Annotated in this window: 57 protein-coding genes and 1 tRNA gene; 9 read left to right on the top strand and 49 right to left on the bottom strand. The window is 41.7% G+C overall.

Going from position 1 to position 45290, the window contains the following annotated elements; genetic code table 11:
- Positions 1-135: 135 nt before the first annotated feature.
- The 5 genes from PENNN9_RS03180 to PENNN9_RS03160 form a co-directional block, all read right to left on the bottom strand.
- A complete protein-coding gene (locus tag PENNN9_RS03180) occupies positions 136-348 on the bottom strand; it encodes a cold-shock protein (RefSeq protein WP_058368296.1) in 213 nt (70 codons plus the stop codon).
- Positions 349-617: 269 nt separating this feature from the next.
- Positions 618-1046, bottom strand: a complete 429-nt coding sequence (locus tag PENNN9_RS03175) for a hypothetical protein (RefSeq protein ID WP_058368295.1) — start codon at positions 1044-1046, stop codon at positions 618-620.
- Positions 1047-1358: 312 nt separating this feature from the next.
- Positions 1359-2375 (bottom strand): ketol-acid reductoisomerase, encoded by a 1017-nt coding sequence (gene ilvC / locus PENNN9_RS03170; RefSeq protein WP_058368294.1) that lies wholly within the window; start codon positions 2373-2375, stop codon positions 1359-1361.
- 121 nt (positions 2376-2496) lie between these two features.
- Positions 2497-2991, bottom strand: a complete 495-nt coding sequence (gene ilvN, locus PENNN9_RS03165; protein ID WP_058368293.1) for an acetolactate synthase small subunit — start codon at positions 2989-2991, stop codon at positions 2497-2499.
- A complete protein-coding gene (locus PENNN9_RS03160) occupies positions 2991-4703 on the bottom strand; it encodes an acetolactate synthase 3 large subunit (RefSeq protein WP_058368297.1) in 1713 nt (570 codons plus the stop codon). Before PENNN9_RS03160 ends, ilvN begins: the two co-directional genes overlap by 1 nt.
- Before the next feature lie 841 nt (positions 4704-5544).
- Between PENNN9_RS03160 and PENNN9_RS03155 the strand changes: the two genes are divergently transcribed.
- On the top strand, positions 5545-6048 hold the full coding sequence (locus PENNN9_RS03155; protein ID WP_058368292.1) for a DUF4124 domain-containing protein: 504 nt from the start codon (positions 5545-5547) through the stop codon (positions 6046-6048).
- A 66-nt stretch (positions 6049-6114) separates the two neighbouring features.
- On the opposite strand, the gene PENNN9_RS03150 is transcribed toward PENNN9_RS03155, so the two are convergent.
- Positions 6115-7869: an NAD(P)H-hydrate dehydratase gene (locus PENNN9_RS03150; RefSeq protein ID WP_058368291.1), complete on the bottom strand. Its 1755-nt coding sequence runs from the start codon at positions 7867-7869 to the stop codon at positions 6115-6117.
- Positions 7870-8063: 194 nt separating this feature from the next.
- On the opposite strand from PENNN9_RS03150, the gene queG reads away from it, so the two are divergent.
- Entirely contained in the window at positions 8064-9266 is a 1203-nt protein-coding gene (gene queG / locus PENNN9_RS03145; protein WP_058368290.1) for a tRNA epoxyqueuosine(34) reductase QueG, read from the top strand.
- Between the two features lie 164 nt (positions 9267-9430).
- Here queG and lysM read toward each other — a convergent pair whose 3' ends face one another.
- The 6 genes from lysM to PENNN9_RS03115 form a co-directional block, all read right to left on the bottom strand.
- Entirely contained in the window at positions 9431-9940 is a 510-nt protein-coding gene (gene lysM / locus PENNN9_RS03140; protein WP_058368289.1) for a peptidoglycan-binding protein LysM, read from the bottom strand.
- A 363-nt stretch (positions 9941-10303) separates the two neighbouring features.
- Positions 10304-10540: an acyl carrier protein gene (gene acpP / locus PENNN9_RS03135; RefSeq protein ID WP_058368288.1), complete on the bottom strand. Its 237-nt coding sequence runs from the start codon at positions 10538-10540 to the stop codon at positions 10304-10306.
- 275 nt (positions 10541-10815) lie between these two features.
- A complete protein-coding gene (fabG, locus tag PENNN9_RS03130) occupies positions 10816-11544 on the bottom strand; it encodes a 3-oxoacyl-ACP reductase FabG (RefSeq protein ID WP_058368287.1) in 729 nt (242 codons plus the stop codon).
- Positions 11541-12509, bottom strand: coding sequence for an ACP S-malonyltransferase (fabD, locus tag PENNN9_RS03125; protein WP_058368286.1), 969 nt, complete (start codon positions 12507-12509; stop codon positions 11541-11543). The genes fabG and fabD overlap by 4 nt, the downstream gene beginning before the upstream one ends.
- A 414-nt stretch (positions 12510-12923) precedes the next feature.
- Complete coding sequence (gene rpmF, locus PENNN9_RS03120) at positions 12924-13106, bottom strand: 50S ribosomal protein L32 (RefSeq protein WP_058368285.1); 183 nt, start codon at positions 13104-13106, stop codon at positions 12924-12926.
- Positions 13107-13465: 359 nt separating this feature from the next.
- Positions 13466-14056: a YceD family protein gene (locus tag PENNN9_RS03115; RefSeq protein WP_058368284.1), complete on the bottom strand. Its 591-nt coding sequence runs from the start codon at positions 14054-14056 to the stop codon at positions 13466-13468.
- Between the two features lie 183 nt (positions 14057-14239).
- Between PENNN9_RS03115 and PENNN9_RS03110 the strand changes: the two genes are divergently transcribed.
- Entirely contained in the window at positions 14240-14980 is a 741-nt protein-coding gene (locus tag PENNN9_RS03110) for an elongation factor P hydroxylase (protein ID WP_058368283.1), read from the top strand.
- Positions 14981-15232: 252 nt separating this feature from the next.
- The gene (locus PENNN9_RS03105) at positions 15233-15853 is read left to right on the top strand and encodes an L-threonylcarbamoyladenylate synthase (RefSeq protein ID WP_058368282.1); all 621 of its coding nucleotides are present in this window, start codon (positions 15233-15235) and stop codon (positions 15851-15853) included.
- A 79-nt stretch (positions 15854-15932) separates the two neighbouring features.
- Here the strand turns inward: PENNN9_RS03105 and rplQ are convergent, their stop codons facing one another.
- From rplQ to PENNN9_RS02940, 33 genes are all read right to left on the bottom strand, one after another.
- Positions 15933-16292 carry a 50S ribosomal protein L17 gene (gene rplQ / locus PENNN9_RS03100; RefSeq protein ID WP_010196736.1) on the bottom strand — a complete coding sequence of 120 codons (360 nt, stop codon included), beginning with the start codon at positions 16290-16292 and terminating at the stop codon, positions 15933-15935.
- A 19-nt stretch (positions 16293-16311) separates the two neighbouring features.
- On the bottom strand, positions 16312-17319 hold the full coding sequence (locus tag PENNN9_RS03095; protein WP_058368281.1) for a DNA-directed RNA polymerase subunit alpha: 1008 nt from the start codon (positions 17317-17319) through the stop codon (positions 16312-16314).
- An 81-nt stretch (positions 17320-17400) separates the two neighbouring features.
- Positions 17401-18042 (bottom strand): 30S ribosomal protein S4, encoded by a 642-nt coding sequence (gene rpsD, locus PENNN9_RS03090; protein ID WP_058368280.1) that lies wholly within the window; start codon positions 18040-18042, stop codon positions 17401-17403.
- Positions 18043-18090: 48 nt separating this feature from the next.
- Positions 18091-18480 (bottom strand): 30S ribosomal protein S11, encoded by a 390-nt coding sequence (gene rpsK / locus PENNN9_RS03085; RefSeq protein WP_058368279.1) that lies wholly within the window; start codon positions 18478-18480, stop codon positions 18091-18093.
- Positions 18481-18500: 20 nt separating this feature from the next.
- On the bottom strand, positions 18501-18857 hold the full coding sequence (gene rpsM, locus PENNN9_RS03080; RefSeq protein WP_058368278.1) for a 30S ribosomal protein S13: 357 nt from the start codon (positions 18855-18857) through the stop codon (positions 18501-18503).
- Between the two features lie 251 nt (positions 18858-19108).
- Positions 19109-19225 (bottom strand): 50S ribosomal protein L36, encoded by a 117-nt coding sequence (gene rpmJ / locus PENNN9_RS03075; RefSeq protein WP_011279805.1) that lies wholly within the window; start codon positions 19223-19225, stop codon positions 19109-19111.
- 30 nt (positions 19226-19255) lie between these two features.
- The gene (secY, locus tag PENNN9_RS03070) at positions 19256-20587 is read right to left on the bottom strand and encodes a preprotein translocase subunit SecY (RefSeq protein WP_178379383.1); all 1332 of its coding nucleotides are present in this window, start codon (positions 20585-20587) and stop codon (positions 19256-19258) included.
- Positions 20588-20606: 19 nt separating this feature from the next.
- Complete coding sequence (gene rplO, locus PENNN9_RS03065; protein WP_058368276.1) at positions 20607-21047, bottom strand: 50S ribosomal protein L15; 441 nt, start codon at positions 21045-21047, stop codon at positions 20607-20609.
- On the bottom strand, positions 21047-21226 hold the full coding sequence (gene rpmD, locus PENNN9_RS03060) for a 50S ribosomal protein L30 (protein WP_058368275.1): 180 nt from the start codon (positions 21224-21226) through the stop codon (positions 21047-21049). The genes rplO and rpmD overlap by 1 nt, the downstream gene beginning before the upstream one ends.
- A 20-nt stretch (positions 21227-21246) precedes the next feature.
- Positions 21247-21753: a 30S ribosomal protein S5 gene (gene rpsE / locus PENNN9_RS03055; protein ID WP_058368274.1), complete on the bottom strand. Its 507-nt coding sequence runs from the start codon at positions 21751-21753 to the stop codon at positions 21247-21249.
- Between the two features lie 2 nt (positions 21754-21755).
- Positions 21756-22106: a 50S ribosomal protein L18 gene (gene rplR / locus PENNN9_RS03050; RefSeq protein WP_058368273.1), complete on the bottom strand. Its 351-nt coding sequence runs from the start codon at positions 22104-22106 to the stop codon at positions 21756-21758.
- 11 nt (positions 22107-22117) lie between these two features.
- Positions 22118-22651, bottom strand: a complete 534-nt coding sequence (gene rplF, locus PENNN9_RS03045; RefSeq protein WP_058368272.1) for a 50S ribosomal protein L6 — start codon at positions 22649-22651, stop codon at positions 22118-22120.
- 194 nt (positions 22652-22845) lie between these two features.
- Positions 22846-23244 (bottom strand): 30S ribosomal protein S8, encoded by a 399-nt coding sequence (gene rpsH / locus PENNN9_RS03040; protein WP_058368271.1) that lies wholly within the window; start codon positions 23242-23244, stop codon positions 22846-22848.
- Between the two features lie 11 nt (positions 23245-23255).
- Positions 23256-23561 (bottom strand): 30S ribosomal protein S14, encoded by a 306-nt coding sequence (gene rpsN, locus PENNN9_RS03035; RefSeq protein ID WP_058368270.1) that lies wholly within the window; start codon positions 23559-23561, stop codon positions 23256-23258.
- Positions 23562-23573: 12 nt separating this feature from the next.
- Positions 23574-24110 (bottom strand): 50S ribosomal protein L5, encoded by a 537-nt coding sequence (rplE, locus tag PENNN9_RS03030; RefSeq protein WP_058368269.1) that lies wholly within the window; start codon positions 24108-24110, stop codon positions 23574-23576.
- A gap of 21 nt (positions 24111-24131) precedes the next feature.
- Entirely contained in the window at positions 24132-24449 is a 318-nt protein-coding gene (gene rplX, locus PENNN9_RS03025) for a 50S ribosomal protein L24 (RefSeq protein WP_058368268.1), read from the bottom strand.
- An 8-nt stretch (positions 24450-24457) separates the two neighbouring features.
- Positions 24458-24826: a 50S ribosomal protein L14 gene (gene rplN / locus PENNN9_RS03020; protein ID WP_010196702.1), complete on the bottom strand. Its 369-nt coding sequence runs from the start codon at positions 24824-24826 to the stop codon at positions 24458-24460.
- Positions 24827-25007: 181 nt separating this feature from the next.
- Entirely contained in the window at positions 25008-25283 is a 276-nt protein-coding gene (gene rpsQ / locus PENNN9_RS03015) for a 30S ribosomal protein S17 (protein ID WP_058368267.1), read from the bottom strand.
- Complete coding sequence (rpmC, locus tag PENNN9_RS03010; protein WP_010196696.1) at positions 25280-25477, bottom strand: 50S ribosomal protein L29; 198 nt, start codon at positions 25475-25477, stop codon at positions 25280-25282. Before rpmC ends, rpsQ begins: the two co-directional genes overlap by 4 nt.
- Positions 25477-25890: a 50S ribosomal protein L16 gene (gene rplP / locus PENNN9_RS03005; RefSeq protein ID WP_025644399.1), complete on the bottom strand. Its 414-nt coding sequence runs from the start codon at positions 25888-25890 to the stop codon at positions 25477-25479. Before rplP ends, rpmC begins: the two co-directional genes overlap by 1 nt.
- A gap of 3 nt (positions 25891-25893) precedes the next feature.
- Entirely contained in the window at positions 25894-26616 is a 723-nt protein-coding gene (gene rpsC, locus PENNN9_RS03000) for a 30S ribosomal protein S3 (protein ID WP_058368266.1), read from the bottom strand.
- Positions 26617-26619: 3 nt separating this feature from the next.
- Positions 26620-26949: a 50S ribosomal protein L22 gene (gene rplV, locus PENNN9_RS02995; RefSeq protein WP_021813373.1), complete on the bottom strand. Its 330-nt coding sequence runs from the start codon at positions 26947-26949 to the stop codon at positions 26620-26622.
- A gap of 10 nt (positions 26950-26959) precedes the next feature.
- Entirely contained in the window at positions 26960-27235 is a 276-nt protein-coding gene (rpsS, locus tag PENNN9_RS02990) for a 30S ribosomal protein S19 (protein WP_058368265.1), read from the bottom strand.
- 12 nt (positions 27236-27247) lie between these two features.
- Positions 27248-28078 carry a 50S ribosomal protein L2 gene (gene rplB, locus PENNN9_RS02985; protein ID WP_058368264.1) on the bottom strand — a complete coding sequence of 277 codons (831 nt, stop codon included), beginning with the start codon at positions 28076-28078 and terminating at the stop codon, positions 27248-27250.
- Between the two features lie 11 nt (positions 28079-28089).
- Entirely contained in the window at positions 28090-28440 is a 351-nt protein-coding gene (rplW, locus tag PENNN9_RS02980; protein WP_058368263.1) for a 50S ribosomal protein L23, read from the bottom strand.
- Positions 28437-29039 carry a 50S ribosomal protein L4 gene (rplD, locus tag PENNN9_RS02975; protein WP_058368262.1) on the bottom strand — a complete coding sequence of 201 codons (603 nt, stop codon included), beginning with the start codon at positions 29037-29039 and terminating at the stop codon, positions 28437-28439. The genes rplW and rplD overlap by 4 nt, the downstream gene beginning before the upstream one ends.
- Before the next feature lie 14 nt (positions 29040-29053).
- A complete protein-coding gene (gene rplC / locus PENNN9_RS02970; RefSeq protein WP_058368261.1) occupies positions 29054-29692 on the bottom strand; it encodes a 50S ribosomal protein L3 in 639 nt (212 codons plus the stop codon).
- 49 nt (positions 29693-29741) lie between these two features.
- Positions 29742-30053 (bottom strand): 30S ribosomal protein S10, encoded by a 312-nt coding sequence (rpsJ, locus tag PENNN9_RS02965; RefSeq protein ID WP_010196670.1) that lies wholly within the window; start codon positions 30051-30053, stop codon positions 29742-29744.
- 428 nt (positions 30054-30481) lie between these two features.
- Positions 30482-32077, bottom strand: a complete 1596-nt coding sequence (locus PENNN9_RS02960; RefSeq protein WP_058368260.1) for an Rne/Rng family ribonuclease — start codon at positions 32075-32077, stop codon at positions 30482-30484.
- Positions 32078-32244: 167 nt separating this feature from the next.
- Positions 32245-32928 (bottom strand): Maf family protein, encoded by a 684-nt coding sequence (locus PENNN9_RS02955; protein WP_058368259.1) that lies wholly within the window; start codon positions 32926-32928, stop codon positions 32245-32247.
- A gap of 59 nt (positions 32929-32987) precedes the next feature.
- Positions 32988-33473 (bottom strand): rod shape-determining protein MreD, encoded by a 486-nt coding sequence (mreD, locus tag PENNN9_RS02950; RefSeq protein WP_058368258.1) that lies wholly within the window; start codon positions 33471-33473, stop codon positions 32988-32990.
- 22 nt (positions 33474-33495) lie between these two features.
- Positions 33496-34362 (bottom strand): rod shape-determining protein MreC, encoded by an 867-nt coding sequence (gene mreC, locus PENNN9_RS02945; RefSeq protein WP_058368257.1) that lies wholly within the window; start codon positions 34360-34362, stop codon positions 33496-33498.
- Between the two features lie 187 nt (positions 34363-34549).
- Positions 34550-35578: a rod shape-determining protein gene (locus PENNN9_RS02940; RefSeq protein WP_058368256.1), complete on the bottom strand. Its 1029-nt coding sequence runs from the start codon at positions 35576-35578 to the stop codon at positions 34550-34552.
- A 524-nt stretch (positions 35579-36102) separates the two neighbouring features.
- Between PENNN9_RS02940 and gatC the strand changes: the two genes are divergently transcribed.
- The 4 genes from gatC (at position 36103) to PENNN9_RS02920 (ending at position 39701) form a co-directional block, all read left to right on the top strand.
- Positions 36103-36417, top strand: coding sequence for an Asp-tRNA(Asn)/Glu-tRNA(Gln) amidotransferase subunit GatC (gatC, locus tag PENNN9_RS02935; protein ID WP_058368255.1), 315 nt, complete (start codon positions 36103-36105; stop codon positions 36415-36417).
- Positions 36418-36484: 67 nt separating this feature from the next.
- On the top strand, positions 36485-37981 hold the full coding sequence (gene gatA / locus PENNN9_RS02930) for an Asp-tRNA(Asn)/Glu-tRNA(Gln) amidotransferase subunit GatA (protein WP_058368254.1): 1497 nt from the start codon (positions 36485-36487) through the stop codon (positions 37979-37981).
- The gene (gene gatB, locus PENNN9_RS02925) at positions 37981-39510 is read left to right on the top strand and encodes an Asp-tRNA(Asn)/Glu-tRNA(Gln) amidotransferase subunit GatB (RefSeq protein ID WP_058368253.1); all 1530 of its coding nucleotides are present in this window, start codon (positions 37981-37983) and stop codon (positions 39508-39510) included. The genes gatA and gatB overlap by 1 nt, the downstream gene beginning before the upstream one ends.
- Before the next feature lie 114 nt (positions 39511-39624).
- A tRNA-Pro gene (locus tag PENNN9_RS02920) sits at positions 39625-39701 on the top strand.
- Positions 39702-39780: 79 nt separating this feature from the next.
- Here PENNN9_RS02920 and PENNN9_RS02915 read toward each other — a convergent pair.
- Positions 39781-40083 carry a monooxygenase gene (locus PENNN9_RS02915; RefSeq protein ID WP_058368252.1) on the bottom strand — a complete coding sequence of 101 codons (303 nt, stop codon included), beginning with the start codon at positions 40081-40083 and terminating at the stop codon, positions 39781-39783.
- Between the two features lie 154 nt (positions 40084-40237).
- On the opposite strand from PENNN9_RS02915, the gene PENNN9_RS02910 reads away from it, so the two are divergent.
- The gene (locus PENNN9_RS02910; protein ID WP_058368251.1) at positions 40238-41200 is read left to right on the top strand and encodes a DUF1853 family protein; all 963 of its coding nucleotides are present in this window, start codon (positions 40238-40240) and stop codon (positions 41198-41200) included.
- A 71-nt stretch (positions 41201-41271) separates the two neighbouring features.
- Here the strand turns inward: PENNN9_RS02910 and PENNN9_RS02905 are convergent, their stop codons facing one another.
- The 3 genes from PENNN9_RS02905 to PENNN9_RS02895 form a co-directional block, all read right to left on the bottom strand.
- The gene (locus tag PENNN9_RS02905; RefSeq protein ID WP_058368250.1) at positions 41272-42579 is read right to left on the bottom strand and encodes a hypothetical protein; all 1308 of its coding nucleotides are present in this window, start codon (positions 42577-42579) and stop codon (positions 41272-41274) included.
- 136 nt (positions 42580-42715) lie between these two features.
- Entirely contained in the window at positions 42716-44236 is a 1521-nt protein-coding gene (locus PENNN9_RS02900; RefSeq protein ID WP_058368249.1) for a hypothetical protein, read from the bottom strand.
- A gap of 288 nt (positions 44237-44524) precedes the next feature.
- Positions 44525-45070: a DUF2726 domain-containing protein gene (locus PENNN9_RS02895; RefSeq protein WP_058368248.1), complete on the bottom strand. Its 546-nt coding sequence runs from the start codon at positions 45068-45070 to the stop codon at positions 44525-44527.
- Positions 45071-45290 lie beyond the last annotated feature (220 nt).

Raw genomic sequence — 45290 nt, 5'->3', positions numbered from 1 at the left:
ACCTGATAAGAGGTTGCTTTTTTTATAAAGTCTAAACAATATTTTTGTTGTTATACAACAAACTAATCTTAGCTTTTATATAATCTTTTAAAATGAAAAGTATTGATCAGACGATCAAACTTGACAGAGATAAGATTAAAGTGCTTCGATTTGCTCAGCTTGTGGTCCTTTCTTACCATCACCTAAGATGAAAGACACTTTTTGACCTTCAGCTAGAGTTTTGAAACCGTTACCTTGGATAGCGCTGTAGTGAGCAAATACGTCTTGTCCACCGTTGTCTTGAGCGATAAAACCAAAACCTTTAGCTTCATTAAACCACTTTACAGTGCCTTCAACTTTATCTGACATAAATTTTCCTAACTCTTTAACTGTTGATGAGACTTGTGTCATCACCGATTAATTGACAAATACTCAGTCGAATTTTAAGCAAATGCTAAGACTAAAACCAGTGTTATATCTTGAAGATATATGACTATTTCCGTCTACAACTCCCTAAGTACAAGTTTAGTATACCAGCTTTTATTGTGATCAGGATGTTAAATTGCGAGTTTTTGTAAAGGTATAGTTATTCATTTAGTAAACTTGTGTAACCGAATATAGCACTTTTAATAATATATTTATGAATCAAATATAGGCAACCAAGGAAGTGCTAAGACAAATAAACATAATCCAAAGAATATTAAAGCAAATGACTGGCTATAAGCGATATATTTAGAAGGTATTACCAAATCCTCAGGAGAGTCTGGAATACCACGAAGTTTAAGCAAGCGTGTTCCATAAACCCAACCAAAAACCGTATAAAGACCATAGGCTGCTGGTACAGTTGTCGCTAATGGCGATAAATCAATCACATATATCATGACTATAGAAACGAAAAACCATGAAGTGTCTAATAGTGAGCTGAATTGAAAAAATAAAGATTTAGGCAGCTTACCATTGCTACGCTTGAGCATCTCGCCTTCTATCCAAATCAGAACGGCAACGACAGCACTGAAAGTAATATATGCGAATTGCGGCGTTAGCCAGTCTGGAAAAGATATTTGCACAGCATATAACCTATAATATAAATAAAAAAAATAAAGAAAAACGATTAAATACCATTATGTCTAAGCTTATTATTTTGTAAGAATTAACTTTTGCATAAGTGGTATATCGGTTGTTTACATTGGGTGATAATTGTAAGTTTTCAAGCGCTATTCTTATTACTTTTAAATTTAATGGGGTATTTCATTATTTTAATACCAGTACCTTTTGTTTACACTCATCAAAATTAGTTATACTAACGATTATATGGCATTAAAAAACCCATGTTATCTCACAATAACATGGGTCTTAATAATAGCTTAGTAGATAATTATTTAGTTTTTGTCTTTATCAATAATTTTATTACCACCAATCCAAGGCATCATACCGCGTAGCTTCGCACCTGTCTTCTCAATCTCATGTTCAGCGTTGTTACGCCGACGGGCTGTCATAGATGGATAGTTTGTAGCACCCTCACTGATAAACATTTTAGCGTATTCACCAGACTGGATACGCTTTAGTGCGTTACGCATGGCTTCGCGTGATTGCTCGTTGATGACCTCTGTACCAGTCACATACTCGCCATATTCTGCATTATTACTGATTGAATAGTTCATATCAGCGATACCGCCCTCATACATGAGGTCGACGATGAGCTTAAGCTCATGTAAGCATTCGAAGTATGCCATTTCTGGCGCGTAACCAGCTTCTGTCAGGGTTTCAAAGCCCATTTTGACCAGTTCAACAGCACCGCCACATAGTACTGCTTGCTCACCGAACAAGTCAGTTTCAGTCTCGTCTTTAAAGGTTGTTTCGATAATACCTGAACGACCGCCACCAACACCAGCAGCATAAGACAATGCCAACTGCTTAGCTTGACCTGACGCATCTTGATAAATAGCGATAAGGTCTGGGATGCCGCCACCTTTAACAAACTCAGAACGTACCGTATGTCCTGGTGCTTTTGGTGCTACCATGATGACATCTAGATCACTGCGCGGCACTACTTGGTTATAATGAATAGCAAAACCATGAGCAAAAGCGAGCGTCGCGCCCTCTTTGATATTTGGCTCAATCACATCATTATAAAGCTGCTTTTGAAACTCATCTGGTGTCAAAATCATAACGACGTCAGCGGCTTTTACTGCCTCTTCTACTTCAGACACTTTTAGGCCCGCGTTTTCAGCTTTTCTCCACGAACCAGAGTTAGCACGGAGACCAACTGTTACATCCACACCAGATTCTTGTAAGTTCAAGGCATGAGCATGCCCTTGTGAGCCATAACCAATAATAGCCACTTTTTTGCCTTGGATGATGGATAGATCACAATCTTTATCATAAAAAACGTTCATAGGTAGAGTCCTTTTCCTCAATTATGGGAAGCCATGGGTAGTAAATACTTATATCGTGTTTATTTTTTAAAATAGTAAACAATATAAACCTAGTAATAAATTTATTTAAAAAAAAATAATATTAAACGCTCAGGGTCTTCTCGCCGCGAGCAATACCAATTACGCCTGAACGTACCACTTCTAGCACACGCTCACGACCGATAGTATCAATAAAGCCATCAAGCTTAGCAGTATCACCAACGATTTGGATAGTATATAGATTAGCATTTACATCGACGATTTGAGCACGGAATATATCAGCACTACGTTTAATTTCTTCACGCACACTGCCAGTGGCGCGAACTTTAATCAACATAAGCTCACGTTCGACGTGTACATTTTCAGATAGATTCAATACTTTAATCACTTCAATCAGTTTATGCAACTGCTTGGTAATTTGCTCAATTTTTTCTGGTGAAGTAATCGTTGTTACTGTCAAGCGTGAAATAGAGGGATCTTCCGTTGGCGCGACGTTTAAGGTCTCAATATTGTAACCACGTTGAGAAAACAAGCCAACCAACCGCGACAACGATCCCGCTTCGTTTTCTATTAATACCGAAATCAGATGTTGTTGCATTAGGTACGCTCCCCTTTTGATAACCACATATCACGCATCGTTTGACCTGCGACTTGCATCGGATATACATGCTCATTACGATCAACGTAGACATCGATGAACACAAGCTTGTCTTTCATTGCCATTGCCTCAGCTAACTGTTCTTCCATTTTTTCAGGGTCAGTGATTTTGATACCAACATGACCATAACTTTCAGCCAACTTAACGAAGTCAGGCAATGAATTCATATACGAATGAGCATGGCGACCCTCATATAGCATATCTTGCCACTGCTTAACCATACCCAACTGAGCGTTATTGAGGTTCAAAATCTTAACTGGTAAATCATACTGCAGACACGTTGACAGCTCTTGAATATTCATCTGAATTGAGCCTTCACCTGTAATACAGACGACATCACGCTCTGGTCTTACAAGCTTCGCTGCCATAGCGTACGGCAAGCCGACACCCATGGTACCAAGGCCACCTGAGTTAAGCCATTGACGCGGCTCGTTATAAGTATAATAAAGTGCAGCAAACATTTGATGCTGACCGACATCACTCGTAATAATTGCATTACCTTCGGTGATTTTGCACAAGGCCTGTACCACGTTTTGCGGCTTGATACCATTTTCAGTATCAGTGTCATAACGTAGCCCATGACGCTTGCGCCACTCGTTAATCTGAGACCACCAATCTAACAATGCATGTTGCTCTAACTCTTTATCTTCCCCAATAATAGATAGCATATCGCTCAGTACAGACTTTACATCACCAACGATAGGAATATGCGCAAAGATAGTTTTTGAGATAGAAGCTGGATCAATATCTATATGGATGATTGTCGCATTTGGACAAAACTTTTTGACATTATTGGTTACGCGATCATCAAAACGTGCCCCAACTGCTAAAATGACATCTGCATGATGCATAGTCATGTTAGCTTCATAAGTACCATGCATGCCAAGCATTCCTAAGAACTGACGATCAGAACCAGGAAAGGTACCAAGACCCATCAAAGTATTAGTAACTGGCAAGTTCAAACGATGAGCAATATCTTTTAACTCTTCATGAGCCTTACTCCAAATAACGCCGCCACCTGCATAAACAACGGGACGCTTCGCTGCTAGTAAAGTCTCAACAGCTCTTTTTATCTGACCGCTATGACCCTTAACAGATGGCTGATAAGATCTTACAAACACATCTTTTGGATATTCGTAGGCATATTTTTCGCTGGGTGCAGTCATGTCTTTAGGCACATCAATGACGACAGGGCCTGGACGACCAGACTGAGCGATGTAGAAAGCTTTTTTGATGATTGAAGGGATTTCGCTGGCATGACGAACTTGAAAGCTATGTTTGACAATCGGACGTGACACCCCGACCATATCAGTTTCTTGAAACGCATCTTCCCCGATCAAACTACTTGGCACCTGACCTGCAATAACAACCATCGGTACTGAGTCCATAAACGCTGTCGCAATAGCAGTCACTGTATTCGTAGCGCCAGGCCCTGATGTCGCCAATACAACACCTGTATTACCAGTTGTTCGCGAATAAGCATCAGCCATGTGTCCTGCTGCTTGCTCATGACGGACTAAGATATGTTCAATATTATCTTGTTGGAACAGTGCATCATATATGTGTAAAACCGCGCCACCTGGATAGCCGAAAATATACTCGACCCCTTCATCAGTTAGCGATTGCACCAACATCTCTGCACCAGATAGCATCACAGGCTGGGTGCTATCCTCAGCAATACGTTGTTGTTTCTCATCGAAATGCTTGGCGGCATTACCCGTTTGAGTATGGCCGGTCATGTTCGGACTTTGCGTGGTTTGCGTCACTGTCATCACCTTATCAATAATATGTGATCACCATGTCGGAGCATAACTGTACGATAAGACAGCAAATTACTCAAACATAGCAATTTATATGGTCAGTTTTTGATAGGAGTTTATCGATGTACATGACAAGATGCTAGTTAAAGCACTTTTAATAGAAGCTTATTATTCATAGGACATGTAGGAATATTAAAACAATCAGATATCCATACTAACGACAATATAGATTGCCTAAATACAAGCGACATACCGATAAGACGGTTACACTCTGTATTACATATAACAGGGTGAATACGCAGTATTTGATTTTTAATATTCAAAAATAATAAGTTTATCTTAGTCATTGTAGACCGATGAGTCCGGAGACAGTAAGTACAGTTAAGAATGAAGACTGTGGCAGTCATTATTCATACTACGCTATGCTACTGTCACAAAGAGCATAAAACTGTAGAGACTGCTGATAAGCAGTAACCAGTAATTATCCTCAAGTGCTACGGCAATATCATAAAAGCCGCTCACTGACCAATCAACTGTTCTTATATTCGGTGGTTTAAGCCCTATTGTCAAGAAAAACTTGTGAAACCTATCCTTAACTATTAGTTATTAAATAATGTACATTTAACATTACTTTTTGTTAGAATCGACATATATTGTATACTCATTGTAATTTATACAATGATACGTTTACGCTTACATATGGATATTTTTATTCATTAAAAGGATTGCTAGCATGGCATACTCATCCATGATTCATACTGTCAATAAACTGTTAGTTGGCATTATTACCACTTGTATATTTGTTCTACCTATGAGTGCAAGTCATGCTATTCAAGTTTACAAATCCATTGGCACGCATGGTGAGGTCAAATATAGTCAACATGCACCGCAAAATGCACGGAATATCGAGGTAATTGAGTTCCGTAGTGATGGTAGAGAAACGAATGCAGGACAAATGGCCGGAAAAACAGAAGCCAACCAGAACAGCAATACCCTAAGCGCTGAAGAACAACGAGTTGCGCAACTTGAGGCGCGTATTAAAGATCAAGAAGCACAGGCAAATGCTCAGCGCTGCCAATCGTTACGTAACAACTTAACCAATTTAAATGTCGGTGGCCGTATCTATGAGATGGATGCAAACGGTAAACGCCAGTATTTAGATGGACGAGAGATTGAACTTAAGCGAGAGCGTGTACAACAAGCGATTGGACAGTATTGTCAAGGTACAGAGACTTAAGTACAGCTAACTTTAGTAATGAGCATATCTCATTACCAAAGCTGTCTTTAACGAAGTTTATATTACTTAGTAAGTTATTTTTTGCATGATATGACGTATGGCTGCTGGCATATCTTGAGCTTGCAAGCCGCGTTGTCCAACCAATAACTGCTCTTTACTTACATGCTTATATGTCGCAGCATCATATGAATTTTGATGAACCAACATATCACCTGCTAATGCATGGATCATCACTGCTTGACGCAAGTTACTCTGCTCACTATCTAAGTCTTCTTGCGCCAATAATCCTGCAACCACTCCAGATAGTATATCCCCCATTCCAGCTGTTGCCATCCCAGCATTACCAGCACCGCAAACATATATGTTCTCTTGCTCTAAAATAAGCGAGCCTGCGCCTTTTAATACCCAATTGCCACCATACCAATTAGCGCATTGTTGTATAGCTGACAATCTGTCGTTTTCTATCTCACTAATCTCTTTATTTAATAATTTGGCTGCTTCACCACTATGTGGCGTTAAACAAACCTTGTACGTCTTACTGTACTCTCGCAGTTCAGTAACAATGTCGTGTTTCTCTATGTGTAGCGCTGCTAAATGATATAGACCGTCGGCATCGATGACTAACGTACTCTTATGCGTCATTACCGCGTGCACGTAACGGATAAATAGTATTTTTGCTTTTTCATCGCGACCAAGCCCTATACCGATCGTAACGACGCTTGCACTTTCAATTAAACGCTCAACGCCCTCTTGATCGTGTAGGTCAATTGTCATCGCATCAGGTAACGAAGTCAATAACGCGCTGTGAAAGGCTTGATGACAGGCAACGGTTATTTTACCAGTCCCAGTTGCCATCGCACTAGAAGCAGTCAGAATTGCGGCACCACCCATACCTTGAGAGCCATCAATACGATTGCCTCCAATCACTAAGACATGACCATAGCTACCTTTATAACTGTTATGACAACGCGGCGTCAGATGCTGGGCATCTTTAAGCAATACTGCAACAGGTTCAATAGATGCATAAGGTAACAACGGTATATCAATTATTTCTCCACTATAATCCATACCATCTTTGGTATGCAGACCAAACTTACGCGCAATCAAACATAAAGTAATATCCGCTTGTATGGCTAATTTCTCAAATACTTGTCCAGTAGAAGCGATTAGACCACTTGGAATATCAACGGCAATGGTTAAAGCGTCAATCTGCTGAGCCGCATTATTAAATGTTACAATTGCTTGTTCATACAAACCTTTTGGCGCACGATCTAAACCAATACCAAATAGTGCATCGATATAGATATCAGCCTGCAAGGCCATATCCAATTGATCATTTTCATTTTGATAACCTTGCATGTCTTCAAAGCGTTGGTAAGGACAGTTCATGCCTAAAGCCTTATGCTGAGCCTTTGTTGCATCATTGACTGTTTCTTGGCTCTTTTGATTGTTATCTGCCCGATTATCCACTTCTACGCCGACTGTTATCACTTGTACTTGCCAGCCCGCTTGCTGTAGATAATGAGCAATCAACCAACCATCTCCGCCATTATTACCTTGCCCTACCCAAATACACACGCTAGGCTGACGAGCCATATAATAATGATGTCTGGCGTAGCGCTTCGTTTGCGCCTTGACTCGTTCATAAAGCGGTATAATACATTGTGCCATTTGCCAAGCAGCTTGTTGCATCAAACCAAAGCTATCATATCCTTGTGCAAACCATGCTTGCTCCATGGTATAAACTTGGTCGCTAGCGTATAAAGCGATAGGCAATGACGAGTACGGGCACTGTGCTGCGGATTGTGTTGATGACTGCATAATATTCCTTTTTCTTATTTTATGAATATATAAACTGCTAGGATATAAATATAACAAAAACATATCTAGTTTTATGTATTAATACTAACAACCCAATATTTCATTTTTATGGTTGCATAGGCAGTAATCTGGCCTATCATAGCTGCTATAACATCATTATTGATGTATAAACTCACAAACTAGTACCCTCTAATATGAACAATAAATCATCAACCAAACAGCATACAATGCATTCCTCTAGTCAGCAAACGAGCGTTAATATTGAAGTTACCAATACTCCTGTATTTGCTACTGCAGTAGAGGTAAAACAATGGATTAAGTCTGAGGCACAAGCTTTAGGATTCGCTGACTGTGGGTTCTTATCCGTCCATCATCCTTTATTTGCTCAGCAGATTGAGCAGCTACAACAGTGGTTAGACAAAGGATATGAAGGGCAATTGCAGTTTATGCACAATAATCATGATTTAAGAGCACATCCTGCTAAGCTCGTTGCAGGCGCACAAACCATCATCAGCGTACGTATGGACTATCTAACCCAGACACCAGTGCCACGCACTGTCACCGATAACGATTACCCTAATCAGGGTATCATTGCACGTTATGCACGAGGCCGAGACTATCATAAGACGATGCGTAGCCGTTTAAAGCAATTGGCACTTAAGATTGAAAACAAGCTCCCTGAATGGCAGCATTTAAACATTGGCGCCGAGTCAGATTTTGTTTTTCGTCCGTTTAGTGATTCTGCTCCTATTTTTGAGCGACCAATAGCAGATGCAGTTGGTCTTGGTTGGACAGGCAAGCATACTTTACTTCTGAATAAATCGGCGGGCTCTTTCTTTGTATTAGGCGAGTTATTTGTCAGCCTTAACTTGCCTGATGACAAGACAGTCAATGCACATTGTGGCAGTTGTAGCGCTTGTATCGACATTTGTCCCACGCAGGCGATCGTCGCTCCTTATAAGCTTAATGCAGCTGCATGCATCTCATACTTGACCATTGAGCACGAAGGGGCAATAGATATAAAGTACCGGCGCGCCATAGGTAATCGAGTATTTGGCTGTGATGACTGTCAGCTTATTTGTCCTTGGAACCGTTACGCCAATCTGACATCGGTAGATGACTTCGCCCCTAGACATAATTTTGATAATATTGGCTTAATTGAGCTGTGGCAGTGGCAAGAGTCTGACTTTTTAGAATATACCAAAGGCAGTCCAATTAGGCGGACAGGATACGTTAATTTTTTGCGAAACATTGCTATCGGATTGGGTAACGCTAATCCTAGTTTAGATGTGATTAACCAATTACAGTCCAAACTAGGATACAACAAAATGCTTGATGAACATATTAATTGGGCAATTACAGAACAGATAGAAAAACTTAGTAATGGTAATAAATAGCATGTTTTATACTATCGAAAAAAGCGTAATAAGATACACATAAGAATCGGACAATAAAAAACGCCTCTTGTGCTAAAAGGCGTTTTATTTGGACCAACTATATTATAATGAGTTCATATATTCTAAGTTATTGTAGTTATAAAAATTATTCTAATTTGTCTCAACTATGGCTTAGGAATGCGTAATACTTGCCCTGGATATATCTTATTTGGATCAGATAACATAGGCTTATTGGCTTCAAATATCTTCATATAGTCACCAGATGAACCATACACCTCTTCGGCAATTTTAGACAAGCTATCGCCAGACTTTACAGTATACATCGTGGACTCAGGCGCATCTTCTTCGATGTCGATATTATCAATAACCTTTGCTACATTCTGCACATTACCAATCGCGATGATGGCTTTTTCACGATCTGCTTGAGTCTTAGCATTACCGCTAATTTCAGCTGTATCGGTTGAACCATTGTATTTAACTTTTAAGTTATCGAGATTAAGATTCTGTTGTTGAATACGGCGCAATAAAATATTGGCAACCGATTGAGCAGAAGGTTCTGTGGTCTTTACTGGTGTATTAGCATCTGCTTTAGTTTCTGATTTTGCATCGTGTTTGTCATCATCACGATTAAAAATCTTATCTCCAATATCTTTTGCAAAACTGAACATACCCATATATATACTCCTTCAAGTCTTATTTGTTAGTTATTTTTTATATTTTAAAATTATGATCGGTGACAGACCAATTTTAGCTGCTACCATCACAATAAGTATAACAAAGTGAAAAAAGTAAAAAAGCTTTAGATAGTAAAAGTATGTTGGATAATGTTACTTCCACATAGATTGTGTTAATGTTAGTGCTATTATAGATTGGACGACATAAATTCTAGCAATGTAAGAAAAAATTTTCATATTATAAACAAACTATGGCATTTAGACCTTCTTCAAAACATAAAAAAACCGCTTATCAATAAAGATAAACGGTTTAGCAAAACTTGCTGTAGTCATATTATAAATAGACTATAAAGCAACAGTGGCTTATAGTTGAGCTTGAACGTAATCGATTGCTTTTTGTACCGTAGTCAATTCTGCTGAATCTTCATCAGGAATAGTAATGCCAAAATCACTTTCAAACGACATAACAAGCTCAACTAAGTCCAGTGAATCCGCACCTAGATCTTCCATGAAAGAAGCGTCATTGCTGATGTCTTCAACATTCATACCCAACTGCTCTGCTACTGCTGATTTTACTCTTAACTCAGTATCATTACTCATATAAACTGCTCCTTTATCTATTAATTTTAAAAACTATCATCTAGCTATTTTTTGAGCTGATAATGTCTGGTCAAATACGGTATTTTATCTCAGAGATAAGACTTTAACACAGTTTGACCCATTTCGATTTATTCAATGTTTTATGAAACCCTTTATAACGCAGGTCTGAAACATAAAAATATGCGTCATTATAACACCATTAAATACAGTTTACACTCGTTCACGCAAGTTTTTATTATACGAGTGTAAACGATATTTTTATCCTACTTATAGCACTACATGTACATGCCACCGTTGACAGGTATAACGGCTCCAGTAATATAACTCGCTTCATCACTAGCCAAGAATAGTGTTGCTGCTGCAATATCTTCTGGCTGCCCCAAACGTCCGATAGGTACAGCATCCAACATAGAATTTAGTAAGCGTTCGTCCAGCTCATCTGTCATATCAGTCTCAATCAGTCCTGGTGCTACACAGTTGATAGTTACTTGACGAGAGCCAATCTCACGTGCCAAAGTACGACTAAATCCTTCTACGCCTGCTTTTGTAGCAGCATAGTTAGACTGTCCAGCATTGCCCATTTTTGCAACCACTGAACTGATATTAATAATACGGCCACGACGAGCTTTCATCATGCCGCGTACTGCCCGTTTACTCATGCGATAAACTGAGGTTAGGTTGGTGTCAACCACACTGTCCCAGTCTTCATCTTTCATACGCATTAATAACCCATCTTGGGTAATACCTGCGTTGTTTACTAATACTTGTACGGCACCATATACACTTTCAATCTCTTCAAACAACTTATCAATTTGTGCCGCATCACGAACATCCAAAACTCGGCCAATACCCCCTGAATCATGCAAATAATCGTCGATAAGAGCAGCACCCTTCTCTGTGGTCGCTGTTCCAATGACAAAATGCCCTTCTTTCGCAAAACGTTTAGCAACTGCCTTACCGATACCGCGACTTGCACCACTAACTAATACAATCGTACGACTCATGATAACACCTCCATCAATTTTTCCATGCGAGCAGGCTTGTCTACTGGATAACTTGTAATTGGCTGCGTTTGTCGCTTAGCGAGATTACTCAGCACGTTACCACTACCGCACTCAATTAATATATTTATTTGTTTGTCTGCCAGCTCTTGCATGGTCTTTGACCACAATACAGGTTCACTAAGCTGTTCTGTTAATGCTTGTTTGATACTTTGGACACTAGTCTCAATACGAGCATGACGGTTTTGGATAACAGGAATGTTGGCTTGATCAAATTTAATAGCAGCCAATTCTTCTGCCAGTGCTTGGCTTGCTGGTGCCATTAATGCACAGTGTGAAGGAACGCTCACTTTTAAAGGAATCGCCTTTTTGCCAGTATTTTGCACCTTATCAATAACAGCCGTTACCCCAGCAGCATTACCAGATATGACAACTTGACCTGGGCTGTTAAAATTAGCAGCACCCACAACAGCGCCATCAACATGTTCAGTCGCTTGCTCACATAACGTTTCAACGCGACTGTCTTCGAGTCCTAATACTGCTGCCATTGCAGTATCAATATCGGCTACTGCCTCTTGCATCAGCTGGCCACGCTTATGTACCAGTTGCACAGCATCGGTTAATGATATAACACCAGCAGCACAAAGTGCACTATATTCACCTAACGAATGGCCTGCTAAATAAAGGGGCTCCTTATCTAGTTTATCTTGCAGGATACGCCATATAGCAATACTGGCTGTTAATAACGCAGGCTGAGTATATTGAGTCTGGTTTAGCTGTTCTTCATCTTGACATATTGCCCATAAGTCTTCACCTAAAGCCTTGCTGGCTTCAGCAAAAGTGTCGTGTACTTGTGGGTATATTTCTGCAAGCTCAGCAGTCATATTGACCGCCTGAGCTCCTTGTCCAGGAAAGATTACTGCAATACGATGGGGTGAGGTTATTACTGTATCAGGTGCAGATGCCATAGCCAATATTCCTTAAGTAATTGAAGATATTCTTAAAATAGACTGAGGATGATTATAAAACAAAATTCTAATGTGTCGCTTATTACAGCGAATTATTACAAACTATACACTGCTCTGCATAATTATTATAGCAAGTCATGAAATCACAGTAATACAAACTGAATAAATCACCAAAAATACTATTGATAAAACCTTGTGACTATTAACCATCGTTATAAGCGCTTGTTAACAGTTATAGACTCATAAATGACACATAATAAAAAACCAAGCTATCTAGCTATCTTACATGCGATAGCGAAATAACTTGGTTTTCATAAGCTCAATATATATTGTTTAATAAAGAATATATTGGATGGCAGTAAATAAATAAAAATACTACCATCACTGTATATCAACTATCAAACAGACAATAATTTAAGCTTCTTGACTAACCTTAAACAGTTGACGACCACGATAAAAACCATCTTTGGTCATATGATGACGACGATGTTTTTCACCAGTAGTCGCATCTACGCTTAGCTCAGCCACGCTCATGTGGTGGTGTGAACGGCGCATGTCACGACGAGAACGGCTTTTACGACTTTTTTGAACAGCCATGATATAGCTCCTATACTTAAAGGGATAAGCTTAAAATTCAGCTTTAATCGATACTGACAGAGGCTATATAATCACAACAACCTAAGTCTTACGCATCATCAAATATTTTACGATATACATCAAACACTAACTAATTATAAAATCTATAGATAATTTGGTTAATCTTTAACTGCATATAGTATGTTGCCAGAATGCAATAAACCGGACATTATACGCATGTTTGGACGAATAATAAAGCATTGACTGCCATTCTTATGTACAAAAAAGATAAAAAACCATTGTCAATAAGAAAACCACCCATACAACTTCATTGTTATGATCAATGTTTTAGACTACTCGCTGTCTTTATATAGCCATTACTATAATTTACCTTTTAACGCTGCTAATGCTGCAAAAGGATTTTCACTCTCTTCTTCTTCAGGTATTTCACCGAACTGCTCAACCACCATTTCACAATCATCATGTTTTGGTGCCAACGGTGTCTTTAATAAGATTTCATCTTCTATTAGTTTTTTGAAAGGCAGCAAACGCTCTGGGGATTGTTCAGTGATGATCTCCTCAAGCAATAGATAATCCTGGTCATCATCAACCAAGCTGGCCTGACTATCATCCTCAAGTAAGGCGATATCATAGTCGTCAGACAAGTCTACCGCAACTGGACGTAGGCAGCGCTGACAAGTTAACCACACCTCTCCAGTTAGGGTAAATCTCAAATGCAAAACATTATTACGACGGTACAATTCAGCGTCAAGCTGTGTCATTGCCTGCTCGTGTTCTGTATTTAATGTACTGACCAGACGATCAAAGATACGTGGATCAACACTTCCTGACCATTCAAAACCAGTGTCAGCCCATTTATCTAAAGAAATATGCTCAGGTATGCTGTTAGATGCAGTTGCTTTGTTGTCAGCGTGAAGTACTGAAGGTTTACTTTCTGGAGTGCATGACATACGCGGCCTCATTCATAAAAACGGTGTATAATATTGTTTGCCATACTAACGGAAAGTGCCCTACTGTGCTAGCGCTAGTATGTTAAGATTTTTTGGTGAATTATCTGTCTGCGATTGTTTTATTTCTCACTTTTTATTCTAAGTCTTATAACTTTTATTCTTTATTGAGCCTATATTTTATTTATGAATTTGCCGAACAATGACTTTCAATTTTCAACCCTACTTTCTCCTATCAAATCAGATGCATTGCGACAACATCTTGAGCAATTATCTGTTTATACCAATGATATATCTACTGATGCATCAATCACGATAAAACAAAACCTGTCTCTATGGAAACAACAGTGGTTTATGTTATCTACAGAACGCGATGAATTTGTAGCTGACGATAACAATGAGGGTTTGGCGCTCTTAGAAGATAGTGAAAAGACCAGTACCAATTGGCTCATAAGGCTGTTTAATACGCTGTTTTCTGACAAGCACGTCATCCTAGCGCGTAGTAATGGAGAACCAGAGTATTTTCCTGCAGTCGGACATGAGCCAGCTAGAATCGAATTTGCGCATGGTTATTTTGCCAGCGCCTTACATGAGATTAGCCATTGGTGCGTGGCTGGTGACGCTCGTAGAGAGTTGCCAGACTTTGGCTACTGGTATGCACCCGATGGTCGATCTGCCGCCCAGCAGCAGGCATTTGAACGTGTAGAAATCAAACCACAAGCATTAGAGTGTCTCTTTACCTTAGCCTGCGGTCGCCATTTTAGAGTATCGCAAGACAATTTGTCTGCCGACTTCGATACCAGCGGCAGTACCTTTGCCCTTGATGTTTATAACCAAGTCGAGAATTACATAGCCAAACCCCATACTCTGCCTCGTGATGCAAAAACGTTATTGCATACTTTGCTCAGCGTTTGTGTAACGGGCTAGACTGCCTTGGCTGACATAAATTTAGGCTTACGACTTACCTATCCTTCGTTAACGATTCTCAACGCTTGGTAACGCCTTGCCACTAAACTTATATCTACCCTAAGCTATACTGATAGGTAAAGCAGCGTATTTATCTATATGTTTATGATTTTAATACTACTGCTTCATTGTTGTTTAGTTCATTAAATATAAAATCTTGATCCAATCAATATTCATATGCATAAAACCAATAACTATAAATAAGGAGTCATCATGCAAGTATTTTATGTTCATCCAGAAAATCCGCAGCCACGTCTCATAGAACAAGCTGCTGAACTACTACGCAAAGATCAACTGATGATCTACCCAACAGATACCAGTTATGCTTTTGGCTGTCGTTTGGGCGCAAAAGACGCACTAGAAAAGCTAAAAATGATACGCGAACTTGATGATAAGCACCAATTTACCCTACTTTGCCGTGACTTAAGCGAAATCGCTAACTATGCTACGGTAGACAATGTTCAATTTAAACAGCTTAAAGCCCATACCCCAGCGCCAATTACTTTTATCTTGAACGCTACCAAAGATGTGCCCAAAAAACTGGCTCATGCTAAGAAAAAAACCATCGGTATTCGAGTGCCCAGTAACCCAATTGCCCAAGCACTTTTAGAAGCAATGGATGAGCCTATTTTAACCAGTTCATTAATACTGCCCAACCGTGATGATATACTTGATGATCCTTTTGAGATTGAAGAATTACTAGGTAATCAAATCGACGGTCTAATTAATGCAGGTGTAAAGACTACTAAGCTGACTACTATTATAGATATGACCAGCAGCCAGCCTGAGATTGTCAGACAGGGTGCTGCCAATGTCGATTCGCTGTTATTGTGATTAGCAAAGAACGTAATATACAAAAAAAGGCTCCAATTTAATTGGAGCCTTTTTTATAAATTATATCGTCAATACAAAATTAGTCGCGATCAACCAATTCTACATAAGCCATTGGCGCGTTGTCACCGTCACGATGACCGCATTTTACAATACGCAAATAACCACCTGGACGAGTTTGGTAACGAGGACCTAACGTGCCAAATAGTTTGCCTACCATAGCTTTGCTACGCATACGGCTAAATGCTAAACGACGATTTGCAACGCTGTCTTCTTTAGCCATAGTGATTAATGGCTCTGCAACGCGACGTAGTTCTTTAGCTTTTGGTAATGTTGTTTTGATCAGTTCATGCTCAAATAATGAGTTGGTCATGTTCTGAAACATTGCCTTACGATGACTGCCGGTACGACCCAGCTTGACTCCACTCTTACGATGGCGCATAGTCAAATATCCTTAAAGTTTAACGGCTACGATAAGAAAAGCGATCATCAACACGTAAATCAGCTGGTGGCCAGTTGTCTAGACGCATCCCAAGCTCTAAATCTTTAGACGCTAGTACGTCTTTGATTTCGGTCAATGATTTCTTACCAAGATTTGGGGTTTTTAATAGTTCAGTCTCTGAACGTTGTACCAAATCACCGATATAGTAAATGTTTTCAGCTTTCAAGCAGTTTGCTGAGCGAACCGTTAGTTCAAGATCATCCACAGGGCGTAAAAGCACTGGATCAACCTCTTCTTTTTCTTTCACAGGCTCAGGCGCTTCTTCAGCTTCTAGGTCAACAAAGATAGAAATCTGTTGTTGTAAAATAGTGGCTGCTTTACGAATTGCTTCTTCTGGATCTATAGTGCCATTGGTTTCAAGCTCAACGATAAGACGATCAAGATCAGTACGCTGCTCAACGCGAGCGTTTTCGACCTGATAAGCAACACGTAGCACAGGACTAAAGCTTGCATCAAGCTTTAAGCGTCCAATTGCTTTAGTATCACCATCTTCACGGCGCTGGTTTGCTGGCTCATATCCACGACCCATTACTACGCGCAAACGCATCTTAAGATGACCACGCTCACTTAATGTACCCAACACCAACTCTGGATTGATGATATCGACATTATGCGGTAACGCGATGTCTGCAGCAGTAATAGTGCCTGGACCTTGTTTATCCAAGGTCAAGAATACTTCATTTTGGTCATGAAGCGTAATTGCTAAGCCTTTTAAGTTCAAAAGCAAGTCAAGCACGTCTTCTTGTAGTCCTTCAAGCGTTGAGTATTCATGGTCAACACCATCAATCTCGGCTTCAATGACTGCAGCACCAGGTAATGAAGATAATAAGATGCGACGTAGAGCATTACCTAAGGTATGCCCAAAGCCGCGTTCTAACGGTTCGAGCGTGACTTTCGCAATCGTTTCATTAACCGTATCCACATTAATGGCGTTCGGCGTTAGAAACTCAGTTGCATTTAGCATCATGATGTCACCTCGATTTATTAAACTGGTTTAATTAACGTTAATTGCCCAACGCCATGATTATGACATTGAGCGATACGTCATTTACTTAGAGTATAGCTCAACGATCAAGCTTTCATTGATTTCAGCAGGTAGATCAATACGATCAGGCGCTTGTTTAAACGTACCCTGTAATTTGCTGTGATCAACATCTAGCCATTCTGGAATACCACGTTGTGACGCCAGTTCAATAGCGTTTTTAATACGTAGTTGTTCGCGAGATTTCTCTTGGATAGCGATGACATCACCATCTTGAAGCTGAATTGATGGAATGTTCACACGAACAAATTCATCACGACCAGCCTTTTTTACCATAACAGTACGGTGACTAACTAGCTGACGTGCTTCAGCGCGAGTTGAGCCAAAGCCCATGCGGTAAACCACATTATCTAGACGGCTCTCAAGCATTGCTAGTAGGTTTTCACCAGTAGCACCACGCTTACGAGCGGCTTCTTTATAGTAATTAGCGAACTGACGCTCTAATACACCATAAATACGTTTAACTTTCTGCTTTTCACGCAGCTGTAAAGCATATTCTGAAGTCTTGTTACGGCTAACACCGTGTTGACCTGGTGGACGTCCAGCTTTCTTTGTTTTTACGTCATATGGTTTAACACCAGACTTAAGGCCTAAGTCTGTACCTTCACGACGTGATAATTTGAGTTTTGGTCCAATATAGCGGGCCATTGTTATGTCTCCTATAAGCTCTTATAATAAAAAGCTTCGTCTTTAATATTAGACGCGGCGCTTTTTCGGCGCACGGCAACCATTGTGTGGGATTGGGGTTACATCAGAGATGCTGTTAACTTTATAACCCAATGCACCTAGTGCTCTTACCGCAGACTCACGACCCGGTCCTGGTCCTTTGACCAAAACATCGATATTCTTAACACCATATTCTTGAGCTGCTTTACCAGCAACTTCAGCTGCAACCTGCGCTGCAAATGGTGTAGATTTACGTGAACCACGGAAGCCTTGTCCACCTGAAGTGGCCCAAGCCAATGCATTACCTTGACGATCGGTAATCGTAACAATGGTGTTATTAAAAGACGCATGGATATGGGCTACGCCCTCCGATACTGAACGACGAGTCACTTTTTTGCGACTACGAGTGTCTTTAGCCATCTTTTAGCTTCCTAAGTTAATTATCTTTTGAGAGGGCGTGTCGGACCCTTACGAGTACGAGCGTTGTTTTTGGTATTCTGACCTCTAACTGGTAAGTTACGACGATGACGAATGCCACGGTAACAACCAAGATCTACCAAACGCTTGATATTCATTGACACTTCACGACGAAGATCACCCTCAGTCGTGTAATTTGCAACTTGTGCACGGATAGCATCCAACTGTGTATCATCTAACTGACTGACTTTAGTAGTAGGGGCAATGCCAACTGCTTCTAGGATTTTCTGAGCAGTGGTACGACCTACACCAAAGATGTAAGTTAGTGAAATAACAGCATGCTTATTATCCGGAATGTTTACGCCGGCAATACGAGCCATTGATTTCTCTCCATTGAAGAAAAATAAGCGTTATTTATCATAAGGCATTATTTTTCAGATTTGTTGCTGTCAATACGAAAGCTTTTATAATTATTATTACTGCTTTGACTTTATACTAAGCCTATTCATTAACGACATTATAAAAGTTTTGCATAAACTACGGCAAGTGGCGGATGATATCGCATCCGCCGTTATAATTCAAGTATTAATTTCGTTTATAGTAAAGCTATATTCACCTAAACTACTACTTATTAACCTTGACGCTGCTTGTGGCGTGGTTCTGCTGTGCAAATAACATGTACACGACCTTTACGGCGCACAACTTTACAGCTACCACAAATCTTTTTAACTGATGCTTGAACTTTCATAGCATACTCCTTGAAATATCACACTACTCTCTAAGATTGAGTAGGCGACTGAATTAACGTCTGATCATGATATTGATGGGTCATCAAATGCGCTTGAATTTGCGATATGAAATCCATTACCACAACCACCATAATCAGTAACGATGTACCGCCAAGATTGAATGGTACTCCAAATGATGATTGGATAACCATTGGCATTAAACAAATAACCGTCATGTATATTGCACCAATAAAAGTCAATCGGTTTAATACATGATCGAGGTAACGCTGAGTTTGCTGTCCTGGGCGAATACCTGGAATATACGCACCACTACGCTTAAGGTTTTCTGCAACTTCACGCGGACTAAATACCAATGCCGTATAGAAATAACAGAAGAAAATAATCATCGCACCAAATAATACAAGATACAGTGGCTGCCCAGGAGACAACACCAACGCCATATTTTGTAGTATTTTCTGAGTAAAAGTAGGATCTGTCGAATGACCGACCCACTGTCCTAAACTTGCTGGAAACAACAATAACGAGCTAGCAAAAATAGCAGGGATAACCCCTGCCATGTTCAGCTTGAGCGGCAAATGTGACTGCTGCTGAGCATAAATTTTACGACCTTGCTGTTGTTTTTGAGCATAGTTCACTGGCACACGGCGCTGAGCTCGCTCAATATAGACAATACCAGCTGTTACCGCGACTCCCAAGACTACAAAAATAAATAGCACAATCAAGTTCATTTGACCTTGATTGACCTGTTCAATAGATTGCGAAATCATACCTGGCGTACCAGCCACAATACTTGCAAAAATCAACATCGAAATACCGTTACCAACACCGCGTTCTGTAATTTGCTCACCTAGCCACATTAAGAACATAGCTCCTGCTACTAACGAAGTAACAGCAGGAATATAAAAGGTAAGGCCAGTAGATAATGTTAAGTTTTGACTGATTAAGCCAGCACACATTCCTAACGACTGTACTAAGGCCAAAGCAAGTGTTCCTTGGCGGGTATACTTGTTTAGCTTGCGTCGTCCTGCTTCACCTTCTTTTTTGAGAGCTTCAAGCGATGGTACTACCGCAGACATCATCTGTACAATAATTGATGCTGAGATATATGGCATAATACCAAGTGCCATGATAGACATACGCTCTAATGCACCGCCTGAAAACATGTTAAACATGCTCAATATGGTATTTTCGTTACGCGAAAACAGATCAGCTAAGTTGACAGGATTAATACCTGGTACTGGAATATGCGACCCTAAACGATAAACAATCAATGCGCCGATTAAAAATAATAAACGTGTCCAAAGCTCATCATATTTACGTATGAAAGCAAATGGATTAAGTGGTATACCAGACGATGACATTGATTGTTTTGACACGTTACTACTCCTCGATGCTACCACCAGCAGCTTCGATTGCTTGCTTAGCGCCTTTAGTTACTTTAATACCTTTAAAAGTATAAGCTTTAGTAACTTCGCCTGATAACATAACACGGGCACGCTTCATATCATGACGGATAAGGTTAGCCGCTTTAAGCGTTTCTAGACTAACTACATCACCTTCAATTTTATTCAATTCAGACAGACGAACTTCAGCAGTCGTCATTGCCATTTTACTGGTAAAACCAAATTTCGGTAGACGACGATATAAAGGCATTTGACCACCTTCAAATCCTGAGCGAATGCTAGAACCTGAACGCGATTTTTGACCTTTTACACCGCGACCGCCAGTCTTACCAAGACCTGAACCGATACCACGACCACGACGTTGGGCAGTTTTCTTTGCGCCAACACCTGGTGATAATTCATTTAATCTAAGTCCCATTACGCTTCCTCCACTTTTACCATGTAGTTGACGCGATTGACCATACCACGGGTTGAAGGAGTATCTTCAACTACCACACTATGATTAATACGGCGTAAACCCAATCCTTTCAAGCTCGCTTTGTGGCTCTTTAGGCGATGGGCACCCGATTTAAATTGAGTGACTTTCATTTTTTTCATCGTAACTCACCTAGTTTAAGTTAACCCAAGATTTCGTCTACAGATTTACCACGTTTCGCTGCCATCTTCTCTGGAGTTGACATATCACGTAAACCGTTAAACGTTGCACGAACAACATTAGCAGTATTGGTAGAACCATAACATTTGGTTAAAACATCTTTGACACCCGCAACTTCTAATACTGCACGCATTGCGCCACCAGCGATTACGCCAGTACCTTCAGATGCAGGCTGCATAAAGACTTTACTTGCACCGTGACGTGCTTTGATCGGATGATATAAAGTTGCCTCATCAAGCTCAACAGTAATCATATTGCGTTTAGCAGCTTCTAGTGCTTTTTGAATAGCGGCTGGCACTTCACGTGCTTTACCACGACCAAAACCAACACGACCATTACCATCACCAACTACAGTTAGTGCAGTGAATGAGAAGATACGACCACCCTTGACTACTTTTGCAACGCGATCAACAGTTACTAAACGTTCTACTAGACCATCGGTCTGTTCATTTTTATCATTTCTCGCCATGATTAAAACTCCAATCCATTTTCGCGAGCTGCTTCAGCTAAAGCTTTCACTCGACCATGATATTTAAAACCACTACGGTCAAAGGCAACTTTAGTAATACCAGCTGCTTTTGCGCGTTCTGCGATCAATTGGCCTACAGACGTCGCTGCATCAGCGTTACCAGTTGCACCTGAGCGCAAGCTGCCATCCAAGGTAGATGCCTGAGCAATCACTTCACCACCGTTAGGAGAGATAATCTGGGCATATATGTGCTTCGGCGTGCGGTTAACCGTTAGACGATGAACGCCCAAAAAACGGATATGCGCGCGGGTTTTTTTAGCTCGACGCAGACGAGCTGCTTTTTTATCAAACATTTCAACTCACCTTATTTTTTCTTAGCTTCTTTACGAACGATACGCTCGTCGCTATAACGAATACCTTTACCTTTGTAAGGCTCTGGTGGGCGGAAACCACGGATATTAGCTGCTGCTTGACCAAGCTGCTGTTTATTGTTTGATTTTAAAACAATCTCAGTTTGCGTTGGAGTCTCAGCTGATACACCTTCAGGTAACGTATACTCTACTGGATGCGAGTAACCAACATTCAGGGTCACTTTACTACCAGTAGCTTGTGCACGATAACCAACACCAATCAACTGAAGACGTTTTTCAAAACCTTCGTTGACGCCTATAACATAGTTGTTAATTAAGGCGCGCATAGTGCCAGTATGCATCATAGCTTCTTTTGAATCGACTGTAGGTGAGAGAATGATATTATCATCTTCCTGTTTCAGCTCGACCAATTCATGCAGGCGTAAAGACATAGTGCCATTTTTGCCTTTAACTTCGACCTGCCGATCGTTCAAAGTAACGCTTACACCACTAGGTAGCGTCACTGGGGCTTTAGCCACACGAGACATAGGAATATTCCTTGAAAAATTAAAACTTATATTAGCGAAAAAACTAACAGGCTAAAAAGCCTGCTAGTTTAGCATAATTGATCCAGTTTAACACCATCCAATTTTTGTAAAATTGTCAGGTACTTAATTTGAATTATCTTTTGTAGATTAATAAAACTAAGTAGGATTCAAATAGGTTTTATCGTTACGTTGTTTTATGCAACAAATGCAACAATTTCACCACCAATACCAGCAGCGCGAGCAGCACGATCACTCATGATGCCTTGACTGGTTGATACGATAGCAACGCCCATACCTTGTTTAACAGTAGGGATAGCGTCTTTGCCGCGATGCTGGCGTAAACCAGGACGACTATAACGCTGAATAGTTTCGATGACAGCGCGGCCTTCGAAATACTTTAATTCAATAGTAAGTGTCGCTTTGTTGTTGTCTTCTTCAGTGACAACAGCACTAGCAACGTAACCTTCGTTAACTAATAAATCAGCAATTGATTTACGTAGTTTTGAGCTTGGCATCGCTACGGATACTTTATTAGCCATTTGTGCGTTACGGATACGGGTTAGCATATCTCCAACGGTATCTTGCATACTCATGTAATTACCCCTTACCAGCTTGCTTTACGAACACCAGGCACATCGCCTTGCATGACTCGCTCACGCAACATATTGCGTGATAAGCCAAACTTACGGAAGTAGCCATGAGGACGACCGGTGATAGCACAACGATTGCGCAGACGTACTGGCGATGAATTACGTGGTAGGGCTTGTAGCTCTAACATTGCATCCATACGCTCTTCGTCACTTGCATTCATATCACTGATGGTTTCTTTTAACTTAATACGCTTTTCTGCATATTTAGCAACCATTTTTTCGCGCTTTAATTCGCGGTTAATCATGCTCTTTTTTGCCATAACGTCTTTACCTTATTTAAATGGGAAGCCGAATGCTTTAAGTAACGCACGACCTTCTTCATCAGTACCAGCTGACGTAGTGATAGTCACATCCATACCACGGATACGATCAATCTTATCAAAGTCTACTTCTGGGAATACGATTTGCTCTTTGATACCCAATGAGTAATTACCACGTCCGTCAAAAGCTTTAGGTGAAAAACCACGGAAATCGCGAATACGAGGAATTGCAATGGCAATCAGACGATCTAAAAATTCGTACATTTGCTCACCGCGTAGCGTTACTTTACAGCCGATCGGCCATTCTTCACGAATTTTAAAGCCAGCTACTGACTTGCGCGCTTTGGTGACAACAGGCTTTTGACCAGCAATCGCGGTCATATCAGATACAGCACCTTCAAGCAATTTCTTGTCTTGAGACGCACCGCCTACACCCATATTGAGTGTGACTTTAGTGATTTTAGGCACTTGCATCACATTGTCTAAACCAAGCTCTTCTTTTATTTGCTGCTTTAGTTTATCGTTATATAAAGATTTTAATCTTGCCATTACCATTACACCCTTAGTGTCTTACGCAGTCGCCACTACTTCACCATTCGAACGATAGACGCGTTGTTTTTTGCCGTCTTCGCCGAATTGATAAGCAATACGGTCTGCTTTTTGGGTTTGCGCATTTAAGATTGCGACATTTGAAATATGCAAAAAAGCTTCTTGCTTAACGATGCCACCTTCAATACCAGTCGCCTGATTTGGCTTCTGATGTTTAGTAACAATGTTAATGCCTTCTACTTTAATACGATCATTTTTTACAGCTTGTACAGTACCTTGTTTGCCTTTATCTTTACCAGCAATCACGATAACTGTATCGCCTTTACGTAATTTTGACATGGATTACCTCACAATACTTCTGGTGCTAGTGATACAATTTTCATAAACTGATCACCACGTAGTTCACGAGTTACCGGTCCAAAAATACGAGTTGCAATCGGTGCCTTGTTTTGGTTGAGCAATACCGCAGCATTGTCATCAAAACGTAGAACTGAACCATCAGGACGACGAACGCCTTTTTTGGTACGTACAACTACTGCATTCATCACGTCGCCTTTTTTAACACGACCACGAGGAATGGCTTCTTTAACCGTTACTTTAATAATGTCGCCAACTGATGCATAACGACGATGAGATCCACCCAGTACTTTAATGCACTGAACTCGCCTTGCACCGCTATTGTCTGCAACTTCCAGCATTGACTCAACCTGAATCATAGCGTTACTCCACACGTATGAGCAAAAAAACCAGTTGCTGCCGCTAGCACAGTATGAGTAGTCGGCATTTTAATGTAAATAGCCGCACCTAACCCTTAATGTGAGTGATATACGACGGGCGCAATCAGCATCCTTAAAAAGGCGGCTATTTTAACAGCTTCTGGCCTTTAATGCAATTTACTTAGATTTTTTCTACTTTTTCAACCACATCAACTAAAGTCCAAGACTTAGTTTTTGAGATTGGACGCGTTTCTTTGATGCGGACAAGGTCGCCTTGTTGGCAAACATTATTCTCATCATGGGCTTTGATTTTCGTAGAACGACGAAGCTGCTTGCCATACAAAGGATGACGAACTAGACGCTCAATCAAAACCGTGATGGACTTATCCATCTTGTCGCTGACAACTCGTCCTGTCAATACGCTAGCATTAGTAGCTGTTTGATTGTTATCGTTCATGAGTCGCCTCGTTGTTTCTCGTTAATCAAAGTCTGAATCTGAGCAATCGTACGACGATTGCCTCTGACTTCATGGGTATTACCCAACTGACCAGTTGCTTTAGCCATACGAATACGGAAAGCATCAAGTTGCTTTTCATCAAGTAACTGGGTCAGTTCTTCTAATGATTTATCACGTAATTCACTGATCTTCATTACATTATCGTCCGCTTAACAATGGTAGTTTTAAAGGGCAGTTTTGCTGCAGCAAGCGTTAAGGCATCGCGAGCAAGCTCTTCTGAGACCCCTTCGATTTCATATAGCACTTTACCAGGCTTGATTTCGCATACCCAATACTCGACAGGACCTTTACCTTTACCCATACGTACTTCTAATGGCTTGTTAGTAATTGGTTTGTCTGGGAATACACGGATCCAAATCTTACCACCACGTTTAATCTTACGAGTAATGGTACGGCGTGCTGCTTCAATTTGACGAGCTGTCATACGACCACGCGTCAATGATTTTAGACCAATTTGTCCGAATGCAACGGTGCTTCCACGATGAGCGAGCCCAGTGTTACGACCTTTGTGCATTTTACGAAACTTGGTACGTTTTGGCTGTAACATAGTTTAACCTCTGTCTGAGTTTCGACGGTTTCCACGGCCACGGCGTTTTGGCGCACGAGGCTTCTCTTCATTGACGGGATTATACACACTGTTCATACCGTCAAGGATCTCTCCGCGGAAAATCCAAACTTTAACACCGATGGTGCCGTAAGTTGTCTCTGCACGAATTGACGCATAGTCAATATCAGCACGGAGTGTATGCAATGGCACACGACCTTCACGGTACCATTCAGTACGAGCAATTTCAGCACCGCCAAGACGGCCAGACAGCTCAACTTTAATACCTTTAGCACCAGAACGCATGCTGTTTTGTACAGCGCGCTTCATCGCACGACGGAACATAACACGGCGCTCAAGCTGGCTACCAATACCGTCTGCTACCAAACGTGCGTCAAGATCAGGCGATGTGATTTCTTCAATGTTGACCTGAGCAGGTACGCCCATAATTTTGGTCAATTCTTTTTGAAGTCTTTCAATATCTTCGCCTTTTTTACCAATCACAATGCCAGGACGCGCAGTAGAGATTGTAATCTTAGCAGCACCAGTAGGACGCTCGATCATGATGTTACTGATCATAGCATTGTCTAGCTTTTTGCGAAGATACTCACGAACTTGGATATCGTTAATCAGGTATTCTGAGTATTGTTTAGGGTTAGCATACCAATTTGCATTATGCTTTTTTACAACACCAAGACGAATTCCGATTGGATGTACTTTTTGACCCATAACTTATTCTCCTACCTTTATAGTAATGTGACAGGTACGCTTACTGATACGATCAGCACGACCTTTGGCACGTGGTAGGATACGCTTTAGCGTAATGCCTTCATCGACGTAAATAGTAGCGACTTTCAGGTCGTCAATATCTAAGCCATGATTGTGTTCGGCATTGGCGATGGCTGAGTTAAGGCATTTCTTAACAAACACAGCGCCTTTTTTATTGCTATACGTTAGGATATCCAAAGCACGCTCAATAGATTTGCCGCGAACTTCATCAGCAACGAGTCTAACTTTTTGTGCCGATATGGCGGCACCGCGTAATTTTGCAGTTACTTCCATGGTAAGCACCTTATCTCTTAGCTTTTTTGTCAATGCCATGACCACGATACGTACGTGTCGGGGCAAATTCACCTAGTTTATGACCAACCATCTGCTCACTTACGATAACCGGTACATGAGTACGGCCGTTATGAACAGATAAGGTTAGGCCAACCATTTGTGGCAGAATCATCGAGCGGCGCGACCAAGTTTTAATGGGTTTGCGTGAGTTGGTGTCAATAGCATTCTCAACTTTGGCAAACAGATGCGCGTCTATGAATGGACCTTTTTTCAATGAACGAGGCATGAGATTCTTCCTTTATTTCTTCTTGGCGCGACGGCGACGGATGATCATATTGTCAGTACGCTTATTATGACGCGTTTTCAGTCCTTTAGACTTCTGACCCCAAGGGCTAGTTGGATGGCGCCCTTTATTACGACCTTCACCACCACCATGTGGGTGATCAACTGGGTTCATCGCAACACCACGAACCGTAGGACGAACACCGCGCCAACGTGAAGCACCAGCTTTACCAAGTGATTTCAGGTTGTTTTCAGTGTTAGAGACTTCACCGATAACTGCACGACAATTAACATGCACACGGCGAGTTTCACCAGAACGCATACGAAGAATCGCATAAATACCATCACGACCTAGTAACTGTACACTTGCACCCGCAGAACGAGCCATCTGTGCACCTTTACCGATTTTAAGCTCGATATTGTGAATCACAGTACCCAATGGGATGTTTTTTAACGGTAGGCAATTACCTGGGCGAATTGGTGAAGTTTCACCTGACATTACTGTATCACCAACTGCTTGTTTTTTAGCAGCGATGATGTAACGACGTTCGCCATCAGCGTATTTAAGTAATGCAATATGTGCAGTACGGTTAGGATCGTATTCGATACGCTCTACAGTAGCTGGAATATTGTCTTTAGTACGCTTAAAGTCAATAATACGATAATGATGCTTATGACCACCGCCAACGTGACGAGTCGTTATGCGACCATTGTTATTACGACCACCTGACTTACTTTTTGATTCGACAAGTGCTGCATAAGGACGACCTTTGTAAAGGTGTGGATGCACCACTTTTTCAACAAAACGACGGCCTGGTGATGTTGGCTTTGCTTTTACGATAGGCATGATTGTAATCCTTATTCGTTGTTCGCTGTTTCACTAGTAGATTCAGTCGCGCTTGCAACTTCTTCACCAGCATCAGCCATTTGTACATCTTGACCAGCTTTTAAGGTAACATAGGCTTTTTTATAGTCGTTACGACGGCCGATACTTTTACCAAAACGCTTTGTCTTACCTTTAACATTCAAAGTGTTCACTTTTGTAACTTCAACACCTTCAAACATCAACTCAACTGCTTTCTTGACTTCAAGCTTAGTAGCGTTAGAGTCAACTTTAAATACCTGTACACCAAGTGAGTCACCAAGCATTTGAGATTTTTCTGAGAAGACAGGCCCTCTTAAGACCTGATAAAGTCTTGCGTTATTCATGCTAGTGCTTCCTCAAATTGTTTCGCAGCTTCAACTGACATGACCACTTTATCAAATGCGATCAAACTCACTGGATCCACTTCAGATGTACCTAGTACATTGACATGTGGAATGTTGCGAGCGGCTAAGTATAAGTTTTCGTCAACTTCTTTAGTAACGATAAGTGCACGAGGTGCATTTAGTTCACTTAACTTTGCAATCAGCTCTTTGGTCTTAGGAGCAGAGATACTTAACTCTTCAACCAATATCAGACGCTCTTGACGTACCAATTCGGCTAAGATGCACTGCATAGCACCGCGATACATTTTGCGGTTAACTTTTTGTGACCAGTCTTGTGGTTTTGCAGCAAATGCACGACCACCAGAACGCCAGATTGGACTACGAATAGAACCTGCACGAGCGCGACCAGTACCTTTTTGGCGCCATGGCTTGATGCCACCGCCAGAAACTTCGGCACGGGTCTTTTGCGCACGTGTACCTTGACGAGCACCTGCAAGATATGCAGTGACGACTTGATGCACTAATGCTTCGTTGAATTCACGACCAAAAGCCGTATCAGAAAGCTCAACCGCCGCACCTGTAACTGTTTTTAAATCCACGTTAATCCCCTTGCTTAGGCTTTGATTGACGGACGTACGATAACGTCGCCACCGGTGGCACCTGGGATAGCACCCTTGATGACAAGTAACCCTTTTTCGGCATCAACCGAAACCACTTCTAGGCCTTGAACGGTGACACGTTTGTTACCCATCTGACCTGGCATCTTTTTGCCTTTGAATACTTTACCTGGTGACTGGTTCTGACCAGTTGAACCAAGGGCACGATGAGATACTGAGTTACCATGAGTGGCATCTTGCATGCTAAAGTTGTGACGCTTTACGCCGCCCTGAAAGCCTTTACCTTTACTCTGTCCTGTGACATCAACCATCTGACCTTGTTCAAACAAGTCAGCTAGGATCTCACCACCAATCTCACGACCTTCAAGATCGCTATCATTGGCACGAAATTCCCAAACACCACGACCAGCTTTAACGCCAGCCTTTGCGAAGTGACCTTTCTGTGCGGCTGTTACGCGGCTGTCACGACGAGTACCTGTGGTGATTTGAATGGCTTGATAGCCATCTACATCAGTATTTTTTAATTGAGTAATGCGGTTTGCACTAACCTCAATCACTGTTACAGGGATAGAGGCACCTGTTTCAGTGAAGATACGGGTCATGCCGCATTTTTTACCGACTAAACCGATCGCCATTTTAGACCTCTTTATATCTTATATTAATGAGTTGGGCGTTTAATATGCATTAACCCAAAGCAATTTGAACGTCAACGCCCGCCGCTAAGTCTAACTTCATTAACGCGTCCACAGTTTTGTCAGTAGGCTGAACAATATCAACCATACGCTTGTGAGTACGAATTTCGTACTGATCACGAGCATCTTTGTTGACGTGTGGCGAGGTTAGAACGTTGAAGCGCTCAATGCGAGTCGGCAACGGTACAGGACCACAAACTTGCGCACCGGTGCGCTTTGCAGTATCGACGATCTCTTGTGCAGATTGATCAATCAAACGATGATCAAAAGACTTAAGACGGATACGGATTCTCTGGTTAGCCATGCCAGCAAGCTCCTAATATGTGCTTTGATCATTCTTGCTTTGCAAGTAAATGAGCAAAAGCCGTTTGGTTAAATATTCACTTAAAGCGGCCTTCTGTTCTTAACCAGAATGAGTTCTTTAGCGGAACTTATAGCGTGCTAAAAGCAAAATAGTTCTTTAGCGGAACTTATAGCGTGCTAAAAGCAAAATAGTTTAAAGCCCCGCCAACCCTCCTATTCGTATAGAGGTCAGCAAAGGCATAATGAAATAGTGCTAGAAACGATGCTCTAGCTGTCATAGCGCCAGCTGTTTTATGGGCTGCGCGTATATAATTCAGTGGTGTGTATTATACAGAGTATTTATCTGATTGCAAGTCTCTTATAAAAACGTCCTTTATGAAAATAACGCTTTTAAATTATGGAAAGCTAAAATAATATTTTAGGTAACACTTAATCTAAAACAATGTCATATTGCTCTTGGGTATATAGATTTTCTACTTCAAATGTAATCACTCTTCCTAGCAAATATTCAAGATCTGCGACGGTATCTGCTTCTGAAGTCAACAGTAAATCAATAACCGCTGCATGAGCCACGACGGTGAATTTCTTCGGTGAGTTATAAGTACGAGCACAGCGCATCATTTCGCGAAATATTTCAAAACAAACGGTTTCAGCCGTTTTGACAAACCCACGCCCTTGACAAGTTGAGCAAGGCTCGCACAGTTGCTGTCCTAAGGATTCACGCGTACGCTTACGTGTCATCTCTACCAGTCCAAGCTCACTAACCTGGGTAATATTAGTCTTGGCATAGTCTTGCGCTAGCTGCTCTTGCAGACTTGTTAACACATCATCTTTATGTTCTTGTTCTAACATATCAATGAAATCTAGTATGATAATACCACCTAGGTTACGCAGACGTAATTGGCGGGCGATGGCATGGGTGGCCTCAAGATTGGTCTTATAGACCGTGTCTTCTAACGAACGACCACCGACGAAGGAGCCGGTATTGACATCAATTGTCGTCATCGCTTCTGTCTGATCGATGATTAAATAGCCGCCCGACTTAAGATCGACACGGCGTTTTAGGGCATCGCGTAGATCGTCTTCGACACGGTGTACATCAAATAATGCTGGCTCGGCAGTATAATGTACAATACGATCATAAATAAAAGGCACAAACTCTTTGGCAAAGTACCGTACTTGCTCATAAACTTGCGCATTATCAATAATGACTTTTTCGGTATCAGCATGCACCAAGTCACGTATGGAGCGCAGCGGTAACGATAACTCTTGATAAATAAGCTCAGAGCTTTGATGATGATTGATCTCTTGGCGGCGCGCGCAAATAGTTCGCCACAACTGGACAAGATAATAAATATCTTCTTCGAGTTTATTTAAAGGTACGCGCTCAGCAGCAGTACGAGCAATCAAACCACCTTTTAAACTGACTGTCTGCATTAAGCTTGTCAGCTCAGCCTTTAAGCGAGTACGTTCATCTTCGCTATCGATACGCTGAGAGATACCAACGTGATCGCTTGATGGCAGATACACAAGATAACGTGATGGTAATGAGATATTGGTCGTTAAGCGGGCGCCTTTACTGCCTAGTTGATCTTTGGTCACTTGTACAAGAATACGCTGGCCTTCGTGCAGGCGATGTTGGATCAGAGTCTTATTGGATACGGGTACGATTTCGGTAGTCTGAGCACTGACAATAGGTGGCGTCATACCCAAACTATCAGCAGGAGTTGCGCTACTATCTGCGGTAACTTCTGCCTCTACAAAAGATTGGTTCTTGCTCCTTGGCGTAGGTTTTGGCTCACGCTGCATATCATTGACATGTAAAAACGCGGTACGTGATTGGCCGATATCAACAAATGCTGCTTGCATACCAGGTAATACGCGTACTACCGTTCCTAGATAGATATTACCAACCAAACCCAATTTATGATGACGCTCTATATAAATCTCACCGAGCACACCGTTATCTAAGACAGCCACGCGGCATTCCATCGGACTGACATTAATTAGCAGCTCTTCAGACATATTTTTTCTCTTATTTATTACTTATGGTACTTATTAATCATAAATGGCTTTACGATAAAAAGCAGTCTTTTAAAATCACAGTCTAACAAATGTCCCATCCCCCTGCCCACTATCCTGCCGTGTCATTATGTGACTGCTTACTTTTTCGTTTATCTCATAAACAGTATTTATATTTGTTTGTGATTGTTTTCTTGGGCTTTAGTTGCCTCCTCAATCAATGCTAGCGTTTGCGCTAATGGCAAGCCTACGACATTGGTATAGCTGCCATTGATACGCGTCACCCACGCAGCCGCTAAACCTTGAATAGCGTAACCACCTGCTTTATCAGCTGGCTCACCACTGTTCCAGTAATCACGCATCATATCTTGTGTTAAAGGAACAAAAGTCACATCTGTAGACTCAATGATTTGCTTTTGCCAGACCACTTTTAATGGTCTGTCATCTAGCTCTTTTTCTTTGCCAGCAAACGACACTAAGGTTGCTTGAACAGCAGTCCATACTTGATGAATGCTATCAGACATTTGCTGCCACATGTGATAAGCATGAGCACGGTCTGTCGGCTTGACAAGAACTGTGTGACCATCTGGCAACACCCCAATGGTATCAGCCGTTAGTATAATAACCGATGTCGCAGATTGATACGATTCAAAAGCCTCATTCTGATAGTTTGTCTTTAATTGTACAATAGCTGCATTAGCCTTAGCGGCAATCATGCGTTGAATATACTTTTTTGGAGACTCATTATCATTGGGAGTCTCATCAATATCAACACTCATGATATTGAGCTTAAGCTTAGCGTCGGTTAGAAGCTTACGACGACGCGGTGAACCAGAAGCCAATATAATATTCATTACTACCCTCTTATTATTGTTAAGACTTTACTAAGCTTAAGCTATAGGCTGACTAAAAATTAATGCGTAAATCCACGCAATATTAACAGTATGAGAGGCCAGCTTAAGATGCTCATTAACAAAGACAACCCTGATTGTGCAACGAATAATCCTTGGGTCATTAGCTGTAACACCCAGAGAGTAAGCTGGAAAACAATCAAGCCTACAGCCGCTAAAAACCAAGCGCTAAGCGTATTCAATTGTTTGATTTGAAGACTACAGACTCTAAGTGCCAATACCATGACGACGGCTGCAAATGCCTGCTGTCCAAGATGCGTGTCCATTAGTAAGTCAGCAATGATGCCAATCGTAAAAGCGGTGAAAATACCAACATGACGTGGCTGAAACAACAACCAAAATATCAGCACCATCATCATGATCATGGGACGTAAGGTTGCCATGCTTGGGCTTAATGGATAGACACTAGGTGATGAGGCAACCACAAAGCTTAATATGATTGCAATAAGTATCTTGCTAGATGAATGCTCAGAATTCGAAAACGCCATGAATGCTTGCCTTAACGATTAATTAGCGACTGGCAGGTATTGGTAATTCGGTGTCAGGATGCGCCACCTTATCTTGCAAGATGAGTACATAAGCATTATCAACAAAATTGGCAGCAGGTGACACCTCGATAATTCTAAAGTTGTCAGCTTGAGTGTCTTTAATGCGAGTAATACGACCAACGCGGTAGCCTGCTGGTATACGGCCGCCCAAACCAGAGGATACTAGCTCGTCACCAATACGTACATCTGAGGTTTTGAACACGTAATTAAGACTCAGTGAGGTTGGGATACCCGCGCCTGTGACGATGGCGCGTTGACCAGTACGCTTGATGGTGACAGCAACTGATTGCTGCTCGTCTGTGATGAGTAATAAGCGACTGGTATTGGGATAGGCATTGATAATTTGACCTAGAATACCGTTTTCATCAATCACCGTTTGCCCAACTTGAACACCGTCTTTGGCGCCTTTATTGAGCACTACGATTTGTTTGAGTAAATTGGTATCTGTGCCAATCACTTGTGCTAAGTTCAGATCAAATAAGTCAGGCTTGGTCGTTGACAAAATACCTTGTAAGCGGGCATTTTGCGCCAAGATATAATCTTGCTGCTGAAGCTTTGCTTTTGCATGAATCAGTTGCGACTTTAACTGTACGTTTTCGCGGCGTAAAGCTTCTTTTGATTGGATGCTACCGCGTGCCCAGTGTTCAGCATAGCTTGGTAATAAAGAAAACTCATAGATAGGCTGCATAGCAGCGTGACTGATACTACGGACAGGTTTAAACAACTCTGGATTTTTACTATCAAACCACATGATGATTAGCGCCACTATTAATACAATAGCAGTCCTACGAAGTGCGAGTGGTTGACGAGCAAAAATACTTGGGATCATAGGGCATCTAATTCGATCGGTACCCGACGCGGGGTATAAAGCCATTATGCGTGAACACTATGGCATATGCTAGTTGTTGATGCGACAAAGGCAGCCATATTGACCGCCTTTGTTCAGTTGTTTATTTTAGCTCAGATTTACCATCTACCAGTAACCAAAATCACTATTTCAAGTAACTATAAAAGCCTTATACAAAAATCATGTTTAAGCTTTTGTTATTAATAAAATCAAGTGCAATACCGCCACCGCGACTGACACAGGTAAGTGGGTCTTCTGCGACAGTCACTGGTAGACCAGTCTCTTTTGAGATAAGTTTGTCCAAATCGCGTAACAGGGCACCACCGCCAGTTAGGACAATACCGCGCTCAGCAATATCTGATGACAATTCAGGTGGGGTTTGTTCAAGTGCTGCTTTTACGGCGCTGACAATACCACTTAGCGGATCACTTAATGCTTTTTGGATCTCTTCTGAGTTAATACTAAACGTCTTAGGGACGCCTTCTGCCATACTACGGCCTCGAACTTCTACCTCTAAATTACTCTCTTCGTTGAGTGCCGAGCCCACTTCTTGCTTGATACGTTCAGCAGTTGTTTCACCAATCACACATCCATGAGTACGGCGTACATGAGTAATAATTGCATCATCAAACATATCACCGCCGATACGAATCGACTCGGCGTACACACAGCCAGATAGCGCAATCACGGCAATCTCAGTGGTACCGCCACCGATATCCACCACCATCGAGCCGCTGGCTTCATGGACAGGCATGCCAGCACCAATAGCCGCAGCCATTGGTTCTTCTAATAATAGTACTTTATTAGCGCCCGCTGATGACACCGCTTCACGAATAGCCTTTCGCTCGACCAGTGTCGACTTACAAGGCACGCAAACCACGACATTGGGCTGTGCCATAAAACGCTTGGCTTTTACTTTGGTAATAAAATGCTTTAGCATCTTTTGGGTGACTTCAAAGTCAGCGATAACCCCGTCTTTTAATGGGCGAATGGCAGTAATGTTGGCAGGTGTGCGACCAAGCATTTGCTTGGCATCAATACCGACAGCCGCGACGGTCGGGTTTTGCGTGCGGTTACTACGTAAAGCGACCACTGTAGGCTCATCGAGCACTACCCCTTTATTAGGAATAAAGATTAAGGTATTCGCAGTACCAAGGTCGATAGCGATATTATTTGATAAAAATCCAAACGGGTTCATTAATATATCCAGCGGCTTACAAATGAGAGGACTGAGACGATGCTTGTCAGTATCGAGTAGATTATAATTAAAGGCTTAGATGAGCAAAAACGTATCTTTGCGACAGATCTTAACCATACAATACTGACTAGAAACTAAAAGTGAGATAAATTATACCGATATAGTCTCAAAAAAAAACATCGTTATTTACACTGTAAAGTAAGTATTCTTTAATCAAAAAATAGAATCTGATGGTTAGATATTAGTGGCTTTATAAATAGCACTTATCGCTATATTATACTTTTGCTAAACAATGTGGGGCTACTTTACCGTATTTAGCAAGTTAATTGTTAAGCAATTGAAAATAAATCAATAACTGTATCGTCACTGTGCTACTTGTTTGTGTTTGTGTTTGTGTTTGTGCAGCAATCTAACACCCTACTCTGTAAACTTAAGCCAGATGCTTTATAATAAGCCAACTCTACATACGATCTTATCTTAGTAATCACTTACTCCAACAAAAACTGTCCTTAACTGGAGAAACTATGTCACAGCAACCATCAACGTCCGACAGCAATGTTAGTCGTGAAGAAATCCTAGAAGTTGCCAACCTTGCACGCTTAGGTGTGGATGAAAGTACGGCAAGTAGTTATGCCGACGATATCAGTAAGGTGTTAACTCTTATGGAAACCCTTGGTAGTGTCGATACGGAAGGTGTCAAACCACTATCAAATATTCATGAGGCATGCCAAGAGTTGCGCACTGACGTCGCCAAGCATGATATCAATCGTGCGCGCAATCAGTCTGTTGCGCCTGCGGTCGAAGAAGGCCTCTATCTGGTACCCCAAGTGATTGAATAATTGGTTTTATTATTTGCGCTTATTTTATCTTATTTTATGCTATTAACATTTTGACGGACGACACCTTATGTCTGAGATTCATCTATTAAGTACCGAGCAGCTAATTACGGGCTTACAAGACAAACAATTTAGCAGCCTTGAGCTGACCGAACATTATCTTAAACGCATTGATGCACTAGATGGCAAGATTAATAGTTTTATCACGCACACTTCTGAGACAGCGCGCGCACAAGCGCAAGCAGCTGACGAGATGCGAGCGCAGGGTGATAAAAGACGTCTGCTGGGTATACCAATGGCTCATAAAGACATCTTTTGTACCCAAGGCGTGCTGACGACTTGTGGCTCAAAAATGCTACACAACTTTGTCTCACCTTATAACGCCACTATCGTCTCAAATATCGACAAAGCGGGTATGATTAGCTTAGGTAAGCTCAATATGGACGAGTTTGCAATGGGCTCAGACAACAGTAGCTCTTACTATGGCACGGTACAAAACCCATGGAATTTGGAGCGCGTCCCTGGTGGCTCATCTGGTGGTAGTGCCGCCGCTGTCGCCGCCGGGTTTGTGCCTGTGGCGACCGGTAGTGATACGGGCGGCTCGATTCGTCAGCCAGCTTCGTTTTGTGGCCTCACTGGCATCAAACCCACCTATGGCCGCGTGTCACGCTTTGGCATGATTGCCTATGCCTCAAGTCTCGACCAAGCCGGTAGCATGGGCAAAAGCGCCAAAGACTGTGCGTATCTATTACAACCTATGATCGGTCATGATCCGCGTGATGCCACCTCTATCAAGCATGATATGCCTGACTACGTGCAAGACCTTAATGACGCAGAAGCAGCTGCTGGTGACAAGCCATTTGAGGGTCTGCGTATCGGCGTCGCTAAAGAATACTTTAGTGAAGGGCTTGATAGCGAGGTCGAACAAGCGGTCCGTGCTGCTCTTAAACAGTATGAAGATTTGGGTGCCACCATCGTAGAGGTGAACATCACTGATCCTGAGATCACGCTTGCGACTTACTATATGCTAGCACCTGCAGAAGCATCATCTAACCTATCGCGCTTCGATGGTGTGCGCTTTGGTTATCGCTGTGAGAACCCAACCGATCTTATCGATCTATATACACGCTCTCGTTCTGAAGGCTTTGGTCCTGAAGTACAACGTCGTATCTTGACCGGCACCTATGCATTGTCTGCTGGTTATTTTGATGCTTATTATACAAAAGCACAAAGAATACGCCGCTTAATCGTAAAAGACTTCGATGAAGCTTTTGCCGATTGTGATGTGATTGCCAGCCCAACCTCACCAACAGCAGCTTACAAACTTAGTGAAGACCTCGACCCTGCATCGATGTACTTAGGTGATGTCTATACCATCGCGGTCAACTTGGCCGGCTTGCCTGCGCTCAGTCAACCAGTTGGTCTGACATCAGATGGCCTACCTATCGGCTTACAATTGATTGGTCAGTATTGGCAAGAAAGCAAGCTGTTATCTACAGCACATCTTTTCCAGCAGCATACAGATCATCATCTACAGCACTCACTCATCGCAAAGGAGACGGTATAATGAACACAGCAACGACTACTGATAACAATGCCGCTCACCAAGAGATTGTTCGTAAAGAGCTGTTCGTCGATGGCTATGAAGTGGTCATCGGGATTGAGATTCATTGTCAGCTAAATACTGAAAGTAAGATATTCTCAAGCGCACCGACCGACTTTGGTCACGAGCCCAACAGCCAGGCAAGTATCGTCGATTTAGGTCTACCTGGTGTCTTGCCAGTGCTAAATGCTGGTGTGGTTGATCGTGCCTTAAAGTTTGGCATTGGCGTCAATGCTGAGCTGGGTTTATTTAACACCTTTGATCGTAAAAACTACTTTTACCCTGACTTACCTAAAGGCTATCAGATTACCCAGATGGTCAACCCTATCGTTGGTAAAGGTTATATCGATGTCGTGGTGAATGAAGGCGAGGAAAACGAATACCCCAAACGCATGGGTATCACCCGCGCGCATCTAGAAGAAGACGCTGGTAAGTCCGTACATGATGCCGTCGATGGCATGACTGGGGTCGATCTGAACCGTGCGGGTACGCCGCTGATTGAAATCGTCTCTGAGCCTGACATGCGCTCAGCCCATGAGGCGCTTGCCTATATCAAGGCTATTCATCAGCTGGTTACATGGCTTGGTATCTCGGATGCGGTCATGGCAGAAGGCTCATTCCGCTGTGACTGTAACGTCTCTGTACGTAAGCCTGGAAACGAGCTGGGCACACGTACTGAGCTCAAAAACCTAAACTCGTTCCGTTTTATCGAGCGCGCCATCAACCGCGAAATCGAACGTCAAATAGATATCATCGAAGATGGTGGTAAAGTTATCCAAGCGACAATGCTCTATGATCCTGAGCGCGATGAAACTCGCACCATGCGTACCAAAGAGGACGCCAACGACTACCGCTACTTCCCTGACCCTGACCTGCTACCTGTGCGTATTGAGCAGCATACGATTGATGAGATTAAAGCGGCAATGCCTGAGCTACCTGTTGCTCGACGTGCACGTTTTGAAGAAGCGCTCGGTCTGTCAGAGTACGATGCTCGTATCCTAACTGGTAGCCGTCAGCTTGCCGATTATTTTGAAGATGTAGTCGCAGAGATCGGACAGCAAGATGCGAAGATGGCAGCCAACTGGGTCATGGGAGAGCTGCTGGGTGCATTGAATAAAGACGATAAAGACATCGTTGGCTCCCCTATCAGCGCTAAGCAATTGGCTGGCATGCTGGAGCGTATCAAAGACGATACTCTATCTGGCAAATTGGCTAAGAAAGTCTTTAGTGCCTTATATGAGCGCGCGGGCGGCAACGATGATGATGCAGCAGATAAAATCATCGAGGAAAAAGGACTTAAGCAAGAAACTGATACAGGAGCTATCAAGGCCATGGTCGAAGAGGTCATCGCCAACAATCAAGCGATGGTGGAAGAGTATAAAGGCGGCAAGCAAAAAGCCTTTAATGGTCTGGTTGGGCAAGTAATGAAAGCCAGCCGCGGTAGCGCCAACCCGCAGCAAGTCAACCAAATTTTAAAAGAGCTGTTGGGATAGGTGTACTAATTTGCCGCTCATACTGACTATGGATATTCAAATTTTTGGGCAAATGGGTAGCAAGATAAATAGCCCTTGCAATATGCCTAATTTTGCGTAAAATAGTCAGTCACTCGGGGCGTAGCGCAGTCTGGTAGCGCACCACACTGGGGGTGTGGTGGTCGCAGGTTCAAATCCTGCCGTTCCGACCAAACATAGTAGTTAAAGAGAAAAGCCAATCATTGTTTTCAATGGTTGGCTTTTTTATACTCAATTACTCTTCATTAAGTATTACAAAGACGCTTTCGTAATCTTACTCAGCGCTTCATTAATTTTAAAAGTTTTTGATTTGATGTCAGTGAAGCCAAACGATTCTAAACGCTCGGTATGTTTAGCAAGGTATCGATTGGCGTCATCTAAATTATCAAACACATAAATACCGCCCGCTTCTTGCGTCTCTTCGTTTTCTGTCCATAGCTTATAGACCAGACCTTGCTCGTTTGCGATATCTTCGGCAAGCTCTTGCATAGATTCAAAGAATTTATCGCCAAAAGGTCCACTATAAGGGAAGTCGATTTGCAAAAGGTATTTCATAGTTTAATCCTCATTATTATTTGATAGCTTGTTTCATGATCGACAGAGGCTGTGCTGCCAGATACGTTCAATCTTAACATAGTACGATTGACTATAGACTTTTGCTAAGCGAGCAGTTAGGGTAAATGCACTATAACTTACTTCGGTTTTTTCTATGTCCGAGCCTATTGCTCATTCATTGTCCATACTTACAAATTACGCACCTTGGGAGGCGTACCAGCGACCTTATGTGCGTGATTTGGCTTATGTGCTGGCATGCCCTAACGTATTAACAGGGTGGCTGGATTTTGCGCCTTATCAGAACACACATACAGTCTCGGTACATAGCGCCAGCTTTTGGCAGCAGCAGTTTGTCGCTTATCAGCAGCGTTTAGAAGAGCTTGATACCACCAATGCTTATCAGGAGTTGACGCGCTATCTACTGACACGACCCAGTCCCAATCGTTTGGGTTTTCACTTTGAGGGGTTATTGTCTTTTTGGTTAGCAGATGGTTTTGCACGCCAGTTGCATCCATATGAGACACTCGCTAGTAATGTTCAGCTATTTAATGGCAAGCAAACCTCTGGCGAGCTTGACTTGATTTTGTATAACCATAAAGAGACAGTCACTGAACATTGGGAACTGGCCATTAAGTTTTTTATGGGTTCAGCGCCTTTCGCGCCTGAAAACTGGGTTGGGATTAACTCAAACGACAATCTACAGCGCAAAATGACCCATATGCAGACCAAACAATTCCGTACTATATGGGTAGATACTAAGGATCATGGACAAGTCAAAATTGATAAGCGTTATGGTGTTATAAAAGGACGGTTCTTTTTACCCATCAATACGGCTAATTTTATTTATCCGGATTGGCTTTCACCAAGCTTTCCTATGCATGAATGGTGCGATAAATGGGATAAAGATAATCTGACGACAATTGATATGACGAGCCTTCGACGCGCAAATTATATCGAATGGTTTACAAAACGCAGCTTTTATGACAGCTACGGTGGACATAAAACACAGATAGTTTGGCCGGACGATACGCTACCCAGAACAGGGCTATACTTTGAAGGTGATAAGCCGATAGTCATTTATCCTAAGCGGCGTGATCCTAAAATGGATAACACTTAATCGTTATTAACATATTAATGTAGGCTTTACCTTTTAACTATCAACTCCCAATCATCTAGCTTAATGATAGCCTACCATGAGTAACGTCCATATAAGCTAACCTCACTGCGCTGAGCCTTTTCTGAGTCAAGACTGTCCGTGAGTAGCTTGATGCCGCCATGCTGACTGTCTACTGCAAGCCCCAATGCTTGTGTTTGTGGCTCTATCAAGCCAGTGATAGTGAGTGGATAGAAATCTTCATTGGTTTGATAGCCTGCTGACAACTGATATAAGTCTTGGATATCATTCACTTGACCATGGACACCGAGCTGCCATTGAGGGTTTAGCTGATGTATGAGACTGCCTTCCACGCGCCATGGTAATGTTTGCGTAATGTCATCAGTATCGAGTTGACCTTCGGTCATATCTACAGGTCGTCTACTGGCATCATAATCTAATACATATTGCGTACTAGGCGTGTCTTTCCAATGCATACGTCCCAAAATATCGTAACCACGGATAGATAACTGCGTGCGATTCGACAATGAACCTGTCAAATTCATATCTAACGAATAACCATAACCCGTTGGTTTGTTGGGATGCCAATTTAGATCCTCCTCCCCAAGTGCTGGCTCATCGTAATAATAATCTACATAAGTATTCGTTCTATTTAGACGGTCTATATTTCTAACTGTTTCGCCAGCAGGGTATGCTTGTGATGTAATACTGCCGCTAGCTTCACCGTCAAGCAAATGCAAACCTTTCCAAATGTTGGCATAAGTGGTCAGCTGCCAATTGGGCGTTAATTGCTGAGCAAAACCTACGTTTGCGCCAACACGTTCATTATGCTGTGCCTCTAACTCTAAAGCATAAGTTTGATTTTGATTGGGAAGCTGGTTGTTTTGATACTGCCAATATAAGTCTGCGGTTTCTTGATTAAATGTCATCAAATAGTCATAACGCCATGCCAAACCATAGCTGATCGGACTGTCAGCTGGGCGTACATTGAGTGACGCGCGCCCCTGCGCGTAAGCATGGGTACCAGACTCTAACGGCGCATCCCAATCCTTGATAAAAGCAGCGATAGGCTGCGCTGGACTATGAGCACTCGCCATCACTGACCAATCAATTTGTGTGCCTGGCTTCTTAGAAGCTATCAATGGCGTAGATACTAAAAAAGGCGTTGGGTTTTTCTCTAAAATCAAGTCATCACCGGTTAGTTGATAAGCCACCCATGACTCCTGCGCGATAGCAGGTATAGAGATCCCAAGGCTCACGATAACCAATACAGTACGTATGGTATAGGCCATCTGGTAGCGTGTCTTAGCAGACTGAATAGATGGTGGTACAAACAGAATCTGTGCAGATAACATACGCACGGACGAGCACAAAAGGGCCATGACATTCTTCCATAAATTAAAAGGCACAAAAAAGAGACAGGGCTAGCTGTCTCTTTTTATCCCTGACAGGGCTAGCTGTCTCTTTTTATCCCTGATCAATATCTCAAATACATAACATCATTAGCACATATCATCATTAGCCTAGAGGAATAAAGCTATTGTCTTTAAACTTAGCGCCTACTTTACCGTTGTTCTGTAATAGCTCACCAAAGACCTTACCGTTGACCTTAATATCAGCAAACTTACCAGTTTTGGTATCTTGTATGATGAATTTATTATCGACATCGAATTTTAGCTTAATGGCAGCATTGTTTTGGGTAATATCAAGTTGTGTACACTTGCAGCTAACGCTATATTGAGTATCCAAGATGGTTTTACCTGTCACGTACAGACTTTTACCATCTACGTTTGCTTTCAAACCTTGCAGCTCCACCATATCACGCGCTGTACGTTTTAGGTTCGCTTGAATATCTAAAGGTATGATCGCAGTCGAAGTCGCAGTCTCTTTTGTCACTTTACCTTTAAGAGACATGACAATCTCTATCCCAACGAACTTATCAGCAATCTCTTCAATATTACCTTCTTGGGTTACTTTGATAACGTTTTTGATATCGGTTTCATTAGCAACCGCGTTTAGCGAAATGGCGACATCTGTTGCAGGCTTTTCTTTGAGTAATTCACCCGTCAGCTTAATAGCGGTTGGCAAAGTTCTGACCACTAAGATGCCATCAGCAAGCTTGCGACTCATATCTAAAAACCCTAGTTCGACGTCACGGGCTTCAATGATACTGTCATTGGCTTTGAGTTTTACATTATCCAGTTTTATGACCGCTTTTTCTAAAGTAATGCCAGCTCTATTAACGTCATTTATATCAAACTCATCATTGACCAAAACTTTATCACTGAACTGCGCATTAACCGTTGCACCCTGTGAAGTTGAGCTCAAAACGACAGCATCCGCTTTTGAACCAATGTCAAGACGATTGAAACCATAACGACCTGTAAAATTATCAGTACTGGTATTAGAAGCCAATGAGTTTTCAAATTTATCGTAGGTTATCTTAAAAGAATCTTTGGTGACTGTTGTATCTATATCATTGGTTAGCGGATTATAGTTATAATCAAAACGTTCACTATTCACAAGCGTAGTGCCAGATAGTTTGAATTTACCATTGGCATCAAGCGTTGCAAGAAAATCATCGCTTGGCTGTAGCTTATCATTATAGAATCTGTCCCAATAAAAATCGCTCTCCAATCCTTTATCTATTACTTCTTGCAGATCACCATTATCCCTTAAATAAGCTACATCTGCTGCATCCAGTTTTGCTATTGAATTCTCTTTCATGTACCCCTGTAAACCTTCAGCGATCTCAAAGGTTAGGTTGACTCGGGCTTGCTGTTGTTCGGTCAAAATCTCGCTAGCGCCTTCATAAGCATCTTCGATTGCTTTGTTATCTAAAATAAACTGCTTTGCAGTATTGATGATGCTTTTAGCTTGCTCAAGCTCAGACAGTTTATTGTTTACAGGAGGCTTAGAAGGTACAGCTGAACCATTATTGTTAGAAGCCGCCGTGCTAGTATTGTCACTATCGCTACCGCACCCTGCTAATACTAAAGTGCTGGCAAATGCTAGCGCAGTCAGTTGAAAAAACTTCATAAAATAATCCTTTATTGATAAGACCTAGTTGAGGAAATAACAGTAGATGTGATTTGAATAGGTGGTTGTTCGACCTAACACTAAAAAAACTTTAGTCAAAACTTATGTTCACTAATCAATAAAAGGATAATATATTTATTTACTGCTCGAGTCCATACAATAATCCGTTATATTGTAAAAGACATTCAAACGTTGGCATAGAAATTTACAGGTTTTATAATAAAAAGAAGCCAGATACAAGCAGTACCTGACTCTGATGAACCGACAGTCAATGAATTAGCAATAGCATTACGGTTCATAAGTTTCAATAACCTGCATCAGCTCATATCTCAGTATATCGACACTTGGTAGGCGCTCAGCATGGAATCTTACAATCGGGATCCCTGCGCTTGCTAGCGCTTTGTCCTTTTTGTCATCAGCCTTTTGTCTTGATTTACTAGTGTGTGTCCAGTCGTCAAGCTCAATGGCGACCAATGTCGTCTGCGCATCGATATCAGTAATAACATAATCGACACTTTGACGGCAGATACGATTGAACCAAAAGCTACGCTCAGAAGCTTCTTCACTATCAGCATTGATAATACGAGAAAGTTGAACTTGTACAAATATATGATATTCAGGCAGTGCGTTTTTGAGTTTTTGAAAAAATATGACTTCAGTATCTGTCATGATAGGCATCGGTGCAAACGGCCAAATAGCCAGGTCGTCACCGCGTACAGGAGCTGGACTGGGTTCGGTATTTTTATTAGCTTGATGCCTTAATAATAGCTTTGGTAAGACAATGAACCCCAAAAAACCGACAGCCAACACTAAAAACACAATGCCAAACGACATAATCACACCTTATAGAGTTTTAAAGCGATTAACTTTAGAATCCTCTAAATAGTCAATCGCAACGTAGCAACCATTATTGGCTAATACGTTTTACAGAAAAAAGTAAATGAACCATAAGTAGGGCTTATATTATCTAAGCACTACTATTTGAACTAATAATTATCTACAATTTACAAACCAAAAAACACGACAGCAAATGTCGTGAGAGGCAGAAGGTTTA

It is taken from the genome of Psychrobacter sp. ENNN9_III (genome assembly GCF_001462175.1).
In the GTDB taxonomy this organism is placed as follows: domain Bacteria; phylum Pseudomonadota; class Gammaproteobacteria; order Pseudomonadales; family Moraxellaceae; genus Psychrobacter.
This window is presented reverse-complemented; position numbering and strand designations above follow the sequence as displayed.

Bases quoted from the DNA above. Each gene is read 5' to 3' on its own strand.
- rpsH (WP_058368271.1), bottom strand. From the start codon at position 23,244: ATGAGTATGCAAGATACCGTTGGAGATATGCTAACCCGTATCCGTAAC.
- rpsN (WP_058368270.1), bottom strand. From the start codon at position 23,561: ATGGCAAAAAAGAGCATGATTAACCGCGAATTAAAGCGCGAAAAAATG.
- queG (WP_058368290.1), top strand. From the start codon at position 8,064: ATGAACAATAAATCATCAACCAAACAGCATACAATGCATTCCTCTAGT.
- gatC (WP_058368255.1), top strand. From the start codon at position 36,103: ATGTCACAGCAACCATCAACGTCCGACAGCAATGTTAGTCGTGAAGAA.
- PENNN9_RS02940 (WP_058368256.1), bottom strand. From the start codon at position 35,578: ATGAACCCGTTTGGATTTTTATCAAATAATATCGCTATCGACCTTGGT.
- lysM (WP_058368289.1), bottom strand. From the start codon at position 9,940: ATGGGTATGTTCAGTTTTGCAAAAGATATTGGAGATAAGATTTTTAAT.
- PENNN9_RS02960 (WP_058368260.1), bottom strand. From the start codon at position 32,077: ATGTCTGAAGAGCTGCTAATTAATGTCAGTCCGATGGAATGCCGCGTG.
- rplQ (WP_010196736.1), bottom strand. From the start codon at position 16,292: ATGCGCCATCGTAAGAGTGGAGTCAAGCTGGGTCGTACCGGCAGTCAT.
- fabG (WP_058368287.1), bottom strand. From the start codon at position 11,544: ATGAGTCGTACGATTGTATTAGTTAGTGGTGCAAGTCGCGGTATCGGT.
- rpsS (WP_058368265.1), bottom strand. From the start codon at position 27,235: ATGCCTCGTTCATTGAAAAAAGGTCCATTCATAGACGCGCATCTGTTT.
- gatA (WP_058368254.1), top strand. From the start codon at position 36,485: ATGTCTGAGATTCATCTATTAAGTACCGAGCAGCTAATTACGGGCTTA.
- rpsE (WP_058368274.1), bottom strand. From the start codon at position 21,753: ATGGCGAGAAATGATAAAAATGAACAGACCGATGGTCTAGTAGAACGT.
- PENNN9_RS03110 (WP_058368283.1), top strand. From the start codon at position 14,240: ATGAATTTGCCGAACAATGACTTTCAATTTTCAACCCTACTTTCTCCT.
- rplN (WP_010196702.1), bottom strand. From the start codon at position 24,826: ATGATTCAGGTTGAGTCAATGCTGGAAGTTGCAGACAATAGCGGTGCA.
- rplB (WP_058368264.1), bottom strand. From the start codon at position 28,078: ATGCCTATCGTAAAAGCAAAGCCAACATCACCAGGCCGTCGTTTTGTT.
- acpP (WP_058368288.1), bottom strand. From the start codon at position 10,540: ATGAGTAATGATACTGAGTTAAGAGTAAAATCAGCAGTAGCAGAGCAG.
- rpmD (WP_058368275.1), bottom strand. From the start codon at position 21,226: ATGAAAAAAATGAAAGTCACTCAATTTAAATCGGGTGCCCATCGCCTA.
- rpmJ (WP_011279805.1), bottom strand. From the start codon at position 19,225: ATGAAAGTTCAAGCATCAGTTAAAAAGATTTGTGGTAGCTGTAAAGTT.
- rplF (WP_058368272.1), bottom strand. From the start codon at position 22,651: ATGTCTCGTGTGGCTAAAGCCCCAGTGACGCTACCTAGTGGTGTAAGC.
- mreC (WP_058368257.1), bottom strand. From the start codon at position 34,362: ATGATCCCAAGTATTTTTGCTCGTCAACCACTCGCACTTCGTAGGACT.
- gatB (WP_058368253.1), top strand. From the start codon at position 37,981: ATGAACACAGCAACGACTACTGATAACAATGCCGCTCACCAAGAGATT.
- PENNN9_RS03150 (WP_058368291.1), bottom strand. From the start codon at position 7,869: ATGCAGTCATCAACACAATCCGCAGCACAGTGCCCGTACTCGTCATTG.
- PENNN9_RS03115 (WP_058368284.1), bottom strand. From the start codon at position 14,056: ATGTCATGCACTCCAGAAAGTAAACCTTCAGTACTTCACGCTGACAAC.
- rplV (WP_021813373.1), bottom strand. From the start codon at position 26,949: ATGGAAGTAACTGCAAAATTACGCGGTGCCGCCATATCGGCACAAAAA.
- PENNN9_RS02910 (WP_058368251.1), top strand. From the start codon at position 40,238: ATGTCCGAGCCTATTGCTCATTCATTGTCCATACTTACAAATTACGCA.
- rplP (WP_025644399.1), bottom strand. From the start codon at position 25,890: ATGTTACAGCCAAAACGTACCAAGTTTCGTAAAATGCACAAAGGTCGT.
- rplO (WP_058368276.1), bottom strand. From the start codon at position 21,047: ATGGGACTTAGATTAAATGAATTATCACCAGGTGTTGGCGCAAAGAAA.
- rplR (WP_058368273.1), bottom strand. From the start codon at position 22,106: ATGTTTGATAAAAAAGCAGCTCGTCTGCGTCGAGCTAAAAAAACCCGC.
- rpmC (WP_010196696.1), bottom strand. From the start codon at position 25,477: ATGAAGATCAGTGAATTACGTGATAAATCATTAGAAGAACTGACCCAG.
- fabD (WP_058368286.1), bottom strand. From the start codon at position 12,509: ATGGCATCTGCACCTGATACAGTAATAACCTCACCCCATCGTATTGCA.
- PENNN9_RS03105 (WP_058368282.1), top strand. From the start codon at position 15,233: ATGCAAGTATTTTATGTTCATCCAGAAAATCCGCAGCCACGTCTCATA.
- rplW (WP_058368263.1), bottom strand. From the start codon at position 28,440: ATGAATAACGCAAGACTTTATCAGGTCTTAAGAGGGCCTGTCTTCTCA.
- secY (WP_178379383.1), bottom strand. From the start codon at position 20,587: ATGTCATCGTCTGGTATACCACTTAATCCATTTGCTTTCATACGTAAA.
- rpsC (WP_058368266.1), bottom strand. From the start codon at position 26,616: ATGGGTCAAAAAGTACATCCAATCGGAATTCGTCTTGGTGTTGTAAAA.
- rplX (WP_058368268.1), bottom strand. From the start codon at position 24,449: ATGTCAAAATTACGTAAAGGCGATACAGTTATCGTGATTGCTGGTAAA.
- PENNN9_RS03160 (WP_058368297.1), bottom strand. From the start codon at position 4,703: ATGCTATCTGGTGCAGAGATGTTGGTGCAATCGCTAACTGATGAAGGG.
- rpsD (WP_058368280.1), bottom strand. From the start codon at position 18,042: ATGGCCCGCTATATTGGACCAAAACTCAAATTATCACGTCGTGAAGGT.
- rplE (WP_058368269.1), bottom strand. From the start codon at position 24,110: ATGGCAAGATTAAAATCTTTATATAACGATAAACTAAAGCAGCAAATA.
- rpsQ (WP_058368267.1), bottom strand. From the start codon at position 25,283: ATGAACGATAACAATCAAACAGCTACTAATGCTAGCGTATTGACAGGA.
- ilvC (WP_058368294.1), bottom strand. From the start codon at position 2,375: ATGAACGTTTTTTATGATAAAGATTGTGATCTATCCATCATCCAAGGC.
- rpmF (WP_058368285.1), bottom strand. From the start codon at position 13,106: ATGGCTGTTCAAAAAAGTCGTAAAAGCCGTTCTCGTCGTGACATGCGC.
- PENNN9_RS03180 (WP_058368296.1), bottom strand. From the start codon at position 348: ATGTCAGATAAAGTTGAAGGCACTGTAAAGTGGTTTAATGAAGCTAAA.
- PENNN9_RS02905 (WP_058368250.1), bottom strand. From the start codon at position 42,579: ATGGCCCTTTTGTGCTCGTCCGTGCGTATGTTATCTGCACAGATTCTG.
- PENNN9_RS02895 (WP_058368248.1), bottom strand. From the start codon at position 45,070: ATGTCGTTTGGCATTGTGTTTTTAGTGTTGGCTGTCGGTTTTTTGGGG.
- PENNN9_RS02900 (WP_058368249.1), bottom strand. From the start codon at position 44,236: ATGAAGTTTTTTCAACTGACTGCGCTAGCATTTGCCAGCACTTTAGTA.
- PENNN9_RS03095 (WP_058368281.1), bottom strand. From the start codon at position 17,319: ATGATGCTAAATGCAACTGAGTTTCTAACGCCGAACGCCATTAATGTG.
- PENNN9_RS03155 (WP_058368292.1), top strand. From the start codon at position 5,545: ATGGCATACTCATCCATGATTCATACTGTCAATAAACTGTTAGTTGGC.
- PENNN9_RS02915 (WP_058368252.1), bottom strand. From the start codon at position 40,083: ATGAAATACCTTTTGCAAATCGACTTCCCTTATAGTGGACCTTTTGGC.
- rpsK (WP_058368279.1), bottom strand. From the start codon at position 18,480: ATGGCTAAAGACACTCGTAGTCGCAAAAAAGTGACTCGTCGTTCAGTA.
- PENNN9_RS02955 (WP_058368259.1), bottom strand. From the start codon at position 32,928: ATGAATATTATATTGGCTTCTGGTTCACCGCGTCGTCGTAAGCTTCTA.
- rplC (WP_058368261.1), bottom strand. From the start codon at position 29,692: ATGGCGATCGGTTTAGTCGGTAAAAAATGCGGCATGACCCGTATCTTC.
- mreD (WP_058368258.1), bottom strand. From the start codon at position 33,473: ATGGCGTTTTCGAATTCTGAGCATTCATCTAGCAAGATACTTATTGCA.
- ilvN (WP_058368293.1), bottom strand. From the start codon at position 2,991: ATGCAACAACATCTGATTTCGGTATTAATAGAAAACGAAGCGGGATCG.
- rpsJ (WP_010196670.1), bottom strand. From the start codon at position 30,053: ATGGCTAACCAGAGAATCCGTATCCGTCTTAAGTCTTTTGATCATCGT.
- rpsM (WP_058368278.1), bottom strand. From the start codon at position 18,857: ATGGCTCGTATTGCCGGCGTAAACATTCCGGATAATAAGCATGCTGTT.